This is a genomic window from Microbacterium barkeri, from assembly GCF_027921765.1.
Lineage (GTDB): Bacteria > Actinomycetota > Actinomycetes > Actinomycetales > Microbacteriaceae > Microbacterium > Microbacterium barkeri.
Window position 1 is genome coordinate 55,601 of the sequence record NZ_BSEJ01000014.1, and the last position, 44,108, is coordinate 99,708.

Below are 44,108 nucleotides of genomic sequence, written 5' to 3' on the forward strand. Positions count from 1 at the left end.
ATCAAGGCCAATGTGCCCTCGCGCCTCGCGTTCGCGGTCACGAGCGTCACCGACAGCCGCGTCATCCTCGACCAGCCGGGCGCCGACAAGCTCATCGGCCAGGGCGACGCCCTGTTCTCGCCCATGGGCTCGTCGAAGGCGCTCCGTGTGCAGGGCGCGTGGGTGACCGAGGAGGAGATCGAGAAGGTCGTCGCGCACGTCACGGGGCAGGCGCGGCCCGAGTACCGCGCGGATGTTGCGGAGGCGCTCGAGCCGAAGAAGAAGGAGGTCGACGAGGACATCGGAGACGACCTCGAGCTGCTCCTCGCCGCGGCCGAGCTCATCGTCACGAGCCAGTTCGGCTCGACGTCGATGCTCCAGCGCAAGCTGCGCGTGGGCTTCGCGAAGGCCGGCCGCCTCATGGACCTGCTCGAGTCGCGAGAGATCGTCGGACCCTCCGAGGGCTCGAAGGCCCGCGACGTGCTCGTCACGCCCGAGCAGCTGCCCGGCGTGCTCGCGAAGCTGCGCGGCGAGGAGCCGCCCGCTGCCGCTCCGGCGGCTCCCTCGCCCGAGGCGCCCTCGGCGCCCGACGCCGACGACCGCTATGCCGACGACCCCATCGAGGCGCAGTTCGCCGGCCGAGAGGTCGTCGACGAGAGCGAGTCCGAGGACGCCTGGGGTCTGACCGGGCGCGACGAGCCGCGCTACTGACGCCCGCGCCTGACAGACTGAGGCCATGAGCATCCCCCGCCAGCTCCCCAACGCGATCACGGTCGTGCGCATCCCGCTCGCGATCGTGTTCTTCGTGCTCCTGCTCATCGGGGGCCATCTCGGCGAGGGAAGCCTTCCCCTGCGATGGACGGCGGCCATCCTCTTCATCGTCGCGATCTCGACCGACTGGGTCGACGGCTACCTCGCGCGCCGCTACGACATCGTGAGCGACTTCGGCAAGCTCTGGGATCCGATCGCCGACAAGCTGCTCACGGGCGCGGCCTTCGTCGGGCTCGCGATCCTCGGCGAGATGGCGTGGTGGATGGTCGTCGTCATCCTCGTCCGGGAGTGGGGGATCACGATCCACCGCTTCGTGGTCGTCCGGCAGCACGTCGTGGCCGCCGCCTGGATGGGCAAGCTCAAGACCGCGTTCCAGGGGGTGGCGCTCGGGTGGGCGCTCCTGCCGTTCTGGCTTCTCATCGGCGAGCCGGCGTTCGCGGTCATCACCCTCATCCTCATGTGGATCGTCGTCGTGCTCACCGTGGCGAGCGGCGTCGACTACGTGCTCGCGCAGATCCGCGGAGCGCGGGCGGACGCCGGTGAGTGACGTGAAGCGCGAGACGTTCGCGGTCGCGAACGAGCTCCTGCGCCGGCTGTCGGCGCGCAACTGGAGCATCGCGACCGCGGAGTCGCTCACGGGGGGCCTGCTGTCGTCGGCGATCATCGAGGTGCCCGGCTCGTCGCAGCGGATGCGCGGCGGCGTGGTGGCCTACGACACCGCGATCAAGCACAGCGTGCTGGGCGTCGACGCGGCCCTCCTCGAGGAGCATGGCGCGGTGCACCCGGACGTCGCGCGCGAGATGGCGGCCGGAGCGCGGCGCACGCTCGCGCTGGCCGACGAGGACACCATGGTGGGGCTGTCGACGACGGGGATCGCCGGCCCGGCGTCGCCGGACGGGCAGCCGGTCGGGACCGTGCACGTCGCGGTCGCCACGCCCGAGCGCGTCGTCGTGGCCTCGCACCTGTTCGACGGCGACCGGGCGGAGATCCGGGCGAGCGCCGTGCTCGCGGCCCTCGATCTCGCGGTCGCAGAGATCTGAGGGCGGGCACTGGGCGGATTCTCGGCGTGAGCGGCGCCCCGCCCCGTGTCAAGCGGGATTAAATTGGTCTCATCGGTGTTGTACTCTGATGCATCCGTCGGATGGTGGAGTGAGGAGGGGATAGTCATGATCCTGGTTCGTCAAGAGATCGGCGACGTTCTGCGCGGCTTCCGCCAGCAGAAGGGCCAGACCCTCCGTCAGGTCGCGAGCAAGGCGAGCGTCGCGCTCGGATACCTGAGCGAGGTCGAGCGGGGCCAGAAGGAGGCCTCGAGCGAGATCCTCGCCTCGGTCGCCGAGGCGCTCGACGTGCCCATCTCCACGATCTACCGGACGGTGGGCGATCGCATCGCGGTGCTCGAGGGACTCGACGTGCAGGCGTTCCCCGACGTCGTGCCCGACGACCTCATCGCCGAGGTCGAGCCCGAGCTGTCCTTCCGCTGACCGCGCATGCGCCGCAGCGAGTTCCTGCGCGCCGTCGACGCCGAGTTCGGCGGTCGCGCGGCCTCGCTCGTGCACGACCTGGTGCTCACGGGCATCGGGCGCACCGCCCAGGAGGCGCTCGAGGTCGGCGTGCCTCCGCGCGACATCTGGGAGGCGCTGTGCATCGAGACGGACGTCCCTCCCGCACGCCGGCACGGAGCCGGCCGGCTCGAACCGCGACGCTGAACCCGCGCCCCGCCGTTCGATTCTCGGATCGCGTTCATCGGCGTGTCATCGAAGGTGCGTTCGAAGAGAGCGTAGTCTCGTGCACAACGTGGTTCCGGGACGATATCCCTCCACAGATGCGGCGGTCCGGCGGCGATGTCGGTGGTCCTCCGTAGCGTGGGAGTCGGCATCAGCGCCACGCGCCTTGTCGCAGTCCTCGGCCATCCGGTCGGAGCGCGACAGCCTACAGGCGGCGGTTCACGAGTGGAGAAGGAACAGGAAATGCCCGCACCAGCAGACCGCGAGAAGGCCCTCGAGTCGGCCCTCGCACAGATCGACAAGCAGTTCGGCAAGGGCTCGGTCATGCGACTGGGCAGCGACGAGCGCGCGCCCGTCGAGGTCATCCCCACGGGATCGATCGCGCTCGATGTCGCGCTCGGCGTGGGCGGGATCCCGCGTGGCCGCATCATCGAGATCTACGGACCCGAGTCGTCGGGAAAGACGACGCTCACGCTCCACGCGATCGCCAACGTGCAGCGCGCGGGCGGCATCGCCGCGTTCATCGACGCCGAGCACGCGCTCGACCCCGAGTACGCGCAGAAGCTCGGCGTCGACATCGACCAGCTCCTCGTGTCGCAGCCCGACACCGGAGAGCAGGCGCTCGAGATCGCCGACATGCTCATCCGGTCGGGCGCGATCGACCTCGTCGTCATCGACTCGGTCGCCGCGCTCGTTCCGCGCGCCGAGATCGAGGGCGAGATGGGCGACTCGCACGTCGGCCTCCAGGCCCGCCTCATGTCGCAGGCGCTCCGCAAGCTCACGGGCGGCCTGAACCAGACGAAGACCACGGCGATCTTCATCAACCAGCTGCGCGAGAAGATCGGCGTGTTCTTCGGGTCTCCCGAGACCACCGCGGGTGGAAAGGCGCTCAAGTTCTACGCGTCCGTCCGCATGGACATCCGCCGCATCGAGACCCTCAAGGACGGCGCCGAGGCGGTCGGCAACCGCACGCGCGTCAAGGTCGTCAAGAACAAGATGGCTCCGCCGTTCAAGCAGGCCGAGTTCGACATCCTCTACGGCGTCGGCATCTCGCGCGAGGGCAGCCTCATCGACTTCGGCGTCGAGCACGGGATCGTGAAGAAGTCCGGCTCCTGGTACACCTACGACGGCGACCAGCTCGGGCAGGGCAAGGAGAACGCGCGCAACTTCCTCATCCAGAACACCGACATCGCACTCGAGATCGAGAACAAGATCAAGGACAAGCTCGGCATCGGCCAGCGCGGCGTCGCGGCCTCGGCAGAGTCCGCGCCCGCGGCGGTCGAGCCGGTCCGCCGCACGGCGTGAGGCGCGCATGAGCGACGTGGCCGACGGGGGCGAGGGCGACCTCGCCCCCGTGATCCCGCTCTTCGGTGGGAGGGGGCCGGTGGCACCCTCTCACCCCACGCGCCGCACGCGCCCATCCGATGACGCCGACCGCGGGGCGGCCGGCGTCGCCGATCCCGCGAGGTCGGCGCATCCGGCCGGGAGGGCGAGCCGGCACGCGGCGGACGGCGCCATCCCCGGCGATGCCATCCCGAGCGGCGTCGCGTCGACGAGCGGCGACGACGCGGATGACGCCCGAGCGTCCGACGAGGCGTCCGGCGAACGCTGGCACACGACCTGGCGGGATCTCGGGGCCGGTGAGCGGCGCATCGCTCCCGTCCCGGCTGTCACGACGACCGTGCGCGACGGCGTGCGGTTCGTGGAGGTCGCTCCTGCCGTCGACCCCGCTGGTTCCGAGGACGAGCGGGGGCCATCGGAGGTCGCCGACGCTGCGGAGGCTCGGCTGCTGAAGGCGCTGCGTTCGCGCTCGCTCTCCGTGAGCGAGGCGCGCATGCGGCTGCGGAAAGACGAGGTCGACGCGGGCCTGATCGACGAGATCATCGACCGGCTGGAGCGGCTCGGCGCACTCGATGACGCCGCCCTCGCGGAGCAGCTCGTCCACGCCGGCACGACGCGCAAGAACCAGGGGCGCCGCGCGATCGCGCAGGCGCTGTCGTCCCGCGGCATCCCGCGCGACGTGATCGACGCCGCGCTCGACGACCTGCCCGACGACGACGAGGAGCGCGCGCTCGAGTTCGCGCGCGGGAAGGCGCGGAGCCTCGTGCGCTATGACGACGACACCGCTCTCCGGCGGCTCGTCGGCCAGCTCGCGCGGCGGGGGTTCGGCGGCTCGCTCGCGATGACCGCGGCGCGTCGCGCACTCGACGAGGCACGCGGCGGCGGTCACAGCGTGCGGTTCCGCTGAGCGATCCCTCGGCGCGCCCGCGGGGAGCGGAACGTAGAATGTCCTGGTCATGACTACGCCATCCAGCGCCCCCACGCTCATCGAGCCCTCGCCCGCAGCCTTCGACGCACAGGGACGCGCTCGCTCGTACGAGGTCCGCACCTTCGGGTGCCAGATGAACGTGCACGACTCCGAGCGCCTCTCCGGCTCGCTCGAGAGCGCCGGCTACGTCAAGGCGGCGCCCGGCGAGGAGGCCGATCTCGTCGTCATCAACACGTGCGCGGTCCGCGAGAACGCGTCAGGCAAGCTCTACGGCACGCTCGGTCATCTCAAGTCCCGCAAGGACGCCCACGCGGGCATGCAGATCGCCGTCGGCGGCTGCCTCGCCCAGATGGACAAGGAAGCCGTTCTCGAGCGCGCCCCATGGGTGGACGTCGTCTTCGGAACCCACAACATGGGCTCGCTGCCTGAGCTCCTCGAGCGGTCGCGCCACAACGGCGAGGCCGAGGTCGAGATCCTCGAGTCCCTCGAGGTGTTCCCGTCGACCCTCCCGACCAAGCGCGACTCGACCTACTCGGGATGGGTCTCGATCTCCGTCGGGTGCAACAACACCTGCACGTTCTGCATCGTCCCCAGCCTGCGCGGCAAGGAGAAGGACCGTCGGCCCGGCGACATCCTCAGCGAGATCCGCCTGCTCGTCGACGACGGCGCGATCGAGGTCACCCTGCTCGGCCAGAACGTGAACACCTACGGCGTCGAGTTCGGCGATCGCGAGGCATTCGGGAAGCTGCTCCGCGCCGCCGGCGAGATCGAGGGCCTCGAGCGCATCCGCTTCACGAGCCCGCACCCTGCGGCCTTCACCGACGACGTCATCGCGGCGATGGCCGAGACCCCCGCGGTCATGCCGCAGCTGCACATGCCGCTGCAGTCGGGCAGCGACAGCATCCTCAAGGCGATGCGCCGGTCCTACCGCAGCGCCAAGTTCCTCGGGATCCTCGATCGTGTCCGCGAGCGCATCCCGCACGCCGCGATCTCGACCGACATCATCGTCGGCTTCCCGGGTGAGACGGACGCCGACTTCGAGGACACGCTGCGCGTCGTCGAGCAGGCGCGGTTCGCGAACGCGTTCACGTTCCAGTACTCGATCCGCGAGGGCACGCCGGCGGCGACCATGCCGAACCAGGTTCCGAAGGAGGTCGTGCAGGAGCGCTACGACCGCCTCGTCGCCCTTCAGGAGCGCATCTCGCTCGAGGAGAACCACAAGCAGCTCGGCCGTTCGGTCGAGGTGCTGGTGTCGACCGGCGAGGGGAAGAAGGACGCCGCGACCCACCGCCTCACGGGCCGCGCGGAGGACAACCGGCTCGTGCACTTCGAGCTGCCGGACGGTTCGGAGCGCCCGCGCCCCGGCGACGTCGTGACCGTCGAGATCACGCACGCCGCGCCCTTCCATCTCCTCGCGGACAGCCCCGACGGCGCGCCGCTGCGCATCCGGCGCACGCGCGCGGGCGACGCATGGGATCGCTCGCAGGCGGAGTCGTGCGCCGTGCCCGCGGCACCCGGCGCGAGCGCCTCGGGCGCCGTGCGGCTCGGCCTGCCCACCATCCGCGTCGGCGTGTGACGCTCGCGGATTCGCCGCGGCTCTGGGCCGTCGTCGGAGCGACGGGAACGGGCAAGAGCGACCTCTCGCTCGACATCGCCGAGGCGGTCGCCGCGGAGGGTCGGCACGCCGAGATCGTGAACGCCGACGCCATGCAGCTCTACCGCGGCATGGACATCGGCACGGCCAAGGTCCCCGTGGCCGAGCGCCGTGGCATCCCGCATCACCTCCTCGACGTCCTGGAGGTGACCGAGGAGGCCGCCGTCGCGCGCTACCAGGTCGACGCGCGCGCGGCGATCGACGCCGCGCTCGCCCGCGGGCACGATGCGATCCTCGTCGGCGGATCGGGGCTCTACGTCTCGAGCGTGCTCTTCGACTTCCGCTTCCCGCCGCGCGACGCGGCTCTGCGTGCGCGCCTCGAGGCCGAGCTCGAGACCTCGGGGCCCGGCGCGCTCTACGCGCGTCTGCAGCAGGAGGACCCGCAGACCGCCGCCCGCGTCGACCCGCGCAACGGCCGCCGCATCGTGCGCGCCCTCGAGGTCCTCGCGCAGGGCGCGTCCACGCACGGCGCCGCTCTCCCGGAGGCGCCCGAGCTGTGGCGTCCGGCGACGATCCTCGGTCTCCACCTCGAGCGGGCGGCCCTCGTCGAGCGTCTCGACCGGCGCGTCGAGCGGATGTGGGACGAGGGTCTCGTGGGGGAGGTCGAGCACCTCCGCACGCAGGGGCTCGAGCAGGGGGCGACCGCGCCGCGGGCGATCGGCTACGCCCAGGCGCTCGCGCAGCTGGACGGCGCCCTCTCCGAGGAGGACGCGATCGCCGAGACGCAGGCGCTCACGCGCCGCTACGCACGACGGCAGGTCTCGTGGTTCCGGCGGTACCCCGAGGTGCGCTGGTTCGAAGCGGGCGCTGTCCCGCTCGTCGACGCCCTGCGCTGAGCCCGCCCGACGTCCCCGTGCCCCGGCCGCCGCCATCCCGCGGCCATAGACTGGGGGGATGACGGAGATCCAGTTCACCAAGGGACACGGCACGGGCAACGACTTCGTCATCGTCGCCGACCCGGAAGGCGAGCTGGACCTCACCGACGACCAGATCGCGGCGCTGTGCGACCGGCGCTTCGGCATCGGCGCGGACGGCCTGCTGCGCGTGGTGCGCTCGGTGGCGCTCCCGGAAGGCGCCGCGTCGCTCGCGGAGGAACCGGCCGCCGAGTGGTTCATGGACTACCGCAACGCCGACGGCTCGAAGGCCGAGATGTGCGGCAACGGCACGCGCGTGTTCGCGCGCTATCTGCTCGACGCCGGCCTCGCCGACCTGCCGGCGGGCTCGACGCTGCCGATCGGCACTCGCGCGGGCGTCAAGGACATCACACGCAGCGAGACGGGCTTCCAGGTCGACCTCGGGCGATGGCGCGCCGAGCCGGGCGACCCGCTCGTACGCGCGCGGGGCCTCAGCGTCGCACGGCCGGGCCTCGGCATCGACGTCGGCAACCCGCACGTCGTGGTGGCGCTCGCCTCCGAGGAGGAGCTCGCCGGCCTGGACCTCACGCTGCAGCCGATCATCGACCCGGTGCCGCCCCACGGAGCGAACATCGAGTTCGTCGTCCCGCAGGGCGTGAAGGACGGCATCGGACGCATCCGCATGCGCGTGTTCGAGCGCGGCGTGGGTGAGACCCTCTCCTGCGGAACGGGGACGGCGGCCGCGGCCCTCGCGGTCCGCGACTGGGCGGGCGCCGACGCCCCTGACTTCTGGCGGGTCGACGTGCCCGGCGGAACGCTCGGGGTGCGGATGTTCCCGACCGAGGAGGGCGAGCACGTCGCGCTCTCGGGACCGGCGACCCTCGTGTTCTCGGGGACCGTCGCGCTCGCCTGATCAGGCGAAGGCGAGCGTCGTCGCGAGCGCCGCCATGATCACCGCGATCGCTCCGTCGAGGATGCGCCACGAGCGCGGGGAGCGCAGCCAGCGCGCCGCGACGCGCGCCATCGCCGTGAGGAAGGCGAACCAGACGGCGCTTCCCAGCACCGCGCCGAGGCCGAAGAGCCAACGGGCGTCGCCGTAGCTCGCGGAGATCGAGCCCAGCAGCAGCACGGTGTCGAGATACGTGTGCGGGTTGAGCCACGTGATCGCGAGGCACGCGAGGACGGCCGGCAGGAGCGCCGTGGTCGCCGTGCGCGGACGGACGATCGTCGCCGTGCTCGTGCGCGATCCCGCCGAGGACTCCGGCTCGCGGTCGACGCCCGGCTCCTCGGCGACCGCGAGGGTCTCGCCCGTCGGCCGGAGGGCGCGCCACCCCGCCGCGAGAGCGTATCCCGCGAGGAACACGACACCCGCCCACTTGACGGCGTCGAAGAGCCAGGGCAGGTGCTCCACGACCACGCCGAATCCGGCGACGCCCGCCGCGACGAGCGCGACGTCGCTGAGGAAGCAGGTCACCGCGAGGGCGACCGCGTGCTGGCGGCGGATGCCCATCTTGAGGAGGAAGACGTTCTGCGCACCGGGTGCCACGATGAGCGAGAGGCAGAGGCCGAAGCCGGCGAGCAGGGCGCTGAACATGCTCTCGACGCTACGCGCTCGCTGCGAGAAGGGAAAAGCGGATCTAACGATTCTCACGCTCGTTAAGCTCTGCTTATGCAGATCTCGCCCGAACTCGCTGGCACTGTCTCCGCGATCGTCGATGAGGGGAGCCTCGAGGGCGCCGCTCGCGCGCTGCGGATCACTCCGTCGGCGGTCAGCCAGCGGCTGCGGTCGCTCGAGGCGCAGCTCGGGCGCGTGCTCATCGTCCGCTCCAAGCCCGCCCGCGCCACGGAGGCGGGCGCGGTCGTCGTGCGCCTCGCGCGGCAGTACGGGCTGCTTGCGCACGATGCGAGCGTCGCGCTCGGACTCGAGGGGCCCGGACGGATGAGCGTGCCGATCGCGGTGAACGCCGACTCGCTCGCGACGTGGCTGCTGCCGGGGCTGGAGCCGGTGACGCGCACGCACGACGTCGCCTTCGAGCTGCGCCGCGAGGACGAGGACCGCACGGCCGCGCTGCTCGAGGCCGGAACCGTCATGGCCGCGGTCACGTCGCAGCGCGAGCCGATCGCGGGGTGCACGGTGACCGCCCTGGGCGACACGATCTACGACGCCGTCGCGACGCCGGGCTACGTCGCTCGGTGGCTCCCCGACGGCGTCACGGCGAGCGCACTCGCGGGCGCGCCGCTGATCGACTTCGACCGCGCCGACGACGTGCAGTCGGCCTGGCTGCGCGAGCGCGGCGTCGACCCGTCGCGGCCGCCCCGCCACTACGTCCCGGCATCCGAGGACTACGCCGCCGCCGTGCGGCTGGGCTTCGGATGGGGGATGCTCCCTCCGCTGCAGGCGAAGCCGGGCATCGAGACGGGACTGCTCGTGAAGCTGGGCGAGCCGCGGCTGCGCGTCCCGCTCTACTGGCAGCAGTGGAACCTGCGGTCGCCGCTGCTCACGGCCATCCGCGAGGCGGTGGTCACGGCCGCGCGCGCCGCGCTGCCGCCTGAGCGCGGCTAGGCGATCTCGACGGCTCCGGTGGCCGGGCTGCCGTGTCGGCGCACCTTGAGCACGCGGAAGCCCTTGGCCGTCGCGTGGCGGTGGACGCTGAAGCGGTCGTCGAGAGCGGCGTCGAGCCAGCGGTGCAGGGAGTCGGAGCCCAGGTTGCGCTGCACGACGAGGTAGGCATCGCTGCGCTCGGCGAGTCGGGGGAGCCACGTCTCCATGAGCTCGTGCAGCACGGCCTTGCCGACCCGGATGGGCGGGTTCGACCAGATCGTGCGGAACGAGATCCCGTCGGGAACATCCTCGGGCAGCACCGCGTTGACATTGTCGAGGCCGAGCTCATCGGCATTGCGACGGACGAGATCGAGCGCGCGCTCGTTGACGTCGACCGCCCAGATCCGAGCGCGCGGAGAGAGCATGGCCAGCGACAGGGAGATCGGGCCCCAGCCGGCGCCGAGGTCGAGGAAGTCGCCGCCGGCGGGAGGCTCAGGGGTGTTCGACAGCAGCACGCGGGTGCCGCTGTCGACGTGATCCGGGCTGAAGACCCCGCCCGCGGTCGTCACCTCGACGTCGCGGTCGGCGAGGGACACGCGGATGCGACGGAGCTGCTCGGGGGCGGAGGGATGCGCGCTGAAGTAGTGGTCCCCCATGATCCTCGAGATTACCGGAGGCATCCGGGTCGCACGCAACACCGTCGTTCCCGCAACCGCCTGTCCCGCGATCCCCGCGCGCGGTATCCTGTAGGGCTCATCGCACCCGGACGCACGCCGGCCCGGGCCCGCGGAGCGCACACCACCACGAAAGGCACCCTTTGACCGACACCTTCCATCCCGACGTGCAGACCGATCCGACGACGGACCCGGTCGATCGCGTGCTCTCGCACGCGGAGGCGCGCTCGGGCGTCCGCATCTTCGGAGCAGCGCAGGCGCTGCAGGATGCGGGAACCGCGGCCGGGTCGACGACCGACGGCGACCAGTGGGACCTCGAGGCGCGCCACGCGCTCCGACGCGTCGCCGGTCTGTCCACCGAGCTCGAGGACGTCACGGAGGTCGAGTACCGCCAGCTGCGTCTCGAGAACGTCGTCCTCGTGGGCGTCTACGCGCAGGGCTCGCTCGTCGACGCCGAGAACTCCCTGCGGGAGCTCGCCGCGCTCGCCGAGACGGCGGGCTCGACCGTGCTCGACGGCGTCCTGCAGCGTCGCCCGCATCCCGACCCCGCGACCTACATCGGGCGCGGCAAGGCGGAGGAGCTCAAGGACATCGTGATGTCCGCCGGCGCCGACACCGTGATCGCCGACGCTGAGCTCGCCCCGAGCCAGCGGCGCGCGCTCGAGGACGTCATCAAGGTCAAGGTGATCGACCGGACCGCCGTCATCCTCGACATCTTCGCCCAGCATGCGAAGACCCGAGAGGGCAAGGCCCAGGTCGAGCTCGCCCAGCTCGAGTACCTCCTGCCGCGTCTGCGCGGCTGGGGCGAGTCGATGAGCCGCCAGGCGGGCGGACAGGTCGGCGCGGGCGGAGCGGGCATGGGCTCGCGCGGACCGGGTGAGACGAAGATCGAGCTCGATCGCCGCCGCATCCGCACCCGCATGGCGCAGCTGCGCAAGCAGATCAGGGATTTCGCGCCCGCGCGCGACGCCAAGCGCTCCGAGCGCAAGCGGCACACCGTCCCGTCGGTCGCGATCGCCGGGTACACGAACGCGGGCAAGTCGTCGCTTCTGAACCGCCTCACGAGCGCGGGGGTGCTCGTCGAGAACGCGCTCTTCGCGACGCTCGACGCGACCGTGCGGCGCACCGAGACATCCGACGGGCGCGTGTTCACGTTCGCCGACACGGTCGGGTTCGTGCGCAACCTGCCGCATCAGCTCGTCGAGGCGTTCCGCTCGACGCTCGAGGAGGTCGCCGACGCCGACGTCATCGTGCACGTCGTCGACGCGCACCACCCGGATCCGGCCGGCCAGATCGCGACCGTCCGCGATGTGATGGCGGATGTCGGCGCGCGCGACATCCGCGAGATCATCGTGTTCAACAAGGCCGATCTCATCGATGAGGACGCGCGCCTCGTGCTGCGCGGTCTCGAGCCCGACGCCGTGTTCGTCTCGTCCCGCACGGGCGAGGGCATCGAGGAGCTCCGCGCCGTTGTGGAGGCGGCGCTTCCCGTTCCCGCGGTGGAGGTGCGAGCCCTCGTTCCCTACGACCGCGGCGATCTCATCTCGGCCATCCACGAGACCGGCCTCTTCCTCGAGCAGGAGCACGAGTCCGGGGGCACGCGAGTCCATGCGCGCGTGTCGCCGCGTCTCGCCGCAGAGCTCGAGCGCTTCTCGAGCGCGGGGTGAGCGCGGGGTGAGCGCGGGGTCCGCCTCGCTCAGCCGAGCGCGGCGGACCCCAGCCACACGAGGGCGGTGATCGCGAGCGCCTGCGCCCAGCTCACCATGCTCCCGACGAGGAAGTACTCCGCCTGCGTGCCGCGCTCGCGGTCACGGGAGATCTCGGGGAAGCGCACGATTCCCTTGGCCGCGATGAGCGCGGCGACGACCGGGTAGGCGTGCGCGAGCAGGAGGCCGCCGACGACGATCCGCTCGAGCGGTCCGATGAGGCGTCCGCCGCGGAGCGTGTGCACGTCCTGCAGGTCGGGCGCCGCGGTGTCGCGCTCGCCGCGCTGGCCGAAGAGGCGCCGCCGCCGCGACGGGGCGACGTCGCCGTCCGCGGGGACGTCCTCCGTGCGCAGCGCGGTGCGGACGACCCGGTTCGCCGACTCGAGCAGGAACAGGGCGCCGCCGGCCGCGAGGAGGACGAGCGACAGGGGAAGGCCCTCGCCCTGCCCCCACTCGACGCGGATGGCGACCGCGGGCGGCGGGACGACGATCGCCGTCAGGGCGATGCCGGCCAGGAGCACGACCGGGAGGAAGCCGAGCGGAGAGTCGTCGGCGCGCATGGTCGCGAGCCAGCCGAGCGCGGCGACGACCGGGGCCAGCGCCAGGACGAGCGAAGCGAGCGGATCGGCGCCGAGCGCCGCGCCGGCGAGCGCGCAGACGACGAGCACGGCAGACACGCCCGCCGTGCGCAGGCGCGCGCCCTGCGCTGCCGCGCGGATGAGGTCGGCGCCGCCGATCGCGGCGAGCACGAGCGCTGTGAGTTCCATCGCGTCAGACCGTACCCCGCGGGTCGGACAGGCCCTCGATCTCGAGGGGCGGCACGACGGGCGTCTCGAACCCGAGGACGGCGCCGAGGAACGCGACCTCGGCCTCGAACGAGCGGATGATCGCCTCGCGCCCGCGGAACCCGTGCGCCTCGCCCTCGAACAGCAGGTAGGCGTGCGGGACCCCGTTCGCCGCGAGCGCGTCGCCCAGCGCCTCGGACTGCGAGGGCGGCACGACCGGGTCGTCCGCGCCCTGGAGGATGAGGAGGGGCGTGCGGAGCGCTTCGGGGCGAGACAGCGGCGATCGCCTCGCGTACAGCTCCTCCGCCTCGGGGAGCGGGCCGACGAGGCCGTCGATGTAGCGCGCCTCGAAATCGTGCGTCTCGGCGACGAGCATCCGCAGGTCGGCGACGCCGTAGCGGCTGATCCCGGCCGAGAACACGTCGGTGTCGGCGATCGCGCACAGCACGGTCCATCCGCCCGCGGATCCTCCGCGCACCGCGAGGCGCGCGGGGTCGGCGATGCCGGCTTCGGCGATGCCGCGCGCGGCGGCCGCGACGTCCTCGACGTCGACCACGCCCCATCCGCCCTTCAGGCGCTCGCGGTACGCGCGCCCGTAGCCGGTCGATCCGCCGTAGTTGACATCGAGCACGCCGATGCCCCGGCTCGTGAAGTACGCGACCGCGAGGGAGAGGTCGCCCGAGACGTGCGCGGTCGGGCCGCCGTGCACGAGCACGAGATACGGCGGCAGGTCGCCCTCGGGGCCCGTCGTGAGCGGGTTCGTCGGCGGATACGCGAAGGAGTGCACATCCCCGCGCGGCCCGGGGAACGACAGCGGCAGCGCCTCGGGCATCCACGCCGGGTCGAGGTCGGTCTCCCCGCCGCGCACCGGCGCGAAGGTCCGCGCGTCGACGTCGAGGAGCCAGATGCCGCCCGGCGTCCGCGGACCGGCGCCCGACAGCAGCAGGCGTGCGCCGGCGACGTCCTTGACGAGCATCTGCCCGAGCGGCGTCTCGAGCTCCGTCACCGCCCGCGTTCCGGGATCGACGAGCACGAGCCGGTCGCGTCCGTTCGTCTGCACCGCGGCGATCCGACCGTCCTCGAGCCGCGCGTACCAGCGGGTGCCGAGATTCCAGAGCGGCCCGCCCGTGTCGGCGTCGGCAGGCAGGAGCGGCTCCACGACGGCGCCTCCGGCCGCGTCGAGCCGGGCGCGGCGGAGGTTCCATCGGGCAGGGCCGCCGGGCGCGGCAGGAGGGTCCGCGACGAAGAGGAGCTCATCGTCCGCCGCCCATTCGGGCTGCAGCGCCGACACATCCTGCCCGTCCGCGACGCCGCGCCCGCCGGCGAGTGTTGTCCAGCGGCGCACGCGCCCATCCGATTCGATGCGCCCGACGCGCAGCTCCGCGGCATCCCACGGCATGTCCGGATGGTCCCACGCGATCCACGCGAGCCGGCCAGCGCGCGGTGCGGGGTAGGCGACGAAGTCGCTCCCTGCGACGACGCTCACGATCGCGGACGCGTCCTCCGCCGCGCTGCCGTCGAGCGGGATGACGACGATGTCGCGACGGGGAGCCCCCGTGGCGCCCTGAGTCTCGCGGACCGCCCACAGTCGGCCCTCCGCGAGGACGAGGTCGCCGAACGCCATGCCGGTGCCCGCGGGCGTGAGCGGGATGGGCTCCGCATCGGCCGTGCGCAGGTACACGCGCTGATCCGACTGCTCGACGAAGAGGAGTGCGCCGTCGTCGGCCGCGGTCCACGCGCCGCCTCCGTACTCGTGGACGCGAGACCGCGCGCTCCAGGGCGCGGGAAGAACGCTCGCGCCGTCGCTCGCCCGCAGCACCGCTGTGCGCCCCCGCTCGGCCGCGACGCCCTCGGCCCACCAGACGTCGCCGCCTACGAACCGCGCGTCGCCGAGGCGCGGGGAGTTCCCCGCGATGTCGGACGCCGCGATGGGCGACGGCCACGAGCCGAACGGGAGCGTCTGCGTCATGTCCTCCACGGTAACCGGCGACGTTCCGACACGGAGCGTCACAGATGCTCCCGCGCCCGCGCGCGGGCGACTACGGTCGGGAGAGGAGAGGCCGGATGCGGCGGCAGGGGATCGCCGCGGCGACCGGAGAGCACGGAGGAGGGACATGGCGACGTCGGCCACGCCGTTCTCGTTCGAGCTGTACCCGCCGCGCACGCCCGCGCGCACCGCGGCTCTCGAGGAGACCATCCGCCGCCTGGCCGCCGCGGGACCGGACTTCCTCTCCGTCACGTACGGCGCGGGCGGCTCCACGGGCGGTGCGTCGCTGCGCGTGCTGCGGTGGATCCGCGAGAACACGGACGTCGAGCCGCTCGCTCACCTCACGTGCGTCGGCAACGACTACGCGACGGCGAGCGCCCTCATCCGCGAGTTCCTCGACGCGGGCATCCTCAGCTTCCTCGCCATCCGCGGCGACCCGCCCGCCGGGAAGGACGAGGACGACGCGTTCCTGGGCGACCTGCGGACCTCGGCCGAGCTGGTCCAGCTCATCCACCGCGTGCAGGCCGAGCGCGCTCCCTACGGCGAGACGACGATCCCGGGCGTTCCCGAGGCGGTGCGGGTGGACCGCGCCCCGCGTGCGCGCACGCTCGTCGCGGCCTTCCCCAACGGGCATCCGCGCTCGCGGCATCCGCTCGAGCACCTCGATGCGCTCCTCGCGAAGCAGGCGGCCGGCGCCGAGGCGGCGATCACCCAGCTCTTCTTCCATGCCGACGACTACCTGCGCTTCGTCGATCGCGCCCGGGCCGCGGGCGTGACCATCCCGATCCTCCCCGGCATCATGCCCGTGACCTCTCCCGCCAAGCTCGCGCGCATGCTCGAGCTGACGGGCGAGCCCCTGCCGTCGGAGCTGTCGATCGCGCTCGAGGTCGAGCCGACCCCCGAGGGCCGCAGGGAGATCGGCATCGCCTACGCGGCGGACCTCGCGCGCGCGGTGCTCGCCGGCGGGGCCCCGGGCATCCACCTCTACGCCTTCAACGAGCACGAGACCGTGCTCGCGGTGCTGCGCGAAGCCGGGGTCGCGCTGCGCGAGACCGCGGCTTCCTGACCGCCGGTTCGCTCCCGGCACACGAGGAGGGCGGGAGCCGACCGGCTCCCGCCCTCCTCGTGTGCGCCGTCAGACCGCGCGCAGGATGGCGACGACCTTGCCGAGGACCACAGCGTCGTCGGCGAGGATCGGCTCGAACGCCGAGTTGCGCGGGAGGAGCCAGGTGTGGCCGTCGCGCTGACGGAACGTCTTGACGGTCGCCTCGCCGTCGACCATGGCCGCGACGATGTCTCCGTTCTCCGCCGTGCCCTGCGACCGGATGACGACCCAGTCGCCGTCGCAGATCGCCGCGTCGATCATCGACTCGCCGCTGACCTTGAGCATGAAGAGCTCGCCCTTGCCGACGAGCTGTCGGGGGAGGGGGAAGATCTCCTCGACCTGCTGCTCGGCAGTGATCGGGACGCCGGCGGCGATGCGGCCGACCAGCGGCACGAGAGCGGCGTCGCCGACCGCGGGGCCCGAGTCGGCCGGGTTCTCGGCCGCCGAGCCCGGGAGATCGATGAGCACCTCCATCGCGCGGGTCTTCCCGGGGTCGCGACGCAGGTAGCCGCTCAGCTCGAGCTGCCCGAGCTGATGCGTCACGCTCGAGAGCGACTTCAGTCCGACCGCGTCGCCGATCTCGCGCATGCTCGGCGGGTAGCCGTTGTGCTGGATGGAGCGCTGGATGACCTCGAGGATGGCCAGCTGCTTGTCGCTCAGGTTCTTGCGCCGCCGCGTGCGCGGCTTCTCCTCGCGCGTGCCCGCATCCGTCATGTCGTGCTCCTTCGCTGCCCCGCTCGAATGTCGGAGGTGCGTGATGTGGTGGTCCCGTCAGGACGACGCTAGCGGATCTCGACGGGATTCCGGGAGATTTGTTCGAGCGTGTCTCGCAGAAGTCGCGAAACCCGTTCGAAGAGAGTTCTTGACACCGCGACCACATCGAAGATAGGTTCGGAACATCACTTCGGGTCCGTCTCTCCCGGCCGAGCAGACGGAATCGAAGTGATCTACAGGAAGGAACCGCCATGCGCACGACCAGCTCCGCTCCGGCACGCTCGACCCGCCTCCGCCTCACGGTGCGCGGCCGCCGGGTCCTCGCCGCGCTCGCCGCGGCTCCGCTCGTCGCGGCGATCGGATTCGGGGTGCTCAGCGGCGGCGCGGCCCTCGCCTCGCGCGAGGACAGTGCGCCTGCCGGCACCTTCGACACCGTCACGGTCATGGCGGGCGACACCCTGTGGGACATCGCGCAGGCGGTCGCCCCCGAGGCGGACCCGCGCGACGTCGTCGACGAGATCCTGCACCTCAACCAGCTCCCCGGGAGCGACATCGCCGCGGGGCAGGAGATCGCCATCCCCGCCGCCTACTCGACGGGCGAGTGAGTCCGTCGCGCGCTCTAGCATGGACGGGTGACCGTCTCTCTCGATGACCTCCCCCTGCGCGACGACCTCCGCGGACAGCAGCCCTACGGCGCTCCGCAGGCGCCGCTGCCCGTCGCGCTGAACGTCAACGAGAACACGCACCCGATCCCCGACGAGGTCGCCGACGACATCGCGGACTCGGTCGCCCTCGCGCTGCGGGATGTGAACCGCTACCCGGATCGCGAGTTCACGGCGCTCCGCGAGGGGTTCGCGGAGTACCTCGGGCACGGGCTCGAGCCCGAGCAGATCTGGGCCGCGAACGGCTCGAACGAAGTGCTGCAGCACCTGCTCCAGGCGTTCGCCGGCCCGGGGCGGACGGCGTTCGGATTCGCCCCCACCTACTCGATGTACACGCTGCTGACGCGCGGCGTCGGCGCGACGTTCGTCTCGGGGGAGCGGGGGGCGAACTTCTCCCTCACGCCCGAGAGCGCGGCCGCGCAGGTCGCGGAGGCCCGGCCCGACGTCGTGTTCCTGTGCGCACCGAACAACCCGACAGGGACGCCGCTCGAGAACGACGTCGTGGAGGCCGTCTACGACGCGACCGACGGAATCGTCATCGTCGACGAGGCGTACCGCGAGTTCGCGCCCCGCGACGTGCCGTCGGCGCTCCAGCTGCTGCCCGGGCGGCCCCGGCTCGTCGTCTCGCGCACCATGAGCAAGGCGTTCGCCTTCGCGGGCGCGCGCGTCGGCTACCTCGCCGCGGACCCCGCGGTCGTCGACGCCCTCCGCCTCGTCCGCCTCCCGTACCACCTCAGCGCGCTCACCCAGGCGGCGGCCTCCGCGGCCCTGCGTCACGCCGACACGATGCTCGCGATGGTCGACGAGATCGTCGAGCAGCGCGACCGGATCTCGGCCACGCTCGAGGCGCTCGGCTACACCGTGTACCCGACGTGGTCGAACTTCGTCCTGTTCGGCGGCGTGGAGGATCCGCACGCGACCTGGCAGGCGCTCTACGACCGCGGCGTGCTCATCCGCGACATCGGGATCCCCGGACACCTCCGGGTGACCGCGGGGACCGAGGACGAGACGAGCGCCTTCCTCGGCGCGCTCGCCGAGATCGGCCGCTGAGCGCGCGAGGAGCCCGGTCGGGTCGCGCCGGTAGAATCGGAGCATGACCCGTACCGCGCGCCGCACCCGTTCCACGAGCGAGTCGAGCATCGAGCTCGAGCTCGACCTCGACGGAACGGGCAGGAGCAGCATCGACACGAGCGTGCCGTTCTTCGACCACATGCTCACGGCGTTCGCGAAGCACTCGCTCACCGATCTGACCGTGAAGGCGACCGGCGACACCCACATCGACGCGCACCACACGGTCGAGGACACGGCGATCGTGCTCGGGCAGGCCATCCGCGAGGCGCTGGGCGACAAGGCGGGGATCTCGCGCTACGGCGACGCCCTCGTCCCGCTCGACGAGGCGCTGGCACAGGCCGTCGTCGACATCTCGGGGCGTCCCTACCTCGTGCACACGGGGGAGCCGGCGGGCTTCGAGCAGCACCTCATCGGCGGCCACTTCACGGGCTCGCTCGTGCGCCACACGTTCGAGGCCCTCGCGTTCAACGCGGGCCTGACCGTGCACGTCCGCGTGCTGAACGGCCGCGACCCGCACCACATCGCCGAAGCCGAGTACAAGGCCTTCGCGCGCGCGTTCCGTCAGGCCAAGGCCCTCGATCCGCTCGTCGAGGGCATCCCCTCGACCAAGGGCGCGCTGTGAGCGGCGAGCGACCGACCGTCGCGGTGCTCGACTACGGCTCGGGCAACGTCCACTCCGCCGTCAAGGCGCTCGAGGCCGCGGGCGCCGACGTCGAGCTGACGCGCGACCGCGAGGCGGTGCTCGCGGCCGACGGGCTGCTCGTGCCCGGCGTCGGCGCGTTCCAGGCGGTCATGGAGCAGCTGAACGCGATCCGCGGCGGCGAGCTCATCGAGCGCCGCCTCGCGGGAGGGCGCCCCGTCCTCGGGATCTGCGTCGGCATGCAGGTGCTCTTCGCCCGCGGCATCGAGCGCGGGGTCGAGACGGAGGGCCTCGCGGAGTGGCCGGGGACCGTGACCGAGCTCGACGCCCCGGTCGTGCCGCACATGGGCTGGAACACCGTCGAGGCGGGGGAGCGCTCGCGCCTCTTCCAGGGGCTCGAGTCCGAGCGGTTCTACTTCGTGCACTCCTACGCCGCGCAGCAGTGGGAGCTCGAGGTCGATCCGCCGTTCCCGCAGCCCGTCCTGACGTGGGCGACGCATGGCGGCCGGTTCCTCGCCGCGGTCGAGAACGGACCGCTCAGCGCGACGCAGTTCCACCCCGAGAAGTCGGGCGAGGCGGGCATCCGCCTGCTCCGCAACTGGGTCGACGGGCTGCGCCGCGAAGGCTGAGCCGCGTCGACTTGGAGTCGGGGGCGGCACGGGTCTAGTCTCTTGACTCGTGCGTCGGCAGGAGATGCCTGCGAGCACGAGGTGACATGAACGATTTCGCATCCACTCCCGCTCTCACCCTCCTCCCTGCCGTCGACGTCGCGGACGGCAAGGCCGTCCGCCTGACGCAGGGCGAGGCCGGTTCGGAGACGAGCTACGGCGACCCCATCGAGGCCGCGGAGAACTGGAAGAGCCAGGGGGCGGACTGGATCCACCTCGTCGACCTCGACGCCGCGTTCGGCCGCGGCAGCAACGCCGGCATCCTGCGCAAGGTGATCAAGCACATGCGCGGCGTCAACGTCGAGCTGTCCGGCGGCATCCGGGACGACGCCTCGCTCGAGGCTGCGCTCGAGAGCGGCGCCCAGCGCATCAACCTCGGCACGGCGGCCCTCGAGAACCCCGAGTGGACGGCCTCCGTGATCAGCCGCTACGGCGAGGCGATCGCGGTCGGCCTCGACGTGCGCGGGACGACGCTGGCCGCGCGCGGCTGGACCCAGGACGGCGGCGACCTCTGGGAGGTGCTCGACCGCCTCGAGGAGGCCGGCTGCAGCCGCTACGTCGTCACGGACGTCACCAAGGACGGCACGCTGCGCGGCCCCAACATCGAGCTGCTCCGCGAGATGGCGCAGCGCACGCCCAAGCCGATCGTCGCCTCGGGTGGCGTGTCGAGCCTCGACGACATCGTCGCGCTGCGTGAGCTCGTGCCGCTCGGCGTCGAAGGGGCGATCGTGGGCAAGGCGCTCTACGCCGGTGCGTTCACGCTCGCCGAGGCACTGGATGTCGCGGGGTACTGACAACTCCGCCGACTCCGCCGGCGTCCCCTGGGAGGGCCGCCGGTTCCAGCCGAACCCGGCGGCAGGCGACGACGGCTCAGCCGATCCCGCCCTGTGGGAGGCGCTGACGTCGTTCCGTGCCGGGTCCGGCTCTCAGCGCGCGGTCGTCGACGCCCTGCGGACGGCGCGCGTGCTCGTGCCGCTCGTCGCGGAGAAGGGCGACGAGGGCGTCGGGCCGAACGGCCTCACGGTCGACAAGACCCAGGAGCTCTCGATCGTGACCGTGGCCGCGCCAGACGGGCGCAAGGTGCTTCCGCTCTTCTCCTGCGTCGACACCATGTCCGCGTGGGACCCGAAGGCGCGGCCGATCCCGGTTGCGGGCACGCGCGCTGCGCTCTCGGCGGCGGGCGAGGACACCGACCTCATCGTGCTCGACCCGACGAGCCCGACCGAGTTCGTCGTGCGCCGCCCTGCCGTGTGGGCGATCGCGCAGGATCAGGGGTGGGAGCCCGCCCCGGCCAATCCCGACGTCCTGCTCGGGCTGCAGGACAGCGTGGCGGGGGAGCTCGCCGTCGTCGATGTCGGCGTGGAGGCAGGGGATCCGGGCGCGCGGCTCGCCGGCCCGGAGCTCATCGTGCGCCTGAAGCTCATCGCGGGCCTCGACCGGTCCGAGCTCGACGCCGTCCTCCAGCGTCTCGCGCGCCGCTGGGCCGCCGACGACCGGATCGCCGTGCTCGTCGACTCGCTCCAGGTCAAACTCGACGCCGCCTGAGACGTGGGGCCGTCGCGTCGGGCGTCAGACGACCGGCCCCGTCCACTTCTCGCCCGGCCCCTTGCCGGGGGCGTCGGGGATCGTCGACAGCTCGCGGAAGCGCAGCTGAAGCGAGCGCAGGCCATCCCGGATCGGCCGCGCGTGCATGTCGCTGATCTCGGGCGCCGCGGCCGTGACGAGTCCCGCGAGGGCGTTGATGAGCTTGCGCGCCTCGTCGAGATCGACGAGGTCGTCGGCGTCCGGCGAGTCGGCGAGACCGAGCTTGACGGCGGCGGCGCTCATGAGGTGCACGCAGCCGGAGGCGATGACCTCGACGGCCGCGACGTCGGCGATGTCGCGGACGGCGTCTGTCGCCGCCGACGCCTGCTCCTGCTCCTCCCATCGCGCGTGGCGCTCGGGGTCGAAGGGGGAGTTGTCCGCGGGAATGGCGCTCATGGTCCGCTCTCTGTTAGACTTCTGCGGGCTCCGGAGTGCTCTCCGGACGAAAGAGGATTCAGTTCCCACCCGCGCTTGCCGTTCCAGGCTACCGGGTCATGCACACTCCGCTCGCGTCTGCGCGAGTCGATCAGGGTGTCGAGCCGATGCGTGTCGTCGTGCTCGGGTGGATGCTGAAGACTCTCCCGCCCGCAGCCGCGACCCTCGCAGCTGCGGAGGCTCGAATCTCGCACCCAAGGAGTTCCGCATCAGCGATCCCCGCACCAACGAGCGCATCCGCGTGCCAGAGGTCCGACTCGTCGGCCCGGCAGGCGAGCAGATCGGCGTCGTCCGTATCGAGGTTGCTCTGCGCCTGGCGCAGGAGGCAGACCTCGACCTCGTCGAGGTGGCCCCCAACTCTCGTCCTCCCGTGGTCAAGATCATGGACTACGGGAAGTTCAAGTACGAGGCCGCCCAGAAGGCCAAGGAAGCACGCCGCAACCAGGCGAACACGGTCCTCAAGGAGGTCCGCTTCCGCCTGAAGATCGACCAGCACGACTACGACACCAAGCGCAAGCGTGCCGAGGGCTTCCTGCAGGCCGGCGACAAGGTCAAGGCGATGATCCTCTTCCGCGGACGCGAGCAGTCGCGTCCCGATCAGGGCGTGCGCCTGCTGCAGAAGTTCGCCGAGGACGTCTCGGAGTTCGGCTCCGTGGAGTCGCGCCCGACGATCGACGGCCGCAACATGGTGATGGTGATCGCTCCGCACAAGAACAAGTCGGAGGCGAAGGCCGAGCAGAACGCCGCCCGCGCAGCCAACAAGCAGGCGCAGCGCGAGGCCAAGGCCGCTCCCGCCGGGGAGTAGTCCCGAGAACTTCCCGCCGCGGCGGGTTGCACACAACGTCGCCCCGTGGGGCGCAGACGTAAGGAAAAGAAGAAGATGCCGAAGCAGAAGACCCACTCGGGCAGCAAGAAGCGCTTCAAGATCACCGGCAGCGGCAAGATCAAGAAGCAGCAGGCGAACATGCGTCACAACCTCGAGCACAAGTCGAGCCGCCGCACCCGCCGCCTGAACCAGGACCAGGTCATCTCTGGCAACGACCTCAAGGTCGTCAAGAAGCTCCTCGGTCGCTGACCGCGACGCACGTTCGTTAGGAAGTATGAAGAATGGCTAGAGTCAAGCGCGCAGTCAATGCGCAGAAGAAGCGTCGCGTCATCCTCGAGCGCGCCTCGGGCTACCGCGGACAGCGTTCGCGTCTGTACCGGAAGGCGAAGGAGCAGGTCACCCACTCGCTCGTCTACGCGTACCGTGACCGCCGCCAGCGCAAGGGCGACTTCCGTCGCCTGTGGATCCAGCGCATCAACGCTGCGAGCCGCGCCAACGGCCTCACCTACAACCGCCTCATCCAGGGCCTCGGCCTCGCGGGTGTCGAGGTGGACCGCCGCATGCTGGCCGAGCTCGCCGTGAACGAGCCCGCCACGTTCGCCGCGCTCGTCGACGTCGCCAAGAAGGCGCTGCCGGGCGACGTGAACGCGCCGAAGTCGGCTGCGTGATCTGACACGATCTCCGCAAGAGGGCGTCCCGTGAGGGGCGCCCTCTTGTCATGTCCCTAGACTTGACATGTGCTGGAGAATCCCCGGTCGCCGCGTGTGCGGGCCGTAGCGAAGCTGGCGAGGCGCGTCGCGCGCAAGGAGACGGGGCTGTTCCTCCTGGAGGGGCCGCAGGCCGTGCGCGAGGCGGTGACCTACCGCCCCGACGTGATCGTCGAGCTCTTCGCGACGCCGACGGCGCTCGAGAAGCACGCCGACCTCCGTGCTCGGCTGATCGACGAGGGCGTCGAGATCGAGTTCGTCACCGAGCCCGTCCTCGAGTCGATGGCCGACACGGTCACGCCGCAGGGGTTCGTCGCGGTGGCGAAGCAGAACCCCACGGCGCTGAAGGACGTGTTCGCGGCAGAGCCGCGCCTCATCGCGATCTGCGAGGAGGTGCGCGATCCCGGCAACCTGGGCACGATCATCCGGGCGGCCGATGCCGCGGGCGCGGACGCCGTGATCCTCACGGGCCGCACGGTCGACCCGTACAACCCCAAGGTCGTCCGCTCGACCACCGGGTCGCTCTTCCACGTGCCGGTCGCGGTCGGCGCGGAGCTCGAGGACGTCATCACGCGCGCGAAGGGCGCGGGACTCGCTGTCCTCGCGGCCGACGTGAAGGGCGACGACCTCCTCGCGGCGCGGGAGAGCGGCGCGCTCGCTCGCCCGATGGGATGGCTGTTCGGGAACGAGGCGCGCGGGCTCGCCGACGAGGCGCTCGCCCTCGCCGACGGCGCGCTGCGCCTCCCCATCTACGGGAAGGCCGAGTCGCTCAACCTCGCGACCGCCGCGAGCGTGTGCCTCTACGAGACCGCGTTCGCGCAGCGCGCGGCCGGCTGAGCCGCCGTCGACCCGTTACAACTCGGTAAAGGCTCCCGCGTCGGTGTTCAGCCGATGCTCAGAGTGCGCCTAGGGTGGGCCCATGGCTGAGCCCCTCGTCGTCATCAAGGACGTGCAGAAGCACTACGGAGATTTCCACGCCCTGAAGGACATCGACCTCACCGTCGACAAGGGCGAGGTCGTCGTCGTCATCGGGCCGTCCGGCTCGGGCAAGTCGACGCTGTGCCGCACGATCAACCGCCTCGAGACGATCACGAGCGGCACGATCACGATCGACGGCAAGGAGCTGCCCAAGGAGGGCAAGGCGCTCGCGAATCTCCGCGCCGAGGTCGGCATGGTGTTCCAGTCGTTCAACCTCTTCTCGCACCTCACGATCCTCGAGAACGTGACCCTCGGCCCGATCCGGGTCCGCGGCATGAAGAAGGCCGACGCCGAGAAGGAGGCCAGGGCGCTGCTCGACCGCGTCGGCGTGGGCCAGCAGGCGTCGAAGCTCCCCGCCCAGCTCTCGGGCGGCCAGCAGCAGCGCGTCGCGATCGCACGCGCTCTCGCGATGCATCCGAAGGTCATGCTCTTCGACGAGCCGACGAGCGCGCTCGACCCCGAGATGATCAACGAGGTGCTCGACGTCATGGTCGGCCTCGCACGCGAGGGCATGACGATGATCGTCGTGACGCACGAGATGGGATTCGCGCGCAAGGCCGCGAATCGCGTCGTGTTCATGGCGGATGGGCAGATCGTCGAGCAGGCGACGCCCGAGGAGTTCTTCACGAATCCGCGGTCGGACCGTGCCAAGGACTTCCTGTCGAAGCTCATCACCCAGTGACGTACCGGGGTCGCGCGGCCACGCGCACGCGACTCGATCTGATCCACGAGAGAGGAAATCACATGCGAAAGTTCCGGAACATCGCGGGCGTCGGCATCGCGGCCGTCGCGCTGCTGGCCCTCGCCGGCTGCAACAGCGGGTCGCCCACGGGTGATGGCGGCACCGGCGGGGACGCGGGTGGCGACGGCGGCGACGAGGCGCTCTGGGAGGTCGCGAGCGACGTCCAGCTCGAGGGCAGCCCGACCTTCGATCGCATGACGGAGGCCGGCGAGGTCGTCATCGGCGTCAAGAACGACCAGCCGGGGCTCGGCTACGAGGACCCGGTGAGCGGCGAGCGCACGGGCTTCGACGTCGACATCGCACGCTGGATCGCCGCGTCGCTCGGCTTCAGCGAGGACCAGATCGACTTCCAGACGATCCCCTCGGCGAACCGCGAGCAGGAGATCATCAACGGCAACATCGACTACTACGTCGGCACCTACTCGATGACCGACGCGCGCGACGAGCTCATCGACTTCGCCGGGCCGTACTTCATCACCGGCCAGGGCCTGCTCGTGGCGGCGGACGACGACTCGATCAACGGGCCCGACGACCTCGTCGACAAGGTCACCTGCTCGGTCACGGGCTCGACGCCGCTGCAGCGCATCCGCGAGGAGTACGGCGGCGAGGTCGTCGAGCGCGGCACCTACTCGGAGTGCGTCGAGAACCTGCTCCAGGGCCAGGTCGACGCGATCACGACCGACGAGGCGATCCTCGCGGGCTACGTCCAGGAGCGCCCCGACGAGCTGAAGCTCGCCGGCGAGCCCTTCAGCGAGGAGCGCTACGGCGTCGGCATCGCCGACGGCGACACGGCGCTCCAGGAGCACATCAACACCCTCTTCACCGAGGGCAACGACGTGTGGACCGCCCTGTACGAGCAGTACCTCGAGCCGGCCGGCGTCGTCGCCGAGCAGCCCGAGGTCGACTGATCCCGTGCGGGCCGGGGGCGGCGTCCCCGGCCCGCACCCTCGACGCTGATCGTCTGGAAGGAGAACCGTGGGCGTCATCACCGACAACCTCGACCTGTGGGGCGAGGCGCTGCTCGGCACCCTCAAGCTCTTCTTCGGCGGCGGGCTGCTCGCGCTCGTCCTCGGCATCATCGTCGGGGCCATGCGCGTCTCGCCCGTGCCCATCGCCCGGGCGGTCGGCACGCTGTACGTGAACACGATCCGCAACACGCCGCTCACCCTCGTGTTCTTCGGGTTCTCGTTCGCGCTGCCGCCCCTGCTCGGGGTGCGGATGGACTACACGCTGCTCGGCATCTGCGCCCTCGGGATCTACACGGCGACCTACGTGGCCGAGACCATCCGCTCGGGCATCAACACGGTGCCCGTGGGGCAGGCCGAGGCGGCGCGCGCGATCGGCCTGAGCTTCGGGCAGGTCATGACGCTGGTCGTCATGCCGCAGGCGTTCCGCTCGGTGATCCCGCCCATGATGAGCGTGTTCATCGCGCTCCTCAAGAACACGACGGTGGCCGCCGGCTTCTCCGTGCTCAACCTCGGGTCGCTGCGCGACTGGATGAGCGAGCGCGGCGAGAACCAGCTCGTCGTGATCATCTGGGTGATGGTGGTGTTCGTCGCGCTCGTCATGCTGCTGTCGTGGCTGCAGCGGGCGCTCGAGAAGCGTTGGACGGTGTCGCGATGAGCGGAAGCGTTCTCTACGACGTCCCCGGACCGCGCGCGATCGTCCGGAACCGGATCATCGGCGCCCTCACGATCGTGCTCGTCGCGGCCGTGATCGGATGGCTCGTGTGGCGGCTCGCGGCGACGGGCCAGTTCACGGCGTCCAAGTGGGAGGCATTCACCTACACCGCGGTGTGGGCGCAGATCGCAGCGGCCACGGGACGGACGCTCGCCGCGTTCGGCCTCGCGGCGGTCGGCGCGCTCATCCTCGGCTTCCTCCTCGCGATCGGCCGCCTGTCGGACCACGCCTGGATCCGCTGGCCCATCGCCACCGTGACTGAGTTCCTGCGCGCGGTCCCCGTGCTCGTCATGATGTTCCTCCTCTACTACGGGCTGCCGGTCGTGGGCATCCGGATGGAGAACTACTGGGTCGTCGTCATCTCGCTCATCGCGTACAACGGCTCCGTGCTCGCGGAGGTCATCCGGGCCGGCGTCCTCGCCCTGCCGAAGGGGCAGAGCGAGGCGGGGTACGCGATCGGACTCGGCAAGTCGGGCGTGATGCGCCTCATCCTGCTGCCGCAGGCGATCCGCGCGATGATGCCGGTGATCATCGCCCAGCTCGTCGTCACCCTCAAGGACACTGCCCTCGGCTTCATCATCACGTACGAGGAGCTGCTGTTCTTCGCGCGCTTCATCGGCTCGCGGGCACCGCTCGACTCGCCGATCGTCCCGGCGACGATCATCGTCGCGGCCATCTACATCGGCCTCTGCCTCATCCTCTCGGGCATCGCGAGGTACACCGAGAAGCGGATGAGCAGCTCGCCCAAGGTCCGCGGCGGCGCGCCCGATCCGCGTCAGCACGAGGACGCGACGGTCACGTCGGTCATCGCGCAGCAGGGCGCTGACCCCTTCGGCGAGGGCACGAGCGGCCGCTCGGCCTGAGCACGGCGCCCGTCGGCCGGCGTCGCATCGGGCACGCGGCCCGCTTCTGGAATACTGGCCGCGTGCCTCTCCCCACATCGCGCTCCGACCGGAGCCCTCTGCGTCGCGTCGCGCTCGGAATCGCGGCCGCCCTCGCGATCGCCCTGCTTCCCGCCGCCGGCTCTGTCGCCGCTCCCGTCGCCGATCCGCGTTCCGCGGCGCTTTCGGCGGCCGCCGAGACGGATGTCGCCGACATCCCGACGCCCGAGGACGGTGACTACCTCGGATCGCCCACGGAGGACGAGGCCGACCCGGGTGAGTACTCCGCGCAGGACGACGCGGTCGACGCGGCGACGCTCGCCGGCTTCAACGCGGGCAACCTCATCAGCGACGCGAAGATGTACACCTCGGGCACGATGTCGGCCGCGCAGATCCAGTCGTTCCTCAACGGCAAGGTGCCGAACTGCCATCCGGACTACACGTGCCTCAAGGAGTTCGCGCAGCGGACGGCGACGAAGCAGGCGAACGCGTACTGCGCCGGGACGTATCAGGGAGCATCGCGCGAGTCGGCGGCGACCATCATCTCCAAGGTCTCCCGCGCGTGCGGCGTGAGCGAGAAGGTGCTCCTCGTCATGCTCCAGAAGGAGCAGGGCCTCGTCACGCACACCTGGCCGAGCGACTGGCGCTACGACATCGCGATGGGCTACGCCTGCCCTGACGGCGCGTCGTGCGACGAGCGGTACTTCGGCTTCCAGAACCAGGTGTACATGGCGGCGTACCAGCTGCAGCGGTACGCCAAGGACCCGTACTTCAACTGGTACCCCGTCGGGAAGACCTCGCAGGTGCGCTGGCACCCGAATGCGAGCTGCGGATCCGGCCCGGTCCAGATCGCCAACAAGGCGACCGCCGCGCTGTACTATTACACGCCGTATCAGCCGAACGCGGCGTCGCTCGCGGCAGGCTACGGAGCCTCGTCCGACCCCTGTGCGTCGTACGGCAACCGGAACTTCTACAACTACTACACCGACTGGTTCGGTCCCACGGGCGGCGGGTCGGGCGGCAAGGCCGACCCGCGCGACAGCGTCGCGGTGTACCGCTTCTGGAGCCAGAAGTTCGACAACGCGCACTTCTACACCGTGAACCGGTCCGAGGCGCAGACGCTCCACCGGACCGATCGGAACTGGACGTACGAGGGCACCGACTTCCGCGTGTGGCCGGTGTCCAACGGGAGCTGCCGCGCCGGAACGGTCGCCGTCCACCGCTTCTGGTCGTCGTCGTTCGCATCGCACTTCTACACGACCAACGCCCAGGAGGCGCAGAAGGTCCGCACCACCGACCGGAACTGGACGTACGAGGGCATCGGGTTCTGCACCGCCGCCTCCGCCAACCGCGACACGGTGCCGGTGCACCGCTTCTGGAGCGCGAAGTTCCGCAAGCACTTCTACACCGCGAACGCCGCGGAGGCGCGTCAGCTGCGCGAGGGCGACCGGAACTGGACCTACGAGGGCGTGGCGATGTACGCGCCGTCGTGGGGCCCGCAGCCGCCCGCGCTCTGAGCGCGACGGAGCACGGCGACCGGATGCGCCGTGCTCCGCGGGGCTCAGTCCAGGATCGCCTCGGCCTCGACCTCGACGAGGACGTCCGGCTCGAACAGGCAGTCCACCCCGATGGCCGACAGCGGCGGCAGCGGCTGCGGGATCCCGAGCTCATCGGCGACCCGCTCGATGCCCTCCATGAATGCCGGATAGGACTCCGGGGTCCACCGCGTCACGAAGAAGCGCAGGCGCACGACGTCACCGAAGGTGGCACCGGCGCCGGCGAGACCTCGCGCGGTGTTGCGGAGGGCATGGGCGAGCTGCCCGGCCAGGTCGCCCGGCGCCACGGCGCGGCCGGCCTCGTCACGCGCGATCTGGCCGGCGACATGGACGAGACGCGACCCGGTGCTCACCGAGACGTGGTGGTAGGGCACGGGCTGGAACATCCCCTCCGGAGTCAGCAGTTCTACAGTCACGACACGATTCCTTTCCGTTCAGGGATCTCCTGTGTACTCACCGCCGAGAAGGCACTTCAACGAGACGAGGTTTCATGCCGGATACCGACCCGCTCCGACTCGCCGAAGAGCACCGCGATCTCCTCGACCAGCTCCTCGACAAGTGGTCGCTGCGGATTCTCGACACACTCTGCGAGCGACCGCGGCGCTTCAGCGAGCTGCGCCGGGCGATCCCCGCGATCACCCAGAAGTCGCTCACGACGGCCCTGCGCCGCATGGAGCGCAACGGCATGGTCGACCGTGTCGTGCTGAGCACGCGGCCGGTCGCGGTGGAGTACCGCATCAGCGCCCTGGGTCGAACGCTGCAGGACCTCATCGACGCGCTCTACCGCTGGACCACCGCGGCGCTGCCTGCGGTCGAGGCCGCTCGAGCGGCCTTCGACAGCGTGGAGGACGAGGAGCTCGCGGTGCGGATGCGCCGATCGCCGGGCACATCCCGCGCCCTCGCCCGCGCTCTGAGCGCGGCGGAGCACGGCGACCGGCCGACTAGACTCGACTCTCGTGTCTGATGCTCCCGAGATCACGCCCGAAGGGGTCGAAGCAGCCGTCGCGGCCGCGCTCGCCGCGATCGCCGCGGCCCCCGACACCGCGGCCCTGAAAGCCGCCCGCGCCGCGCATGCGGGGGAGGGGTCGCCCCTGGCCGCCTTCAACGCGCAGATGCGCAGCGTGCCGAAGGAGCAGAAGGCCGAGTTCGGCAAGCTCGTCGGGCAGGCACGCGGACGAGTGACGCAGGCCCTGGCCGCGCGCGAGGAGGAGCTCGCGCAGGCCGAGCTGGCCGCCCGGCTCGAGGCCGAGCGGGTCGACATCACCGCCGTCGCGAGCCGCACGCGCACCGGCGCGCGCCATCCGCTCTCGCTCCTGCAGGAGCAGATCGGCGACATCTTCGTCGGCATGGGATGGGAGATCGCGGAGGGACCCGAGCTCGAGCACGAGTGGTTCAACTTCGACGCCCTGAACTTCGACGAGGACCACCCCGCGCGCCAGATGCAGGACACGTTCTTCGTGGACCCGGTCGAGCGCCATCTCGTCATGCGCACGCACACGAGCCCCGTCCAGGTGCGCTCGATGCTCGAGCGCGACCTGCCGGTCTACGTCATCTGCCCCGGCCGCGTGTACCGCACCGACGAGTTCGACGCGACGCATCTGCCTGTCTTCACGCAGTTCGAGGGCCTGGTCGTCGACAAGGGCATCACGATGGCCCACCTCAAGGGCACCCTCGACCACGTCGCACGGCAGCTGTTCGGCGCGGAGGCGAAGACCCGCCTGCGCACCAACTACTTCCCGTTCACCGAGCCGTCGGCCGAGCTCGACCTCTGGCACCCGACCTTCAAGGGCGGCGCGCGCTGGATCGAGTGGGGCGGCTGCGGCATGATCAACCCCAACGTGCTCCGCGCGGCGGGGATCGATCCGGAGGTCTACAGCGGGTTCGCGTTCGGCATGGGCATCGAGCGCACGCTCATGTTCCGCAGCGACGTGAAGGACATGCGCGACATGGCAGAGGGCGATGTGCGCTTCAGCGAGCAGTTCGGGATGGTGGTGTGATGCGCGTCCCGCTTTCGTGGCTGCGTGAGTACGTCGATCTTCCGCAGGAGGCGACCCCCGAGGACGTCCTCGCTGCGCTCGTGCGCGTCGGGTTCGAGGAGGAGGATGTCGTCCGCTTCGACCTGACCGGCCCGATCGTCGTGGGCCGGGTGCTCTCCTTCGAGGAGGAGCCGCAGAAGAACGGCAAGACGATCCGCTGGTGCCAGGTCGACGTCGGAGAGGAGGAGCCGCGCGGCATCGTCTGCGGCGCGAGCAACTTCTTCCCCGGCGACAAGATCGTCGCGACGCTGCCCGGCGCCGTCCTGCCCGGACCCTTCCCGATCGCGGCCCGCAAGACCTACGGTCACCTGTCGGATGGCATGATCGCCTCCGCGCGCGAGCTCGGCCTGGGCGACGAGCACAACGGCATCCTCCGTCTCGTCGAGCTCGGCCTCGACCCGGAGGTCGGCGCCGACGCGATCGCCCTCCTCGGCCTCGATGACGCGGCGGTCGACGTCAACGTCACGCCCGACCGCGGCTACGCGCTGTCGATCCGAGGCATCGCACGCGAGTACGCGCACGCCACCGGCGCGGCCTTCCGCGACCCCGCCGAGCTCGGCGACGTCGCGTCGGGCGAGGGATTCCCGGTGTCGGTCGTCGACACGCGGCCCATCCGGGGGCGCGTGGGCGCGACGGAGTTCGTCACGCGGGTCGTCCGCGACGTCGACACATCGAAGCCGACGCCGCCGTGGATGATCGCGCGGCTGTCGCTCGCAGGTGTGCGCTCGCTCGGCATCCTCGTGGACATCACCAACTACGTCATGCTCGAGCTCGGCAACCCGATCCACGGCTACGACCTCGACAAGCTCACGGGCGGCATCACGGTCCGCCGAGCGGAGCCGGGCGAGAAGCTCGAGACGCTCGACGGCCAGGTGCGCACGCTCGACCCGGAGGACCTCCTCATCGCCGATGAGTCGGGCCCGATCGGCCTCGCCGGCGTGATGGGCGGCGCGACGACCGAGATGGGCGACGACACCAGGAACGTCCTCATCGAGGCCGCGACATTCGACGCGGTCTCGATCGCGCGCACGGCGCGCCGGCACAAGCTGTCGAGCGATGCGTCGCGTCGGTTCGAGCGCGGGGTCGACCCGGCCATCCCGTACGCGGCGGCGCAGCGCGCGGTCGACCTCATGGTCGAGCTCGCAGGCGGAACGGCAGACGAGCTGGGCAGCGCGCTGTACGCCGAGCAGGTGTCCGAGGGGATCGAGCTCCCCGCGGCCTTCGTGCCCGGCATCGTGGGCGTCGACTACACGGACGACGAGATCGTGGGCGCCCTCGAGATGATCGGCGCCCAGGTGGCCGCCGTCGATGGCGGATGGCAGGTCATCCCGCCGTCCTGGCGTCCGGATCTCACCGACAAGTGGACGCTCGCGGAGGAGGTCGCGCGCATCCACGGGCTCGACCGCATCCCGTCGATCCTCCCGACTCCGCCGTCGGGACGCGGCTACACGCCCCTGCAGCAGGGGCGCCGCCGCGTCGCGAACGCGCTCGCGGCCGCGGGCTTCGTGGAGACCCCCGCCTTCCCGTTCACGACGCAGGAGCAGAACGACCTGCACGGGTCGGCGTCGGGAGAGCGCCTGCCGAGCGTCCGGCTCGCGAACGCGCTCGACGGCCAGGCCCCGGACCTGCGCCGATCGCTCATCCCGGGCCTGCTGCAGACCGCGCACCGGAACCTCGCGCGCGGTCTGACCGATCTGGCGCTCTTCGAGGTCGGCACCGTCTTCCTCCCCGAGCCCGGCATGACCTACGGGACCGACACCATCCCGCCGCTCGCCGTGCGACCGGACGCGACCACGCTCGCCGCGATCGACGCCTCCATCCCGGAGCAGCCGCGCCGGATCGCGTTCCTGCTCGCGGGCAGCATCGCGCCGAAGCAGCCCGGTCGCGCGGCCGAGGCCGCCGGACTCGAGGTCGCCCTCGACGCGGTCCGGCTGATCGCCGCGGCCGCGGGCGTCGAGATCGACGTCGTCCAGGGCGAGCGCGCGGCGCTGCACCCGGGCCGCACCGGCCTGCTCTCCGTGCTCGGCGACGTCGTGGGGTACGTGGGCGAGCTGCTCCCGCAGGTCGCCGACGAGGCCGACCTCGTCGGGCGGGTCACCGTCGGCGAGATCGACCTCGACGCCGTGCTCGATCGCGCGGGCGATCGCGTCGTCGCCGAGTCGCTGTCGACGTTCCCCGCCGCGACGCAGGACGTCTCGCTCATCGTCCCGGCCGATCTGCCGGCGGCCTCGCTCCGCGCCGCGCTCGCCGAGGGGGCCGGCTCCCTGCTCGAGTCGCTGCGCCTCGTGGACGACTACCGCGGTCAGGGTGTTCCCGAGGGGTCGAAGAGCCTCACGTTCGCGCTGCGCTTCCGCGCACCGGACCGCACGCTCACCGCCGCCGAGGCATCCGACGCGAAGCTCGCCGGAGTGGCCGTCGCGAGCGAGCGCTTCGGCGCGCAGCTGCGCGACTGAGACGGCGCGTGCACGGCGAGACCCCGCTCCTGGCGGGGTCTCGCCGCATCCGAGATGCCGCGGCGCGCCGATGCTGCGATCTGCACGCGGGCGCGGATGGCCCGGGTCGCGAGACGCGCGCGTGCGCGTGCGCGGGGCCTCACGATGCGGCACGGCTACCGTGGAGGACGTGATCGAGACCATCGCGCATCCGACCGCGCCCTCCGCACCGGAGGGCGCTCGCCCCGCCGGTGCGCCGCCGTTCCTCCGCCCGGGGGCGCAGATCGACTGGCACTACCGTCGACCCGGGTGGACAGCGGGGGACGCGTCCACGATCGCGCCGATGCGGGTCGTCCGCGATGACCCGCGGGGGCTCGTCGCCTGGCTCGCGCCGGGCACGGTCCAGGAAGCGCAGGGCGCTCCGGACGGGCGCCGAATCCGGACGGTGCCGCTCGAGCGACGCTGGACGGAGCGTCGCATCCGCATCCGCGAGGAGTGGTGGGGCAATGGCATCCTGCGCATCGCGCCGACCGGCACACCGTGGTCGGTGTGGCTGTTCTGGTCGGGGGAGCCGTGGACCTTCTCCGGCTGGTACGTGAACCTCGAGAACGCGCATCTGCGGGCGGGAGAGGCGACCTATTCGTCGGACCACGTCCTCGATGTGTGGATCGATGCGGCCGGGCACGCGCAGCTGAAGGACGAGGACGAGCTCGAGGAGGCCCTCGTGCAGGGGCGGATCGCACCTGAGGAGGCCGCCCACATCCGCCGTCATGCGGAGGCGGCGATCGCGTCGTTCGCGGCCGGGGACTGGCCGTTCGACCCCGCGTGGCGCGACTGGCGCCCCGATCCCTCATGGACGACGCCCACGCTCGCCGACCTGCCTGACTGACGAGCCGACCATCCGCTCCGTGGTACTGTCGTCGGCATGACCTCGCCCGCGACCTCGCGCACGCTCGCTCCGAGCGCGCTCGTCGCGCCCCGACGTCGCAGCGGCCGCCGAATCTAGGCGACACCGCGAGACACTGCGCCTGCGCGCGGTCCGTCGGCCGGTGTCGCCGTCTCCGGCCCCCGCCCACGGACAATAAGGTAGAAGTCATGTCGTATTCGGTCGCCGTCTCCGGCGCTTCGGGCTACGCCGGCGGAGAGCTCCTCCGTCTGCTCGCCGAACATCCGGACGTCGAGATCCGCACGGTCACCGCGCACTCGAACGCCGGCCAGCCGCTCATCCAGCATCAGCCGCACCTCCGCTCGCTCGCGCACCTCACCCTGCAGGACACCACGCCGGAGATCCTCGCCGGTCACGATGTCGTGTTCCTCGCGCTCCCGCACGGCCAATCCGGCCAGTACACCGACGCGCTCGGCGACGCCGCGCTCGTCATCGACTGCGGCGCCGATCACCGTCTCGTCGACGAGGGGGACTGGGACGCGTTCTACGGCGGTGCCTTCCACGAGCCCTGGGCGTACGGCGTCCCCGAGCTTCCGGTCGGCGGCGCGAAGCAGCGCGAGCGTCTCGTCGGGGCCACTCGGATCGCGGCGCCCGGGTGCAACGCGTCGACCGTGAGTCTCAGCCTCGCGCCCGGCGTCGCCGCGGGCGTCATCGACCCGTCCGACATCGTGAGCGTCCTGGCGGTCGGCCCCTCGGGCGCGGGCAAGAGCCTCAAGACGCATCTTCTCGGCGCTGAGCTCCTCGGAACGGCGAACCCGTACGCGGTGGGGGGAACGCACCGCCACATCCCCGAGATCCGGCAGGCGCTCCGTGCCGCGGGCGCGACCGGCGACATCCGCATCTCCTTCACCCCCGTGATCGTGCCGATGGCCCGCGGCATCCTCGCGACCTCGACGGCGCGCATCGCGGACGGCGCGACCGACGCGCAGATCCGCGACGCGTGGGAGCAGGCGTACGCGGGCGAGACCTTCGTGCAGCTCCTGCCCGAGGGACAGGTGCCGCGCACGGCCGACGTCCTCGGCGCGAACACGGCCCTCATCGGCCTCGCGATCGACCGCGCGGCCGGCCGGGTCGTCGTCGTGACCGCCGTCGACAACCTCGCAAAGGGGACGGCGGGCGCCGCGATCCAGTCCATGAACATCGCGCTCGGCCTGCCGGAGGGCCGCGCTCTCACCGTGAACGGAGTGGCGCCGTGAGCGTGACCGCACCCGCAGGATTCGAGGCGGCCGGAGTCGCCGCAGGGCTCAAGTCGACAGGCAAGCCCGACGTCGCGGTCGTCGTCAACCGCGGGCCGCTCAAGGCCGGCGCCGCCGTGTTCACCTCGAACCGGGCGAAGGCGAACCCGATCCTGTGGTCGCAGGAGGCGATCAAGGGCGGCGTGATCGAGGCGGTCGTGCTGAACTCGGGCGGCGCCAACTGCTTCACGGGCGCGTTCGGCTTCCAGACGACGCACCAGACCGCGGAGCGCGCGGCGGAGCTCCTCGGCGTCGGAGCCGTCGGCATCCAGGTCTGCTCGACCGGCCTCATCGGCACGGGCGACGACGTGTTCCGCGCGAAGGTGCTCGACGGCACCGCGAAGGCGATCGCCTCCCTCAGCGTCGGCGGCGGAGACGACGCGGCACGCGCGATCATGACGACCGACACGGTTCCCAAGACCGCGGTGCATCGCGGCGGCGGATGGTCGATCGGAGGGATGGCGAAGGGCGCGGGGATGCTCGCTCCCGGGCTCGCGACGATGCTCGTCGTGCTCACGACCGACGCCGTGCTCGACGCGGCGGCCGCCGACGCGCACCTCCGCTCCGCAACGAACGTCAGCTTCGACCGGCTCGACTCCGACGGATGCATGTCGACGAACGACCAGGTCACGCTCCTCGTGAGCGGGGCCTCGGGCGTGACCCCCGACCCGGAGGAGTTCGCGAGCGCGCTCGCCGCGGTCTGCTCCGACCTCGCGCGGCAGCTGCAGGCCGACGCCGAGGGCGCCAGCCATGCGATCGCGATCGAGGTCGTCGGGGCCGCGAGCGAGCAGGACGCGGTCGAGGTGGGCCGCTCGGTCGCGCGCAACAACCTCTTCAAGGCCGCCATCTTCGGCAACGACCCGAACTGGGGCCGCGTGCTGGCGGCGATCGGCACGACCTCCGCGGAGTTCGATCCCTACCAGGTCGACGTCTCGATGAACGGCGTCCGCGTGTGCAGCGCGGGCGGCCCGGACCGCCCCCGCGAGGAGGTCGATCTCGCACCGCGCGACACGCACGTGCTCATCGACCTGCACGCGGGAGAGGCGACCGCGACCATCCTCACGAACGACCTCACGCACGACTACGTCCACGAGAACAGCGCGTACTCCTCATGACACCGATCGACCTGCAGGACACCAGCCCCGAGGAAGCCGAGTTCAAGGCGGCCACCCTCATCGAGTCGCTTCCGTGGCTCAAGGAGTACCGCGATCAGATCGTCGTCGTGAAGTACGGCGGCAATGCGATGATCTCGGAGGAGCTCCAGGACGCGTTCGCGGCCGACATCGCGTATCTCCGCTACGTGGGCATCAAGCCCGTCGTCGTGCACGGCGGCGGGCCGCAGATCTCGAGCATGCTCGACCGCCTCGCGATCCCGAGCGAGTTCAAGGGCGGCTACCGCGTCACGAGCACCGAGGCGATCTCGGTCGTCCGGATGGTGCTCACCGGCCAGATCAACCCCCAGCTCGTCGCCAAGATCAACTCGCACGGCCCGTTCGCGGTGGGCGTCTCGGGCGAGGACGCCGGGCTCTTCGGCGGCCGGCGCCGCGGCGTCGTCATCGACGGGGTCGAGGAGAGCCTCGGCCGGGTAGGCGACGTCGTCCGCGTCGACCCGACTCCCGTGATCGACCAGCTCGAGGCCGACCGCATCCCGGTCGTCGCGGGTGTCGCGCCCGACCTCGACCACCCCGGTCACACGCTCAACATCAACGCGGATGCCGCGGCATCCGCGCTCGCGGTGGCGCTCGGCGCGCGGAAGCTCGTGGTCCTCACCGATGTGCCCGGCTTGTACGCCGACTGGCCGAACCGCGACTCGCTCGTGTCGCACATCAAGGCCGACGAGCTGCGCGAGATGCTGCCGAAGCTCGAGTCGGGCATGATCCCGAAGATGCAGGCATGCCTCGACGCGGTCGACGGCGGCGTGCCGACGGCCGCCATCATCGACGGGCGCGTGCCGCACTCGGTGCTCGTCGAGCTCTTCACCAGCAAGGGAATCGGAACGGAGGTGGTGGTCGGATGAGCACCTGGCAGGACGACGCATCGCGGGATCTCATGAGCCTGGGCGGGCGCCTCGCGCTCCTCACCCGGGGCGAGGGCTCGCATGTCTGGGACGCGGACGACCGCCGCTACCTCGACTTCCTGGGCGGGATCGCCGTCAACTGCCTCGGCCACGCGCACCCCGTGTTCGTGGAGGCCGTGTCGAAGCAGGCGGCGACGCTCGCGCACATCTCGAACTACTTCGCGAGCCCCGCGCAGCTCGAGCTCGCCGCCCGCCTGAAGCGTCTGGCCGGCACCGGCGACGACGGACGGGTGTTCCTCTCGAACTCGGGCACCGAGGCGAACGAGATGGCGATCAAGCTCGCCCGCCTGCACGGCGGGAAGACCGGCAAGTCGACCATCCTCGTGCTCAACGGCGCGTTCCACGGCCGCACCATGGGCGCGCTCTCGATCACCCCCAAGGCCGCCTACCGCGATCCGTTCGAGCCCGTCCTGCCGGGCGTGCGCTCGATCGACGCCACGCTCGAGGCGCTCGAGGCGGCTTTCGATGACTCGATCGCGGCGCTCTTCGTCGAGCCGATCCAGGGCGAGGCCGGCGTCGTCCCGATGCCCGACGGCTTCCTCGCGAGGGCTCGCGAGCTCGCGACCGAGCGCGGCGCGCTCCTCGTCCTCGACGAGGTGCAGACCGGCTCGGGCCGGACGGGGGAGTGGTTCGCCTTCCAGCGCGAAGGGATCGTCCCCGATGCCGTGACGCTCGCGAAGAGCATCGGCGCGGGATTCCCCCTCGGCGCCCTCATCACGTTCGGCGCAGCGAGCGACCTGTTCTATCCCGGCACCCACAACTCGACGTTCGGCGGCAACCCGCTCGCCAGCGCGGTCGCGAATGCCGTGCTCGGCTACATCGAGAGCGAAGGGCTGCTCGAGAACGTGACCGCGCGCGGCGCTCAGCTGCGCACGGCCGTCGCCGAGCTCCCGCTCGTCTCGGGCACGCGCGGCGAGGGCCTCCTCATCGGCATCACGCTGACCGCGCCGGTTGCGGCGGAGGTGCGCGCGGCCGCCCACGAGCGCGGCCTCATCGTGAACGCCCCCGATGCGGACGTCATCCGCATCGCACCCGCCTACACGATCGGCGATGCGGAGATCGAGGAGTTCCTCACCCTGTTCGGCGAGGCTCTCTCGGCCGTCGCCGCGACCATCCCGACCCCGACGGAGACCCACGCATGACCCGCCACTTCCTGCGCGACGACGACATCACGCCGGCCGAGCAGGCCGAGATCCTCGAGCTCGCGGCCGAGCTCAAGAAGGACCGCTGGGCCGACAAGTCCCTGGCCGGCCCGAAGACCGTGGCGGTCATCTTCGACAAGTCGTCGACTCGCACGCGCGTCTCGTTCGCCGTCGGCATCGCCGACCTCGGCGGCACGCCGCTCATCATCTCGACCGCGAACAGCCAGCTCGGCGGCAAGGAGACGCCCGCCGACACGGCGCGCGTGCTGGAGCGCCAGGTCGCCGCGATCGTGTGGCGCACCTACGCGCAGCAGGGCCTCGAGGAGATGGCGAAGGGCACGCGGGTGCCCGTCGTCAACGCTCTCAGCGACGACTTCCATCCGTGCCAGCTGCTGGCCGACCTGCTCACCGTGCGCGAGCACAAGGGCGAGCTGCGCGGGCTCACGCTGTCGTTCTTCGGAGACGGCCGCAGCAACATGGCGCACTCGTACGCGCTGGCGGGCGTGATGGCCGGCATGCACGTGCGGATCGCATCGCCCATCGACTACGCGCCCCGCGAGGACATCGTGATGGACGCCGACCGCATCGGCATCGAGACCGGCGGCTCGCTCACCCTCTTCACCGATCCGCTCGAGGCGGCCGCCGGTGCCGACGTCGTCGTAACCGACACCTGGGTCTCGATGGGCAAGGAGGAGGAGAAGCTCGCCCGCCTGCGCGACCTCGGCGCGTACAAGGTGACGCCCGAGCTCATGGGGCTCGCCGACGACAAGGCGATCTTCATCCACTGCCTCCCCGCCGATCGCGGCTACGAGGTCGACGCCGAGGTCATCGACGGCCCGCAGAGCGTCATCTGGGACGAGGCGGAGAACCGCCTGCACGCGCAGAAGGCCCTCCTCGTTTGGCTGCTGCGCCAGGCGGACTGACCGGCTGGATCCGGACCCGTCTGGCTCGGCTGGACGGGTCCGGCCGCGCGCCCGGCATCGACCTCGCGCGCGGTCTCGCGGTGATCGGCATGTTCGCCGCCCACCTGCTCGACACGTCGCCCTTCGCCTGGGGTGACCCCGCGGCCTGGATCGACGTCGTCAACGGCCGCTCGTCCATCCTCTTCGCGACGCTCGCCGGCGTCTCGCTCGCGCTCGTCACGGGCGGGTCGACCCCAGTCGACGGCGAGCGGATGGCGGTCGCACGCGGCCGGATCGTCGTGCGGGCGATCGCGATCTGGGTGATCGGCCTGCTCCTGGTCGCACTCGACACGCCCGTGCTCGTGATCCTGCCGGCATACGGCATCCTGTTCCTCCTCGCGCTCCCGGTGCTGCGGATGCGCCCCGCGACGCTGCTCGCGCTCGCCGCCGCGGTCGCGCTGATCGCGCCGTTCGCGGTGTGGGCGACCGACGGATGGGCAGGGTGGGAATCGCCCTCCGGCGAGCTCATCGCGCAGTTGACCGGATGGCACTATCCGTTCGCGCTGTGGTTCGCCTTCGTCGCGGCGGGGCTCGCCATCGGACGCCTCCGCCTCGGTCGGCCGCGGACGGCGTTCGCGCTCGTCCTCGGCGGCGCGGCCGCGGCCGTCATCGGGTACGGGGTGCTGGGCCGCTGGAGGTCGCTCGCCGAACCCGAGAGCGTGTGGGCGCACGTGCTCGATGACGCGGCGCACTCGAGCGGAGTCGCCGAGGCGGTCGGATCCGGCGGGTTCGCAATCGCGGTCATCGGCGTATGCCTCCTCGTGTGTAGGACACCGCTCCGCTGGCTCGCGTGGCCCCTGCGGGCGATGGGCTCGATGCCGCTCACGGCATACGCGGCGCAGCTCGTCGCGTGGGCGCTGCTGCAGCCCGAGCCCACCGTGCTGCAGTTCGGGTCGGATCTCGTGGCGTTCCGTGCGACCGAGCCGTTCTGGCCCCTGACCGTCGCGACGATCGTCGGCTGCAGCCTGTGGTCGCTGCTCGTCGGGCGCGGCCCGCTCGAGGCCGGCATCGCCTGGCTCGCCCGCACGATCGTGCCCTCGTCCCGTCGCGGTGTCTCACTCGCGGTGGGATAGCGACGGGCTTTCCCGCGGTGGGCGAGACATGGATGGTGGTCGGAGCGGGTCCTGGCGCTTCAGTACGCTGGACGGGTGAGCACAGGCGAGACGCGTGGGACGAACGAGGGAGCCCTCTGGGGCGGACGCTTCGCAGGGGGGCCGAGCCCCGAGCTGCAGGCCCTGAGCCGATCGACGCACTTCGACTGGCAGCTCGCGCTCTACGACATCCGCGGATCGCACGCGCACGCAGCGGCCCTCGAGGCCGCCGGCTACCTCACCGCCGACGAGGCGGCGCGCATGCACGCCGGACTCGACGCGCTCGCCGAGGGCGTGCGAAGCGGTCGTCTGCGTCCGCGCGATGCGGATGAGGATGTGCACGGCGCCCTCGAGACGGCGCTCCTCGAGGAGGTGGGCGCCGAGCTCGGCGGCCGACTGCGCGCAGGCCGGAGCCGCAACGACCAGATCGCGACGCTCATCCGCCTGTTCCTCATCGACCACGCGGGTGTGATCGCTCGCGAGCTCGTCCAGCTCATCGACGCGCTCGTGGCGCAGGCCGACGCGCACCCGTCGGCCATCCTGCCGGGCCGCACGCACCTCCAGCACGCCCAGCCCGTGCTCCTCGCGCATCACCTCCAGGCACACGGATGGCCGCTCGTGCGCGACCTCGAGCGGCTCCGCGACTGGCGCGGCCGCGCGGGGGTGTCACCGTACGGGGGAGGGGCGCTCGCCGGGTCGACCCTCGGTCTCGATCCCGCGCTCGTCGCCCGCGAACTCGGCCTCGATCGGCCGGCCGAGAACTCCATGGACGGTACAGCCGCGCGCGACGTCGTCGCCGAGTTCGCCTACATCGCGGCGCAGATCGGCATCGACCTGTCGCGCATGGCAGAGGAGATCATCCTCTGGAACACCCGCGAGTTCGGCTTCGTGACCCTCGACGACGGGTACTCGACGGGCTCGAGCATCATGCCGCAGAAGAAGAACCCCGACATCGCCGAGCTCGCGCGCGGCAAGTCGGGACGCCTGATCGGCAACCTCTCCGGCCTGCTCGCGACGCTCAAGGCGCTCCCGCTCGCGTACAACCGCGATCTGCAGGAGGACAAGGAGCCGGTGTTCGACTCCGTCGCGACTCTCGAGGTGCTTCTTCCCGCCTTCACGGGGATGGTCGCCACACTGCGCTTCGACACCGAGCGGATGGCCTCGCTCGCGCCGCAGGGATTCTCGCTCGCGACGGATGTCGCCGAGTGGCTCGTCACGCAGCGGGTCCCGTTCCGCGACGCCCACGAGATCTCCGGTGCGCTCGTCCGCGCCTGCGAGGAGCGGGGGATCGGCCTGGAGGACGCGACGGACGAGCTCCTCGCCGAGGTGTCCGAGCACCTCACGCCCGCCGTGCGGGAGGTGCTGTCGATCGAGGGATCGGTTGCATCGCGCGCCGGTGTCGGCGGCACCGCTCCCGAGCGGGTGGCCGAGCAGCGCGCGGAGCTCGTCGCACGGACGCAGGCCGTCGCGCACGCGCTCGGCTTGTGAGGACGGGTCCCGGGAAGCCCTAGGCTGGAGCGCATGACTGTACCCGCAACCTCCGTTGCCGTGCAGGCGAACGATCCCTCTTTCGAGACCATCTGGGATGAGCTCGTCTGGCGCGGCCTCGTGCACGTGTCGACCGACCAGGACGCTCTTCGCGAGCTGCTCGCGGGCGAGTCGATCGTGTATTACTGCGGGTTCGACCCGACCGCGCCGAGCCTTCACCTCGGGCATCTCGTGCAGCTTCTCACGATGCGTCGCATGCAGCTCGCCGGCCACCGGCCGCTCGGTCTCGTGGGCGGGGCGACCGGCCTCATCGGGGACCCTCGCCCGACCGCCGAGCGCGTCATGCAGACGAAGGAGACGGTCGCCGAGTGGGTCGCGCAGCTGCGCGCCCAGATCGAGCGGTTCCTCAGCTTCGACGGCGACAACGCCGCTCGGATGGTGAACAACCTCGACTGGACGGCGCCGATGTCGGCGATCGACTTCCTCCGCGACATCGGCAAGCACTACCGCGTCGGCACGATGATCAAGAAGGACGCGGTGACCGCGCGCCTGAACTCCGAAGCCGGCATCAGCTACACGGAGTTCAGCTACCAGATCCTCCAGGGGATGGACTTCCTCGAGCTCTATCGCCGTTACGACTGCGTCCTGCAGACGGGCGGCAGCGACCAGTGGGGCAATCTCACGAGCGGCACGGACCTCATCCACCGCGTCGAGGGACGGTCGGTCCACGCCTTCGGCACCCCGCTGATCACGAACAGCGACGGCACGAAGTTCGGCAAGAGCGAGGGCAACGCGATCTGGCTCGATCCGGAGATGTGCAGTCCGTACGCGTTCTACCAGTTCTGGCTCAACACCCATGACGCCGACGTGGTCGAGCGCCTGAAGGTCTTCACGTTCCTCACGCGGGCCGAGATCGAGGAGTACGCGGCTCTCGTGGAGAGCGAGCCGTTCCGCCGTGCGGCGCAGAAGAGGCTCGCGCTCGAGGTGACGACCGCCGTGCACGGGGCAGAGGCGACCGCTGCGGCCATCGACGCGTCGGAGGCTCTGTTCGGAAAGGGAGATCTCGGTGCTCTCGACGCGGGCACCCTCGCCTCCGCGCTCCGTGAACTGCCCCACGCGACGCTGGCCGCGGGCACGCCCGTCACCCAGGCGCTCGTGGAGACGGGGCTCGTTTCGTCGGTATCGGAGGCGCGTCGCGCGATCTCACAGGGCGGCGTCTCCGTGGACGGCGCGAAGGTCGACTCCGATGAGGCGACGGTGAACGGAACGCTCCCGGGCGGCGTCTCGGTGCTGCGGCGCGGCAAGAAGGCGCTCGCAGGCGTCTTCATCGACGCCTGACATCCAGCGTTCCGCCGAAGGGCGCGTCTCCGTGAGGAGGCGCGCCCTTCGGCGCAACAGGGACCGGATTGCCGTGCTTCCGGGTTGCGACACGCCCGGGTGGTGGGTGGGTTTGCTGGGGGTGGGGGTTCGGCGTAATGTATTCCCTTGTCGCCGCCAAGCGGTGA

General features: G+C 71.3%; 47 protein-coding genes (1 of these 47 cut by a window edge). 40 read left to right on the forward strand and 7 right to left on the reverse strand.

Going from position 1 to position 44,108, the window contains the following annotated elements; genetic code table 11:
* From PKE79_RS13580 to dapF, 10 genes are all read left to right on the forward strand, one after another.
* Positions 1-690, forward strand: partial view of a DNA translocase FtsK gene (locus tag PKE79_RS13580; RefSeq protein ID WP_271174242.1) — the 3' portion only. Its footprint begins 2,127 nt before the window's first position; the window shows 690 of its 2,817 coding nt (coding positions 2,128-2,817); its start codon lies beyond the left edge, outside the window; its stop codon occupies positions 688-690.
* A gap of 25 nt (positions 691-715) precedes the next feature.
* On the forward strand, positions 716-1,297 hold the full coding sequence (gene pgsA, locus PKE79_RS13585; protein WP_271174243.1) for a CDP-diacylglycerol--glycerol-3-phosphate 3-phosphatidyltransferase: 582 nt from the start codon (positions 716-718) through the stop codon (positions 1,295-1,297).
* Positions 1,290-1,790 (forward strand): CinA family protein, encoded by a 501-nt coding sequence (locus PKE79_RS13590; RefSeq protein WP_309299976.1) that lies wholly within the window; start codon positions 1,290-1,292, stop codon positions 1,788-1,790. Before pgsA ends, PKE79_RS13590 begins: the two co-directional genes overlap by 8 nt.
* A gap of 126 nt (positions 1,791-1,916) precedes the next feature.
* Complete coding sequence (locus PKE79_RS13595; protein WP_271174244.1) at positions 1,917-2,231, forward strand: helix-turn-helix domain-containing protein; 315 nt, start codon at positions 1,917-1,919, stop codon at positions 2,229-2,231.
* A gap of 6 nt (positions 2,232-2,237) precedes the next feature.
* The gene (locus PKE79_RS13600) at positions 2,238-2,456 is read left to right on the forward strand and encodes a DUF3046 domain-containing protein (RefSeq protein ID WP_271174245.1); all 219 of its coding nucleotides are present in this window, start codon (positions 2,238-2,240) and stop codon (positions 2,454-2,456) included.
* Between the two features lie 261 nt (positions 2,457-2,717).
* Positions 2,718-3,779 carry a recombinase RecA gene (recA, locus tag PKE79_RS13605; protein ID WP_271174246.1) on the forward strand — a complete coding sequence of 354 codons (1,062 nt, stop codon included), beginning with the start codon at positions 2,718-2,720 and terminating at the stop codon, positions 3,777-3,779.
* 7 nt (positions 3,780-3,786) lie between these two features.
* Positions 3,787-4,722 carry a regulatory protein RecX gene (locus PKE79_RS13610; protein ID WP_271174247.1) on the forward strand — a complete coding sequence of 312 codons (936 nt, stop codon included), beginning with the start codon at positions 3,787-3,789 and terminating at the stop codon, positions 4,720-4,722.
* Positions 4,723-4,771: 49 nt separating this feature from the next.
* Positions 4,772-6,319: a tRNA (N6-isopentenyl adenosine(37)-C2)-methylthiotransferase MiaB gene (gene miaB / locus PKE79_RS13615; RefSeq protein WP_271174248.1), complete on the forward strand. Its 1,548-nt coding sequence runs from the start codon at positions 4,772-4,774 to the stop codon at positions 6,317-6,319.
* Positions 6,316-7,233: a tRNA (adenosine(37)-N6)-dimethylallyltransferase MiaA gene (gene miaA / locus PKE79_RS13620; RefSeq protein WP_271174249.1), complete on the forward strand. Its 918-nt coding sequence runs from the start codon at positions 6,316-6,318 to the stop codon at positions 7,231-7,233. The genes miaB and miaA overlap by 4 nt, the downstream gene beginning before the upstream one ends.
* Before the next feature lie 58 nt (positions 7,234-7,291).
* Positions 7,292-8,164 (forward strand): diaminopimelate epimerase, encoded by an 873-nt coding sequence (gene dapF, locus PKE79_RS13625; protein ID WP_271174250.1) that lies wholly within the window; start codon positions 7,292-7,294, stop codon positions 8,162-8,164.
* On the opposite strand, the gene PKE79_RS13630 is transcribed toward dapF, so the two are convergent.
* Positions 8,165-8,845: a LysE/ArgO family amino acid transporter gene (locus tag PKE79_RS13630; protein WP_271174251.1), complete on the reverse strand. Its 681-nt coding sequence runs from the start codon at positions 8,843-8,845 to the stop codon at positions 8,165-8,167.
* Between the two features lie 75 nt (positions 8,846-8,920).
* On the opposite strand from PKE79_RS13630, the gene PKE79_RS13635 reads away from it, so the two are divergent.
* Positions 8,921-9,814 (forward strand): LysR family transcriptional regulator ArgP, encoded by an 894-nt coding sequence (locus PKE79_RS13635; RefSeq protein WP_271174252.1) that lies wholly within the window; start codon positions 8,921-8,923, stop codon positions 9,812-9,814.
* On the opposite strand, the gene PKE79_RS13640 is transcribed toward PKE79_RS13635, so the two are convergent.
* Entirely contained in the window at positions 9,811-10,449 is a 639-nt protein-coding gene (locus tag PKE79_RS13640) for a class I SAM-dependent methyltransferase (protein WP_271174253.1), read from the reverse strand. The two genes, PKE79_RS13635 and PKE79_RS13640, sit on opposite strands and share 4 nt — an antisense overlap.
* Positions 10,450-10,610: 161 nt before the next feature.
* Between PKE79_RS13640 and hflX the strand changes: the two genes are divergently transcribed.
* The gene (hflX, locus tag PKE79_RS13645; RefSeq protein WP_271174254.1) at positions 10,611-12,134 is read left to right on the forward strand and encodes a GTPase HflX; all 1,524 of its coding nucleotides are present in this window, start codon (positions 10,611-10,613) and stop codon (positions 12,132-12,134) included.
* A 29-nt stretch (positions 12,135-12,163) separates the two neighbouring features.
* Here hflX and PKE79_RS13650 read toward each other — a convergent pair whose 3' ends face one another.
* Together PKE79_RS13650 and PKE79_RS13655 are read right to left on the reverse strand one after the other, a co-directional pair.
* Positions 12,164-12,940 (reverse strand): hypothetical protein, encoded by a 777-nt coding sequence (locus PKE79_RS13650; RefSeq protein ID WP_271174255.1) that lies wholly within the window; start codon positions 12,938-12,940, stop codon positions 12,164-12,166.
* A gap of 4 nt (positions 12,941-12,944) precedes the next feature.
* Entirely contained in the window at positions 12,945-14,927 is a 1,983-nt protein-coding gene (locus PKE79_RS13655) for an alpha/beta hydrolase family protein (protein WP_271174256.1), read from the reverse strand.
* A 145-nt stretch (positions 14,928-15,072) separates the two neighbouring features.
* On the opposite strand from PKE79_RS13655, the gene PKE79_RS13660 reads away from it, so the two are divergent.
* The gene (locus PKE79_RS13660) at positions 15,073-16,011 is read left to right on the forward strand and encodes a methylenetetrahydrofolate reductase (RefSeq protein ID WP_271174257.1); all 939 of its coding nucleotides are present in this window, start codon (positions 15,073-15,075) and stop codon (positions 16,009-16,011) included.
* A 69-nt stretch (positions 16,012-16,080) separates the two neighbouring features.
* Here the strand turns inward: PKE79_RS13660 and lexA are convergent, their stop codons facing one another.
* Complete coding sequence (lexA, locus tag PKE79_RS13665) at positions 16,081-16,764, reverse strand: transcriptional repressor LexA (RefSeq protein WP_271174258.1); 684 nt, start codon at positions 16,762-16,764, stop codon at positions 16,081-16,083.
* Positions 16,765-17,015: 251 nt separating this feature from the next.
* On the opposite strand from lexA, the gene PKE79_RS13670 reads away from it, so the two are divergent.
* The 6 genes from PKE79_RS13670 (at position 17,016) to PKE79_RS13695 (ending at position 21,350) form a co-directional block, all read left to right on the forward strand.
* Positions 17,016-17,369, forward strand: coding sequence for a LysM peptidoglycan-binding domain-containing protein (locus tag PKE79_RS13670; protein ID WP_271174259.1), 354 nt, complete (start codon positions 17,016-17,018; stop codon positions 17,367-17,369).
* A gap of 27 nt (positions 17,370-17,396) precedes the next feature.
* Positions 17,397-18,476 (forward strand): histidinol-phosphate transaminase, encoded by a 1,080-nt coding sequence (locus PKE79_RS13675; RefSeq protein ID WP_271174260.1) that lies wholly within the window; start codon positions 17,397-17,399, stop codon positions 18,474-18,476.
* A gap of 43 nt (positions 18,477-18,519) precedes the next feature.
* On the forward strand, positions 18,520-19,119 hold the full coding sequence (hisB, locus tag PKE79_RS13680) for an imidazoleglycerol-phosphate dehydratase HisB (RefSeq protein WP_271174261.1): 600 nt from the start codon (positions 18,520-18,522) through the stop codon (positions 19,117-19,119).
* Positions 19,116-19,766, forward strand: coding sequence for an imidazole glycerol phosphate synthase subunit HisH (hisH, locus tag PKE79_RS13685; RefSeq protein ID WP_271174262.1), 651 nt, complete (start codon positions 19,116-19,118; stop codon positions 19,764-19,766). Before hisB ends, hisH begins: the two co-directional genes overlap by 4 nt.
* 86 nt (positions 19,767-19,852) lie before the next feature.
* Positions 19,853-20,599 (forward strand): bifunctional 1-(5-phosphoribosyl)-5-((5-phosphoribosylamino)methylideneamino)imidazole-4-carboxamide isomerase/phosphoribosylanthranilate isomerase PriA, encoded by a 747-nt coding sequence (gene priA / locus PKE79_RS13690; protein ID WP_271174263.1) that lies wholly within the window; start codon positions 19,853-19,855, stop codon positions 20,597-20,599.
* A complete protein-coding gene (locus tag PKE79_RS13695) occupies positions 20,583-21,350 on the forward strand; it encodes an SseB family protein (RefSeq protein WP_271174264.1) in 768 nt (255 codons plus the stop codon). Before priA ends, PKE79_RS13695 begins: the two co-directional genes overlap by 17 nt.
* Before the next feature lie 24 nt (positions 21,351-21,374).
* Here the strand turns inward: PKE79_RS13695 and PKE79_RS13700 are convergent, their stop codons facing one another.
* The gene (locus tag PKE79_RS13700) at positions 21,375-21,785 is read right to left on the reverse strand and encodes a DUF1844 domain-containing protein (RefSeq protein WP_271174265.1); all 411 of its coding nucleotides are present in this window, start codon (positions 21,783-21,785) and stop codon (positions 21,375-21,377) included.
* Positions 21,786-22,032: 247 nt separating this feature from the next.
* Between PKE79_RS13700 and infC the strand changes: the two genes are divergently transcribed.
* The 9 genes from infC to PKE79_RS13745 all read left to right on the forward strand — a co-directional run bounded on the left by infC (position 22,033) and on the right by PKE79_RS13745 (position 29,155).
* Positions 22,033-22,629, forward strand: coding sequence for a translation initiation factor IF-3 (infC, locus tag PKE79_RS13705; RefSeq protein ID WP_310090211.1), 597 nt, complete (start codon positions 22,033-22,035; stop codon positions 22,627-22,629).
* 75 nt (positions 22,630-22,704) lie between these two features.
* Positions 22,705-22,899 carry a 50S ribosomal protein L35 gene (gene rpmI, locus PKE79_RS13710; RefSeq protein ID WP_259606271.1) on the forward strand — a complete coding sequence of 65 codons (195 nt, stop codon included), beginning with the start codon at positions 22,705-22,707 and terminating at the stop codon, positions 22,897-22,899.
* A gap of 32 nt (positions 22,900-22,931) precedes the next feature.
* Positions 22,932-23,318, forward strand: a complete 387-nt coding sequence (gene rplT / locus PKE79_RS13715; protein ID WP_271174267.1) for a 50S ribosomal protein L20 — start codon at positions 22,932-22,934, stop codon at positions 23,316-23,318.
* A 69-nt stretch (positions 23,319-23,387) separates the two neighbouring features.
* Complete coding sequence (locus PKE79_RS13720) at positions 23,388-24,194, forward strand: TrmH family RNA methyltransferase (RefSeq protein ID WP_271174268.1); 807 nt, start codon at positions 23,388-23,390, stop codon at positions 24,192-24,194.
* Positions 24,195-24,276: 82 nt separating this feature from the next.
* Positions 24,277-25,017, forward strand: a complete 741-nt coding sequence (locus PKE79_RS13725; RefSeq protein ID WP_271174269.1) for an amino acid ABC transporter ATP-binding protein — start codon at positions 24,277-24,279, stop codon at positions 25,015-25,017.
* A gap of 62 nt (positions 25,018-25,079) precedes the next feature.
* Positions 25,080-25,985, forward strand: coding sequence for a glutamate ABC transporter substrate-binding protein (locus PKE79_RS13730; protein ID WP_271174270.1), 906 nt, complete (start codon positions 25,080-25,082; stop codon positions 25,983-25,985).
* Positions 25,986-26,052: 67 nt separating this feature from the next.
* Complete coding sequence (locus PKE79_RS13735) at positions 26,053-26,700, forward strand: amino acid ABC transporter permease (protein ID WP_271174271.1); 648 nt, start codon at positions 26,053-26,055, stop codon at positions 26,698-26,700.
* On the forward strand, positions 26,697-27,620 hold the full coding sequence (locus tag PKE79_RS13740; RefSeq protein WP_271174272.1) for an amino acid ABC transporter permease: 924 nt from the start codon (positions 26,697-26,699) through the stop codon (positions 27,618-27,620). The genes PKE79_RS13735 and PKE79_RS13740 overlap by 4 nt, the downstream gene beginning before the upstream one ends.
* 62 nt (positions 27,621-27,682) lie before the next feature.
* Positions 27,683-29,155 carry a hypothetical protein gene (locus tag PKE79_RS13745; RefSeq protein ID WP_271174273.1) on the forward strand — a complete coding sequence of 491 codons (1,473 nt, stop codon included), beginning with the start codon at positions 27,683-27,685 and terminating at the stop codon, positions 29,153-29,155.
* A gap of 44 nt (positions 29,156-29,199) precedes the next feature.
* Here the strand turns inward: PKE79_RS13745 and PKE79_RS13750 are convergent, their stop codons facing one another.
* Complete coding sequence (locus PKE79_RS13750) at positions 29,200-29,610, reverse strand: RidA family protein (RefSeq protein WP_271174274.1); 411 nt, start codon at positions 29,608-29,610, stop codon at positions 29,200-29,202.
* Positions 29,611-29,684: 74 nt separating this feature from the next.
* Between PKE79_RS13750 and PKE79_RS13755 the strand changes: the two genes are divergently transcribed.
* The 12 genes from PKE79_RS13755 (at position 29,685) to tyrS (ending at position 43,941) form a co-directional block, all read left to right on the forward strand.
* Positions 29,685-30,158 (forward strand): winged helix-turn-helix transcriptional regulator, encoded by a 474-nt coding sequence (locus tag PKE79_RS13755; RefSeq protein WP_271174275.1) that lies wholly within the window; start codon positions 29,685-29,687, stop codon positions 30,156-30,158.
* Entirely contained in the window at positions 30,151-31,191 is a 1,041-nt protein-coding gene (gene pheS / locus PKE79_RS13760; protein ID WP_271174276.1) for a phenylalanine--tRNA ligase subunit alpha, read from the forward strand. The genes PKE79_RS13755 and pheS overlap by 8 nt, the downstream gene beginning before the upstream one ends.
* Positions 31,191-33,683, forward strand: coding sequence for a phenylalanine--tRNA ligase subunit beta (gene pheT, locus PKE79_RS13765; RefSeq protein WP_271174277.1), 2,493 nt, complete (start codon positions 31,191-31,193; stop codon positions 33,681-33,683). The genes pheS and pheT overlap by 1 nt, the downstream gene beginning before the upstream one ends.
* A 169-nt stretch (positions 33,684-33,852) precedes the next feature.
* Complete coding sequence (locus PKE79_RS13770) at positions 33,853-34,551, forward strand: ribonuclease FAU-1 family protein (RefSeq protein ID WP_271174278.1); 699 nt, start codon at positions 33,853-33,855, stop codon at positions 34,549-34,551.
* Positions 34,552-34,757: 206 nt separating this feature from the next.
* Positions 34,758-35,804, forward strand: coding sequence for an N-acetyl-gamma-glutamyl-phosphate reductase (gene argC, locus PKE79_RS13775; RefSeq protein ID WP_271174279.1), 1,047 nt, complete (start codon positions 34,758-34,760; stop codon positions 35,802-35,804).
* Complete coding sequence (gene argJ / locus PKE79_RS13780) at positions 35,801-36,958, forward strand: bifunctional glutamate N-acetyltransferase/amino-acid acetyltransferase ArgJ (RefSeq protein WP_271174280.1); 1,158 nt, start codon at positions 35,801-35,803, stop codon at positions 36,956-36,958. The genes argC and argJ overlap by 4 nt, the downstream gene beginning before the upstream one ends.
* Complete coding sequence (gene argB, locus PKE79_RS13785) at positions 36,955-37,860, forward strand: acetylglutamate kinase (RefSeq protein ID WP_271174281.1); 906 nt, start codon at positions 36,955-36,957, stop codon at positions 37,858-37,860. Before argJ ends, argB begins: the two co-directional genes overlap by 4 nt.
* On the forward strand, positions 37,857-39,062 hold the full coding sequence (locus PKE79_RS13790) for an acetylornithine transaminase (protein ID WP_271174282.1): 1,206 nt from the start codon (positions 37,857-37,859) through the stop codon (positions 39,060-39,062). The genes argB and PKE79_RS13790 overlap by 4 nt, the downstream gene beginning before the upstream one ends.
* Positions 39,059-39,985, forward strand: coding sequence for an ornithine carbamoyltransferase (argF, locus tag PKE79_RS13795; RefSeq protein ID WP_271174283.1), 927 nt, complete (start codon positions 39,059-39,061; stop codon positions 39,983-39,985). The genes PKE79_RS13790 and argF overlap by 4 nt, the downstream gene beginning before the upstream one ends.
* Positions 39,961-41,097, forward strand: a complete 1,137-nt coding sequence (locus PKE79_RS13800; protein ID WP_271174284.1) for a heparan-alpha-glucosaminide N-acetyltransferase domain-containing protein — start codon at positions 39,961-39,963, stop codon at positions 41,095-41,097. Before argF ends, PKE79_RS13800 begins: the two co-directional genes overlap by 25 nt.
* A 75-nt stretch (positions 41,098-41,172) precedes the next feature.
* Positions 41,173-42,603, forward strand: coding sequence for an argininosuccinate lyase (gene argH, locus PKE79_RS13805; protein ID WP_271174285.1), 1,431 nt, complete (start codon positions 41,173-41,175; stop codon positions 42,601-42,603).
* A 33-nt stretch (positions 42,604-42,636) separates the two neighbouring features.
* Positions 42,637-43,941, forward strand: coding sequence for a tyrosine--tRNA ligase (tyrS, locus tag PKE79_RS13810; protein ID WP_271174286.1), 1,305 nt, complete (start codon positions 42,637-42,639; stop codon positions 43,939-43,941).
* The last annotated feature ends 167 nt before the right edge of the window (positions 43,942-44,108 follow it).

What these genes read in the sequence shown, in the direction of transcription:
- lexA (WP_271174258.1), bottom strand. Translation starts at nt 16,764, where the DNA reads ATGACGGATGCGGGCACGCGCGAGGAGAAGCCGCGCACGCGGCGGCGC.
- pheT (WP_271174277.1), top strand. Translation starts at nt 31,191, where the DNA reads ATGCGCGTCCCGCTTTCGTGGCTGCGTGAGTACGTCGATCTTCCGCAG.
- PKE79_RS13660 (WP_271174257.1), top strand. Translation starts at nt 15,073, where the DNA reads ATGGCGACGTCGGCCACGCCGTTCTCGTTCGAGCTGTACCCGCCGCGC.
- priA (WP_271174263.1), top strand. Translation starts at nt 19,853, where the DNA reads ATGAACGATTTCGCATCCACTCCCGCTCTCACCCTCCTCCCTGCCGTC.
- rplT (WP_271174267.1), top strand. Translation starts at nt 22,932, where the DNA reads ATGGCTAGAGTCAAGCGCGCAGTCAATGCGCAGAAGAAGCGTCGCGTC.
- PKE79_RS13655 (WP_271174256.1), bottom strand. Translation starts at nt 14,927, where the DNA reads ATGACGCAGACGCTCCCGTTCGGCTCGTGGCCGTCGCCCATCGCGGCG.
- PKE79_RS13635 (WP_271174252.1), top strand. Translation starts at nt 8,921, where the DNA reads ATGCAGATCTCGCCCGAACTCGCTGGCACTGTCTCCGCGATCGTCGAT.
- miaB (WP_271174248.1), top strand. Translation starts at nt 4,772, where the DNA reads ATGACTACGCCATCCAGCGCCCCCACGCTCATCGAGCCCTCGCCCGCA.
- recA (WP_271174246.1), top strand. Translation starts at nt 2,718, where the DNA reads ATGCCCGCACCAGCAGACCGCGAGAAGGCCCTCGAGTCGGCCCTCGCA.
- PKE79_RS13700 (WP_271174265.1), bottom strand. Translation starts at nt 21,785, where the DNA reads ATGAGCGCCATTCCCGCGGACAACTCCCCCTTCGACCCCGAGCGCCAC.
- PKE79_RS13640 (WP_271174253.1), bottom strand. Translation starts at nt 10,449, where the DNA reads ATGGGGGACCACTACTTCAGCGCGCATCCCTCCGCCCCCGAGCAGCTC.
- hisB (WP_271174261.1), top strand. Translation starts at nt 18,520, where the DNA reads ATGACCCGTACCGCGCGCCGCACCCGTTCCACGAGCGAGTCGAGCATC.
- PKE79_RS13600 (WP_271174245.1), top strand. Translation starts at nt 2,238, where the DNA reads ATGCGCCGCAGCGAGTTCCTGCGCGCCGTCGACGCCGAGTTCGGCGGT.
- argC (WP_271174279.1), top strand. Translation starts at nt 34,758, where the DNA reads ATGTCGTATTCGGTCGCCGTCTCCGGCGCTTCGGGCTACGCCGGCGGA.
- argB (WP_271174281.1), top strand. Translation starts at nt 36,955, where the DNA reads ATGACACCGATCGACCTGCAGGACACCAGCCCCGAGGAAGCCGAGTTC.
- argF (WP_271174283.1), top strand. Translation starts at nt 39,059, where the DNA reads ATGACCCGCCACTTCCTGCGCGACGACGACATCACGCCGGCCGAGCAG.
- PKE79_RS13725 (WP_271174269.1), top strand. Translation starts at nt 24,277, where the DNA reads ATGGCTGAGCCCCTCGTCGTCATCAAGGACGTGCAGAAGCACTACGGA.
- PKE79_RS13740 (WP_271174272.1), top strand. Translation starts at nt 26,697, where the DNA reads ATGAGCGGAAGCGTTCTCTACGACGTCCCCGGACCGCGCGCGATCGTC.
- tyrS (WP_271174286.1), top strand. Translation starts at nt 42,637, where the DNA reads ATGACTGTACCCGCAACCTCCGTTGCCGTGCAGGCGAACGATCCCTCT.
- PKE79_RS13610 (WP_271174247.1), top strand. Translation starts at nt 3,787, where the DNA reads ATGAGCGACGTGGCCGACGGGGGCGAGGGCGACCTCGCCCCCGTGATC.
- rpmI (WP_259606271.1), top strand. Translation starts at nt 22,705, where the DNA reads ATGCCGAAGCAGAAGACCCACTCGGGCAGCAAGAAGCGCTTCAAGATC.
- pgsA (WP_271174243.1), top strand. Translation starts at nt 716, where the DNA reads ATGAGCATCCCCCGCCAGCTCCCCAACGCGATCACGGTCGTGCGCATC.
- PKE79_RS13730 (WP_271174270.1), top strand. Translation starts at nt 25,080, where the DNA reads ATGCGAAAGTTCCGGAACATCGCGGGCGTCGGCATCGCGGCCGTCGCG.
- PKE79_RS13670 (WP_271174259.1), top strand. Translation starts at nt 17,016, where the DNA reads ATGCGCACGACCAGCTCCGCTCCGGCACGCTCGACCCGCCTCCGCCTC.
- PKE79_RS13630 (WP_271174251.1), bottom strand. Translation starts at nt 8,845, where the DNA reads ATGTTCAGCGCCCTGCTCGCCGGCTTCGGCCTCTGCCTCTCGCTCATC.
- PKE79_RS13755 (WP_271174275.1), top strand. Translation starts at nt 29,685, where the DNA reads ATGCCGGATACCGACCCGCTCCGACTCGCCGAAGAGCACCGCGATCTC.
- PKE79_RS13650 (WP_271174255.1), bottom strand. Translation starts at nt 12,940, where the DNA reads ATGGAACTCACAGCGCTCGTGCTCGCCGCGATCGGCGGCGCCGACCTC.
- PKE79_RS13595 (WP_271174244.1), top strand. Translation starts at nt 1,917, where the DNA reads ATGATCCTGGTTCGTCAAGAGATCGGCGACGTTCTGCGCGGCTTCCGC.
- PKE79_RS13790 (WP_271174282.1), top strand. Translation starts at nt 37,857, where the DNA reads ATGAGCACCTGGCAGGACGACGCATCGCGGGATCTCATGAGCCTGGGC.
- dapF (WP_271174250.1), top strand. Translation starts at nt 7,292, where the DNA reads ATGACGGAGATCCAGTTCACCAAGGGACACGGCACGGGCAACGACTTC.
- PKE79_RS13695 (WP_271174264.1), top strand. Translation starts at nt 20,583, where the DNA reads ATGTCGCGGGGTACTGACAACTCCGCCGACTCCGCCGGCGTCCCCTGG.